Raw genomic sequence first — 56648 nt, 5'->3', positions numbered from 1 at the left:
GCTGGCAAGCTGCTTGTTCAGCCGTCGCGCCGAGTAATCCTTGCCCTTCTGCGCTGCCGCCAGATTCACGTCCTTAAGAATCACGCTGACGCCTGCCACCGCCGTGACATAAGCAATCCCGCCGCCCATCAAGCCTGCCCCGAGGATGCCGACCTTGCGCATGTTGAACACCGGTGGCGCCTTGGGCCGCGCCTCTGCGGCCTTGACCCGGTTGAGCTGAAACCAGCTGCCGATCATGTTCTTGGCGACGGGGCCGGTGGCGAGTTCGGTGAAGTAACGCGCCTCGATTTTCTCTGCCGTATGGAAATCCACCTGGGCGCCTTCCACAGCCGCGGCCAGGATCTTCTCCGGCGCCGGGTAGCAACCCCAGGTTTTGCTGCGCAAAATCGACGGCGCGATGGCCAGCATTTGCGCCACCTTCGGGTGCGCAGGCGTGCCGCCGGGCAATTGAAACCCCGGTTGATCCCAGGCTTTGATCGGGGCCGGATTGGCCAGAATCCACTCACGCGCCTTGGTCATGAGGTCATCGCCGTCGCCGGCCAACTGATCGATCACACCCGTTTTCAACGCGTGCTCAACGCCCATGGTCCGGCCTTCCATCAGCAACGGCAGCGCTTTCTCCAGGCCCAACATGCGCACCAGCCGCACGGTGCCGCCGCCGCCCGGGAGCAAACCGAGGGTGACTTCCGGCAGGCCCAGTTTCACGTGCCCGCCGCTGGTTGCGATGCGATGGTGACAGGCCAGGCACAGCTCCAGGCCACCGCCCAGTGCCGAACCCTCGATGGCCGCCACCACCGGCTTACCGAATGTTTCCAGCGCACGAAGCTGGGCCTTGAGGTCCATGGTCATCTGGTAGAAGGCGGCGGCGCGGGCGGCGTCGACCTGACTCAGCTCGTTGAGGTCGCCACCGGCAAAGAAGGTCTTCTTCGCCGAGCGGATGATCACACCGGCGATGACCTCTTTGTCCGCCTGAAGGCGCTCGAGCGTCTCGGCCATGGCCTGGCGATACGCCGCGTTCATGGTGTTGGCCTGCTGGCCGGGCATGTCGAGGGTCAGGGTGACAATCTGATCCGGGCCGTTTTCGTAGCGGATGGCATCGCTCATGCGGTCTTTCTTCCTGAAACTGTTATCGGATAAAGGCGGTCGGCGAAGGGCTTGGCGTACTCCACGTTCATACCCGCTCGATGATCGTCGCGATGCCCATTCCACCGCCGACGCACAGGGTCGCCAGGCCGTAACGCAACTGCCGGGCTTCCAGCTCGTCGAGCAGCGTGCCGAGAATGATGCAGCCCGTGGCCCCCAGTGGATGGCCGAGGGCAATGGAGCCGCCGTTGACGTTGACTTTGTCGGGGTCGACGCCCATGTCCTTGATGAACTTGAGCACCACCGAGGCGAAGGCCTCGTTGACCTCGAACAGGTCGATGTCATCGATGGTCAGCCCCGCCCGCGTCAGGGCTTTGCGCGTGGCGGGCGCAGGGCCCGTGAGCATGATGGTCGGATCGGTGCTGGTCACCGCCGTCACCACGATGCGTGCCCGAGGCCGCAGCCCCAGCGCCTGACCTTTTTGCGCGGTGCCGAGCAGCATCAAGGCGGCGCCATCGACGATCCCGGAGCTGTTGCCCGGCGTGTGCACGTGCTCAATGCGTTCGACATGGCTGTAGACCCGCAGCGCGGTGGCGTCATAGCCCATTTTGCCGATCGCCTCGAAACTCGGGCGCAGTTTGCCCAGCCCTTCCGGCGTCGTGTCGGGGCGGATGAACTCGTCATGGTCGAGCAAGAGCATGCCGTTCTGGTCCTTGACCGGCACCAGCGAACGGCGAAACGCGCCCCGATCCCGGGCCAGCGCGGCCTTGTGCTGGGATTGCGCGGCGAACCGATCCACGTCGTCGCGGCTGAAGCCTTCAAGGGTGGCGATCAGATCGGCGCCAATCCCCTGGGGTGTGAAGTGGGTGTGCAGATGGGTGTGCGGGTCCAGCACCCAGGCGCCGCCGTCACTGCCCATGGGGACCCGGGACATCGACTCCACGCCGCCGACCACCACCAGATCCTCGAACCCGGAGCGTATTTTCATCGCCCCCATATTCACCGCCTCAAGCCCCGATGCGCAGAACCGGTTGACCTGAACCCCGGCAACACTCACAGCCCAATTGGCGACCAGCGCTGCGGTTTTGGCGATATCAGCACCTTGATCGCCGATGGGCGTGACGCAACCCAGGACGATGTCATCGACGTGGTGGGTGTCGAGGTGATTGCGCACTTGGAGCTCTTTCAACAGCTCGGCTACCAGATCCACCGGTTTGACGCTGTACAACGCGCCGTCCGGCTTGCCCCTGCCCCGCGGCGTGCGCAAGGCATCGTAAATAAACGCTTCGGTCATCCTGTCCTCGCTAACCCGATGAACTGTCTTTTTATAGGTCCGACTGACAGTCGAACTGTCATGGGAGCACTGTCTACCACAAGCGATATCACAGAGCGCATTGTTTCGCCGGATCGAGTGACAGGTTAGCTGGTTGTGGGAAGTTTCGGACTCGGACGAACGGTAGCGACCTAATGAGCGTGGCCACTTTGGGTCGCAGGTGTCTAGCAAGGGAATATCTGAGCGATGGCTATTGGCCAATCATCCTGAAGTTATAAGAGGTCAATTGGATAATCCCCAATGATCTAAACCGCACAGCACGCGGGCTCTAAGGTTTAGTCAGTAGCAGTGGCGCCACAACAAAATCGTTTCACCAGCGCCTGCCGCCCGCGACCTGCTGGTCGGGGCACCTGCTCTTTTGCCTCACCTTTGCCAACCCACGCTTTGGTCGCGGCCAACGCCTATGGGTTTCTGTCGCTCAGGAATAACAAGAAAAGGCATCCACCATGTTCAAGTTCAAGCGCTCGAAAATACGTCAGGCCGGACTCATTGTTTTCGCCACCACGCTGCTGCTGATCTTGCCGAACATGACGCGGCTGTTTGGCTGAGCATGCTGCATTCTGCAAGCGCTGACTCACACGAGGGAATGGCCAGGTTGCCTGTGTCCTCCAGGCAACCTGTGAGCGGTGCGGGTATCCCGTCGTCGCATCTCGACTGTGCTGACGCATATTGTCTGGGATCAGCGGATCAGGTGGGATAAGAGCGAGAGTGTCTGGCGCACTGAGTAGCGCGCAGACTCTGGGAAGTCGGCCGAGCTGAGTGCTCAGCCGCTGCGGGCTGATCAGCCTTGGCGTTGCACCTGAATCATCGGCGCCGGGACAGGCTTTTTCGCCGCCGGCACTGCTATCGGCGCTGAAGGCGACACCACCACCTTGGCATGCATCTGCTCGCAACCACCCCCACGGCGCATGCCACGCACCGGGCAGGCGTCCAGATAATCCAGGCCGACCGCCAGCTTTAGATGCCGCTCCGGAATCGCCAACTGATTGGTCACATCGAAGCTGTACCAGGCGTCGTCAATCCACGCTTCTGCCCACGCGTGGCTGGACAGGTGTTCGCTGCTGTCACTGTAGAGATAACCCGACACATAGCGCGCCGGCACCCCCAGACTGCGGGCGCAGGCCAGAAAGGCGTGGGTGTGATCCTGACAAACACCCGCACGGTTGGCGAACGCCTGGGCGGCGCTGGTATCCACCGCCGTCGCGCCCGGCGTGTAGGTGATGTGCTCGTTGAGCGCGTGCATCATATCGATCAATGCGGTGCGGTCGGTGCGCTTTTTGGTCTGCGCAGCGGCAAAGGCGCGAATGGCTTCGTCGGCCTCGGTCAGGCGGGTGAAGCGCAGGAACGGCAGCGATGACTGGCTCTCATGTTCCGACTCGCGCTTCTCGTCGATCTCGACCTGTCCACGCGCACCGATGACGATGGCTTCGTGGGGTTCGTCCAGGGTCAGCACGTGGAGAATGTTGCCGAAGGGGTCGATCTGCGCACGCACCGGGCGCGGCAATGCCAACTGCCAGCTCAGCACCTGCTGGCGCTCGCTGTCGTGGGGGGTCAGACGCAAATACTGGATGCTGGCGCGGACCTGATCGTCGTAGTGATAAGTGGTCTCGTGGCTAATTGAGAGTCTCATGCAGCCTCCAGGTAAGAAGTGTGAATGACGCTACCCAGTTGGGCCAGAAGTGGAATGAATTCGTTCAACCACTCATGCAAGCCTTCATCGAGAATCTCGTCGATGCCGGTGTAGCGCAGGCGAGCGTCCAGCTCGGCGGCCAGACGCTGAGCCGGACGGCCATTGGCCCCGGGCAGACTGGCGAGAATGATGTCCAGCTCCTCCAGGCACGCACGCAATGAGCGCGGGATGTCCGCACGCAACAGCAGCAATTCGGCGACCTGACGGGCACCCGGTGCATCGCGATAGACTTCCGTGTACGCCTCGAATGAAGACAATGCGCGCAACAGCGCACTCCATTGGTAATAGCCGGCGGCGGAACTGTCTGCCGCCGCGTTGGCGGACGGGCCGCGCAATTCGAGCATTTCATAGCGCGCATCGAGCATGCGCAGGGTGTTGTCGGCGCGTTCGATGAACGTGCCCAGACGAATGAAACGGAACGCGTCGTTGCGCATGATGGTGCCGTAGGTGGCGCCGCGGAACAGGTGCGACCGCTCCTTGACCCACTCGCAGAAACGGCTCATGCCGTAGCGACTCAACCCCTGTTCGGCGATGCCGCGAATTTCCAGGTAAGTGGCGTTAATGTTTTCCCACATGTCCGCCGTAATCCGCCCACGCACCGCATGGGCACTCGCCCGCGCCGCGCCCAGGCAGCTGAAGATGCTGGCAGGGTTTTCGGCGTCCAGCGCGAAAAAGTGCAGCAAGCGCTCGGCGTGCAGGTCGCCGTGGCGCTCCAGATAATCGTCCAGGGTTCCGGTGATCAGCAGTGGCATGGCGATTTCATTGAGGCCATCCCCGCGTCCGTCCTGTGGCATCAGCGACAGCGAATAGCTGACGTCGAGCATCCGCGCGAGGTTTTCGGCGCGCTCCAGGTACCGCGACATCCAATATAAATCCGAGGCAGTTCTACTTAGCATTGGCAGGCATCCTTAATCCTCGACCACCCAGGTGTCCTTGGTTCCGCCACCCTGCGACGAGTTCACCACCAGCGAGCCTTCGCGCAGGGCAACACGCGTGAGACCACCGGGCACTACACGGGTTTCGCGGCCAGCCAGGACGAACGGGCGAAGGTCGATGTGGCGCGGGGCGATACCGTTCTCGACGAAGGTCGGACAGGTCGACAGGCACAAGGTCGGTTGCGCTATGTACGCGTGGGGCTTGGCTTTGAGCCGCGCCCGGAACGACTCGATTTCGGCGGCGGTGGATGCGGGGCCCACGAGCATGCCGTAACCGCCGGAGCCCTGGGTTTCCTTGACCACCAGATCGCCCAGATTGGCGAGCACGTGGGACAGCTCTTCGGGCTTGCGGCACTGCCAGGTCGGCACGTTCTTGAGGATCGGCTCTTCGTCGAGGTAGAAACGGATCATGTCGGTCACGAAGGGGTACACCGACTTGTCGTCCGCCACGCCAGTGCCGATGGCATTGGCCAGGACCACATTGCCCGAGCGGTAGGCGGCCAGCAGGCCCGGCACGCCGAGCATGGAATCAGGATTGAACGCCAGTGGATCAAGGAACGCGTCATCGAGCCTGCGGTAAATCACGTCCACCGCTTTCGGGCCGTCGGTGGTGCGCATGAACACGCGGTCATCGCGCACGAACAGGTCAGCGCCTTCCACCAGCTCCACGCCCATTTCCCGGGCGAGAAACGCATGCTCGAAAAACGCGCTGTTGAAGCGCCCGGGGGTCAGCACGACGACGCTCGGGTTATCCAGCGGGCTCGAGCTTTTGAGGGTGTCCAGCAACAGATTCGGGTAGTGATCGATCGGCGCGATGCGTTGCGCGGCGAACAGCTCGGGGAACAGCCGCATCATCATCTTGCGGTCTTCGAGCATGTAGCTCACGCCGCTTGGCGTGCGCAGGTTGTCTTCGAGCACGTAATACGTGCCGTCGCCGTCACGCACCAGATCGACGCCGGAGATGTGCGAATACAGGTCGCGGTGCAGATTCAGGCCCTGCATCGCCAACTGGTATTGCTCGTTGGCAAGTACCTGTTCGGCAGGAATGATCCCGGCCTTGATGATGCGCTGATCGTGATAGAGGTCAGCGAGAAACATGTTCAGCGCCTTGACGCGCTGAATGCAGCCGCGTTCCACCACTCGCCATTCGCTGGCCGGAATGCTGCGCGGAATCGTATCGAAGGGGATGAGCCGCTCGGTGCCCTGCTCGTCGCCGTACAGCGTGAACGTGATCCCGGCGCGATGAAACAAAAGATCGGCCTCACGCCGGCGCTGAGCGAGCAACTCAGGCGGCGCTTCACCCAACCAGCGGGCGAATTCCCGATAATGCGGACGGACTATGCCGCCCGCATCGTACATCTCGTCATAAAAGGTGCGGATCATGCCGTACTCCTTGTCACCATGGACACCAGAGCCTTCGCAAGGCCCGTGCCATCGGCATAAACGCTTCAATATCAATGGGTTGAATTAAACAGCCGGAGCGTCCGCACCATTCCTGTGCACGATGCGCCCTAACCTTTTGCCCGACGCTTCATGGCGAAGCATCCGGTACTTTTCAAAATCTATCGCGGGCATAGCCACAGTTCATTTCCGCGTACTACTGGAGCTGATCATAATCGCCCCATACCGCAGACCAACCCGCCGGATCTCACAAGGCGACTGGCTCAAAACCTTATTGGCAACGCCACCCGATATTCCCTTTCCGCCGCTCCCAAGAGAGCGGCTTTTTTTTGCCTGTGATTCAGCTCGGTGCATCTCCCGCGCCACGCTTGATCGTAGACACGGGAGACCACGTTCTTGACGCCAGGCGCCTTGCTTTCGACGCCTGACTGTCAATGAAGCCAGGTCAATGAAGGCGCTTGAGCTCCTGTTTCACGCCCCAGCCTTCAACCTCCCCGTCCAGACCGAAAATCGCGGTCTGGAAATCCTGCTCGAAGTCGCCGATTCCGTCGTAGGTCGCGTACATCAACTTGCTCAGTTCCAGGTGCCACGCGCCGTCTTCCAGAGCATTGAGCTGGACATTGACTGACTCGCCACGAAATTTTTCCGCAGCCTGACGCGCCCGGTCCTCATCCGGAAAGGTGGCATAGAACTCGATGGGGTGAATGCGTGCGAAGTCGAAACCGCCTTCTTTCATGCAGCGCAGAACATGGCTGCTGACGTCTTCTTGATAGGCTGTGCTCATGAAACGTCCTCCTATGCAACGATAGATAGAGTTTCAACTATCCCGAAACACTCCCCGATGGCGAGGCGTGTAGCGGCAGGTCATCCGCCGCCCGGGACTCAAGCATGTCGCTGACAAGGCCGGTACGTTTTACAAAACAAACATACGTACGCGAGCTGACTCGGGTAGATGCTTCACCGACCTCGCTGGCAGAGTACGCCGATTGATAGTGCGTTGCCAATTGGCAGGATGGCGGGAAATGCAGGCTTCTTACGAAGCCTCGACGATGGAGATGATCTGTACCGCGTTCTGCTCTTTGAGTGTCTTTACGGTGGGCTCGGCAGTGCGACCGTCGAGGTCGTTCAGATCAAGATCACTGGCGACCGGGAACAGGATCGGACGGAGTCGCTGCGCAGCCTCTTCTTCACTGGGACGGTGATCGGATTCAAGATCGAGGCTTTGCTGTACACCGTCTTTGTCCAGAAACGAAATAGTCCACACTTTCATCAATGTCTCCTCAGTAAAGGCCTGACAACGGCCTGATGATCTTGACCCTTGCAGCGCACTGACGTTCAACCCGAATCGTCAGCGCCCGCCCGAGGTTATCAGCCCAAACCCACAGGTCTGCAGGCAAAAAAAAACGCCCCGGTGTCGGGGCGTTTTTCATCAGGCTGCGGTCATTGCGGCTTGGCGTCTTTGACCCCTGCCGTGTTGTCCAGCAGGCTCTTGGTTGCGGTCTGCAGGAAGCTGTCGAGCTTCTTGCGCAACTCGGCGACGTCCGGCGCGTTCGGCATCAGCTCGGCGTGGGGCTTGGTGCCCAACGCGTAGCTGTACACCTTCGGCTCCATTTCCTTGGGTTCGATCAGGATCCGGTTGCCGGTGACCAGCGCCACGGTCTGCTCGCTGCCCGATGGCTTGATCACACCAAAGCCCTCGTCTCCCGCCGGCAGATTGAGCAGGTCGCGGCCCCAACACTGGTGCACGGTGTCGCCACCCAGGCGGCCCATGATGGTCGGTACGATATCGATCTGCGTACCGACGATGCTGCTGCGCTTGCCGAACTTGTCTTGCAGGCCCGGGGCGATCATCAGCATCGGCACGTTGAAACGGCCCAGGTCCATCTCGGTGATCTGCTCGTTGTTGCCAAAGCCGTGGTCACCGACGACCACAAACAGCGTGTCTTTGTAGTACGGCTCTTTCTTGGCTTTCTCGAAGAACTGACCCAGCGCCCAATCCGAGTAACGCATGGCGGTGAGGTGTTCATCCAGCGTGCCATGACCGGTCACGCGCTCGACCGGCAGATTCGCCGGCAGTGCGTAGGGCGTGTGGTTGGACAGGGTCTGCAGCAAGGCATAGAACGGCTTGCCCTTGGCTTCGCGGGCTTTCAGCTCCTCGGCGCCACGGTCGAACATGTCCTGATCGGACACGCCCCAGGTGGGGTCCGAGAACACCGGGTTGACGAAGTCGTTGCGGCCAATGAAGTTGGTCATGCCCTGGTTGCTGAAGAAGCCCGACTGGTTGTCCCAGGCGAAGTCACCGTTGTAGACGTAAACGTCATCGTACTTGCGCGCGCTGAGCAGCTGCGGCAAGCCGGACAGCTTATGGCTGCCTTCCGGCGTCTGCATCAGGTACTCGAAGCCCGGCAGGTTCGGGAAGCACGCCATGGTCGCGAACATGCCCTGGTGGGTGTGCGTGCCGTTGGAGAAGAAACGATCGAACAGCAGACCTTCCTGGGACAGTTTGTCGAAGTAAGGCGTGATGTTCGATTCATCGCCCAGCGCACCCACCGAATGGCCGGCGAAGCTTTCCATCAGGATCACGACGACGTTCTTGATCGGCAGCGTGTTGGCCGGCGGCGGCGTGAAATCACGACGCACCGCGGCTTTGTCCGGATCGATCAGTTTGTCATTGGCGGTCAGCAGCATGTCGCGGACGATCTGCTGGGCTTCAGCCTGAGGCAGGGTCGCTTTCCAGATGTTGTCGCGGTCTTCGGACATCCGGCTCTTCGCCGCTGCGATCAGCGTCAGCGTGCCGTTCAGGCCCAGGGTGTTGGCGAAGTTGGAGTCAGTGGTGTACGCATCGCCCCAACGCAGCGGCGGGCCCTGACGCAGGGTGCCGCGAGCGGCGATGACGGCCACCACCAGGCACAACAGGAAAACCACGGCACGCTTGTACAACGGCGCGACCACGCGGTTGTCGGCGCTGGCCACATTGAACCCGCCACGCGGACGGGTCACTCGATCGACGCCTTTGAAGACCAGGCTCAGCAGCCAGGTCAAGAACGCCCATGCCAACAGATAGCGAACCACCGGATAGCCGTACCAGAGCATGCTCAGAACAGTTTTCGGGTCTTCTTTGACGTACTGGAAAACCAGGCCATTCAGGCGCTGGTGGAATTCACGGTAGAAATCCATCTCCATCAGGCCGAAGAACGCGGTCAGGCTCGCGACCAGCGTCAGCCAGAAGCGGAAAAAACCACGGGCCGCCATCATGCGCGCGCTGAACAGGGACAGCAGAAGAGGGATCAGGATGTACACGACCAGGCGCAAATCGAATCGCAGGCCATTGGCAAACGCCTCGACGAACGTCGAAGCCGGCGTCGCACCGATGCCTTCGCGGTTATAGACCAGCAGCGCTACGCGCAGAAGGGTGTACAGGACCATCAGCACCAGGCCGCTCAGAAGCGTATAGGCCAGGTGCGATTTGACGGTAGGTTGCGGCGCGCGCGCCGGGGCGTCCGTTTTGGCCATGGGTTGTGGGATCCGTTGGATTCAGGTTTAGGTTCAAAAAGCGGTGCGCCCGACCACATCGAAGTGCCGGTCCGGGCTGCGGGGGCCAAATATTACGTGAACCCTCGCGGTTTACCACCGATGCCGCGCATTCTTCATGACGGATCGGCTCAAACAGTTATCTCAATCAGGTAGCAGTCTTGGAACGGCGCGAATCTTCCCGAAGAAACGGTGAAAATTCCGTTGATTAATGCCCCCTATCATATTTTCTTACAAAGCCTTGAATCGCGTTTACAGCTTGAATGTCTGGGCATACCGTTCGACGGCGTGTTCGATGGCTTCGAAGACATGGGGTGCGTGAGGGTTGAGCGAAGCGTTTTCCTGCAGAGACGCCTGCACTGCCGCAATCAACCGCGCGATGCGTACGTTCGGTTTGCGGATGTCACAAGTCGACGCCAACGTCAGAATGCCGAGCCTCGATCCGAACAGGCTTTTCGAGCCATCCAGGCGCAGGGCCAACGCATCGTCCTTTATATACGCGGTGCTGTTGACGATGTCATAGGCCGGCGCCAGTCGTGCGTCCGCCCCCAGCGGGTCGCGATACAGCAGCCCGAAATTCTTCAGATGAGCATCGCCGTTGCCCACCATGCAGCTGAGCGCGACGATGTCGAAGAACTGATCCAGCGAATCACGAACATGCTCAGGCGCGCAAAACAGGCGAATGGCCTTGGCGATGTTTTCGTAGCTGGAGTCGTATTTCTGTTCCGTGCCAAGGCCCATCAGCACGGCCATGTCCTCGAAACCGATGGCACGTTGCTCAGCGTCCCGATCGAAGCGGCGCATCACGAACAGCTGGCGGTTATCCGACAGATAAAATTCAGGTACCGGCATGCCGGCTCTGCGGGCGGCGTCCATGCACACGAATTCGTTGACGGCCAGCCCGGGGAAGTCTGCCCTCCCCGACTTGACGATCAATTCGGGCATCAACAGCGTGGCTTTCGGGTCCGTAACAAAATCCGAATCGGGCACGATGACTTTGGGCTGAACGCCCGAAATCCCGGTGCGCAAAATGTATTGATCGACCAGTTCGGCAAACAGATCCTGGGTTCCGTCCCAACTGAGTATCTGCCCAAGGCTTTTGCCTGAGACGGGAGCCGTGCCGCCCAGCAAGTCGTCGATCATGGGAGACACCACGGCCACGCGACCGACCGGCGAACCGCTGCCGGTCAACGCCATGAGCAGCATGGGGTTGATGGGCGTCGTTTTGGCGAGGCGATTGCGCAACTGTTCCAGCACGAAGCCTTCGGGCAGGTTCATCTGGAACACCGGATGCAGGCTTCGCGATGCGTAAGCCGCATCGCGAACGCCCATGGTCAGGCTGATCTGCGCCGCCGGACTGGCGTCCAGGCCATAGCGAAACAGGTAGTCGCCGGACTCCGACGCAGACAACTCACCGCTCTCACCTTCCGGGGTAAAAATGCGCACACGATCCAGCGGTTTCACTGGAACACCTCGCGCAGCTCTTCAAACGTCGGGCGTCGGGCGGAAACGACCTTTATCTCGGCATTCAACGCAGCCAGAACCTTGGCGTAGAAATTCACCGCCACGGTCGGGCTGCCTTTTTCGACTTCTGCGAGCTTTTGCCGTGTCATGCCCGACTGGTAGGCCAGCTGAACCTGAGTGAGACCGCGGGATTTACGCATCTCTTCAATCTGACTGCCCAACCTCTCAAGCAATAGCGTCGCGTCCATTTGTCACGCCTGCATAACATTCAACGATGCATGGAATGTATACGTGACATGAAGGGCGATCAAGAAGAAGTTACGTTTACCTGACATCAATCGATGGATGTCAGGTTTACATAACATACCAGCGGTCAGGCGTTGCTTGGCTTGCTGATCGCCTGAAGGACGTATTGCGGCAATGCGAAGGCGCCGATATGGATTTCAGGATTGTAGTAACGGGTCACGATGCCACTGCCGGCGAATCGCTGATGCAGCGTGTCCAGGGAAATCTTGCGGTGCTGGGAATCCGTGGAACCCCAGGCAAAGGTCATCGCGCCACCAATATAGGTGGGCACCGCTGCCTGGTAGAAATGCCAGTCGGCGAACAGGCCATTCATGCGCCCTGCCGTGGTCTGCACTTCACTCAGCTGCATGAACGGCGTGCCGTTTTGCGTGACCAGAATGCCGCCTTCGTTGAGGCAGCGGTGGCAGGCCTGATAGAAGTTCTCCGAGAACAACACCTCGCCCGGCCCGATCGGGTCAGTGGAATCGGAAATGATGACGTCGAATTTTTCCTCGGTGTTGGCAACGAAGCGCATGCCGTCGTCGATGACCAGGTTCAGACGCGCATCATCGAAAGCGCCTTTGGAGTGGTTCGGCAGGTACTCCTTGCACATCTCGACCACGGTGCCGTCGATCTCGACCATGGTGATGTGTTCAACCGTCGCGTGCTTGGCGACCTCGCGCAGCATGCCGCCATCGCCACCGCCGATGATCAGGACGCGTTTGGCGCGGCCGTGGGCCAGGATCGGCACGTGGGTGAGCATCTCGTGATAGATGAACTCGTCGGCTTCTGTGGTTTGAATCACGCCGTCCAGCGCCATGACGCGACCCATGCGCGGGTTCTGGAAGATCACCAGATGCTGATGCTCGGTGCGCACTTCATGCAGCATTTTTTCAATGCGAAAGCGCTGACCGTAGCCTTCGTACAACGTTTCTTGATAATCGCTCATGGAGGGAGTCCCCGATAACTACTGATGACAGGACGGCAGGCCGCCCACAAGAAGGCGCGCATTCTACGTCGCGGAGCATGACAGGTCGAATGTCGTGGTGGCCGTGGCTGATCTGGCAGGAACAAAAACGCCCGACTGGCCGGGCCAGTCGGGCGTCATGTGTTCTGAAGCCTTGCTGCGCTTCTGCTGCGATACTAGAGAAGCACGCTACTAGATACGCACGTTGCCACGCGGGCCAGCGATTGCCCAGATGATCAGGCCCAGCACCGGCAGGATGACGATCAGCAAAATCCAGAGAATTTTCTTCCCGGTTTCCGCGCCGCTTTTCAGCACGTTGATGATGGCCCAGATATCCAGCGCCAGAATGATCAGGCCAATCAGACCGTTGAAGGTAGAACCCATGGTGTTGCTCCTAATTGAAGGCTTGCTCACTTGAGAGTGGCGGCCCGTGATGAGGGTTCCGTTGGTCGGCAGGGATATTTCGTGGCGCAGCGAAACGCGTCGACGGGGATCAAACCTGCGCCTTGAGCGCCTCCAGCGCGGGTTCGATCAATATGCCGAGTTCAACGCCGAGGGCCATGACCCGCTCAACGTCAGCGCCGTAGACCAGCACCGTCTGCAACACATTGTCCAGCGGCTCGCTGACGTCCATCAGCACATACCCGCCCATGTCCTTGTGCATGCTGGAAAGCTGCACCTGAATCCGGTTAAGCGCCACCAGCGGCTCGGCTTTGACCAGCTGCTTGGGCTTGATGTTGAACGACACGTTCGGGCCGAACGAGGCCATGATCTCGGTGAGCAGGTCAGGATAGGTATCGGCCTGAAGCAAGACGGTATCAGGCAGGCTGCCAATGACCACCCACTCCCCCAGCGGGATCGGGAAAGTGTCGTCGAAGTTGATGTCAGGGTTGGCGGTGAGAAACGCTTCCGGGTCGGCGTAAGCCTGGGCGGCCTCGTCGGCGATTTTTTCGATTTCTTCATCGCTCATGCAGCCGGAGCTGATCTTGCTGATGAATTCGATGAGTGAAGCTTTCATGGCAGATCGTCCGAGGGCTGGAAAACAGGCGCGCAGGATAGCTGGAAATGCTGCGCGCCTCTATCGCTTACGCCCCCAGGCGGGTGAGCTGCTCGGCAGTCTCGGTAGCGCCCATGGTCTGCGCGGCCATCAGCGGGGTGACACCTTTGGCATCCTGGATGTGAGGATTGGCACCCTTGGAGATCAGGTAGTCGACGATCGCCGTACGGTTGAACATCGCCGCCATCATCAATGCGGTGCGGCCGTCGGCTGAGGCGCCCTCGACATCTGCGCCGCCTTCCACAAGGATCTTCACGGTTTCCAGATCGCCTTTGAAAGCAGCGCCAGCGATCGGACTCTGGCCGTTGTCGTTGCGCAGTTCCGGGTCAGCCTTGTGCTTGAGCAGCACGCGCACTGCGTCCTGATGACCGTGATAGCTGGCCAGCATCAACAGCGTGTCGCCTTTGTGGTTGCGAAGGTTGGGGGTCAAGCCGTTTTCCAGCAGCCGGTCGAGCATCGGGGCGTCGCCAGCACGGGCCCTGTCGAATACCTGTTCGGCAAATTCCAGTGCCTCTTCGTCTGTCATGCGCGTGGCAGAACCGGGCGTGGCGGGGGCTTCAGACATTTGGTAACTCCAATAGCGCAATGCATTGCGCGGGACAAATCAAAGGATGCGGCGATCCATGGGCCAGGCAATCTATGAGCCGAGGATAACGCGTGTAGTTCCACTGATGACGGCATCACTCATGGCGCACGGCAAATGGCGCCGCCGCAGATGAGGCCAACCATGCCAGCTTCAGGTACAGGCGCCAAACCATCGGTTTCAATGAGCCCGATAGGGTTGGCTCACGGCTGGCCGATAAAATTTCGCAACAACGGGAAATAAATCAGGGATACCGCTGTCTCAGTAATGTCATGCAACGCGTGGCCCCCTCCCTGATTCACCCCTCTCTCACTCCCCACTCCGGTAAATTGCAGGATGCACGAGAGGCATTCATGCAAATTGCACGAGAGAGTATTTCTCAGAAATCTATAAACCCTTGATTTTGTTGGTTTTTATTTAAGATCAAAAGCTGGCACAGTCACTGCACTAGTCATTCCAAGCTTGTTATCCCATGAGCAATGGAGCCTCTAGACATGACTTTTATCCAAGAAAAATTCGCATCCGTATTTTCCGATTTCGAAGTCACCACCCAGCCGCGTCCGGACGGTGGCGTTCTGTTGACTCTGCGCAACGATGAAGGCACTAACATCCGCCGCTGCGTGTCTTACGCTCAATTGCACACTCCAGTGCAGCTGGAATGGGTGATCAGCGCGATTCGTCGTGATCTGGCCGCACAAGCCAGCGAGCTGCCCGCGATCTCGATGTTGCAAAGCCAGCACCGGTTTGATTTGCCTACTTATCACACCCGATAAGTAGCCGGCCGGAACGTAACGTTCCGGCAGCAGCACGTTTCACTCTCATCGAAGCATCCCTTGTATATTCCCGCGATAGTCGATGCTATCGCGGTTTTTTTTGGGCTGCTTTCCGAGGCACTTACGTCAGGCGCTGACACCCACTGCAGGTCTTTCTGTCAGAGCTCGTCTACGGGTCAGGGCTGGTCTACTGAATGATCCCTCGACACAACGCCTCACCCACCGCCTGCGCACGGTTGGTCACCCCAAGCTTGGCGTAGATGCTCTTGAAGTGATGCTTGACGGTCGCCTCCGAGACTTCCTTTATCAGCCCGATCTCCCACGCCGTCTTGCCTTCCCGCGCCCACTTGAGAATTTCGAGTTCCTTGGGCGACAGCGCCCGCGTCTGCAGTTGACGCCCCTTTCCCGCCACGTGAAGCATCGGCACCAGACTCGTCAGCAGGTAACGATCGTTGTGGGTCAGCGGCCGCTCCATGCCATTGAGCGTGCAGATGGTGATGACACCCTGATTGGCCCGCGTCTGGCTGCTGTACCCATAGGAAAAAGCCGGTAGCAGGTCACAATCCTCCACCGCTGCCATGTAGGCGGGTGATGGCGGATAGGTCTTGAAGGCCTCCTCCCAATTCAGAAAGCCCATGGTGTGGCGGTAGCAGCGGATGACCGGGTCTTCGATCATCAGGCGTCCCTGGCAATAAAGATCCTTCCAGTAGCTGTCGACGTTTGACGTAATGCAACTGAGCAGCACGCCGTTTCGGTACTGATAAAGCATGGCCCGTTCGCTGCGGCATTCAGCTCTAAGCCAGTCAAGTGCGTTGGCGATGGCTGCATCGCCATCCTGTTCAGTGATGCTGCTGACCATTTGTTGTATCAACGGACTCAGCGTCCCTGTCTGCGCGTTTTTCATGTTCCCTCCCGTTTAAAACCATCAAATGCGCGGCCCTGATACCCATTGGTTTTTTTATGCATGGCAGCTGAAAACGGCGTCAGGTGCTGTCGTCAACACGACCGCACGAGGCGCATTCAAAAGCTGTCAGGGTCCGACAGGCGAAGGGTTACACAGTCGAGGAGGGTTAAACACAGCGTCGAAAACAAACAGGCATGCCTGACCGAGAAACAAGCAACTTCCCACAAACGAACAAAAACCAACTTACATTTTTCCGCATTTGGATACAAAAACGGCCAATGTCAGAGACATCGGCCGTCGGTTTTCAGCACGCCTGGATCGTCAGAAAGCGCTGGGGTCGATCGCCGTAAAGCTTCTGACGTTGACGTGCCCCTCCAGTGCTCCGCCATCGCGCGCCAGTGCGCAGGTGGCCATGCCGGCCCGTTGCGCCGCATCGAGTTCTTCGACGATATCGGACAGGAACAGAATCGCCTCCGCCGGCTGCCCGATGCGCGACGCAATCGATCGATAGGACGCCTCCTCGCGCTTGGGCCCGGAGGTGGTGTCGAAGTAGCCGCTGAACAGCCCGGACAGATCGCCCGCCTCGGAGCAACCAAAGATCAGCTTCTGCGCCTGAATCGAGCCCGAGGAATAGACATAAAGCGCGTAACCCGCCTGATGCCAGATTTTGAGCGCTTCAACGGCATCCGGGTAGACATGCCCCTTGAGCTGCCCGGCCTGATAACCCTGCTGCCAGACCATGCCTTGCAAGGCTTTCAGCGGCGTGGCTTTGCGGTCTTCGGCGATCCATTGCAAGAGGATCTCGATCACGCGATCGACACTCGCGTCAGGTTCGGCGCTGTCGTTGCGCACGGTCTGCAACTGCGCGGCAACATCGGGTTCGCCGGCATGCCCGCGAACGAACTCGGGCAGATGCTTTTTGGCGTAAGGAAAGAGCACGTCGAAGACGAAGCTCACCGCGCTGGTGGTGCCTTCGATGTCGGTCAGGATCGCTTTGATGGTCATGATTAATCAGTCTTCCAGACGCGGGAACTGGCTGGCGATGCTCTCGCCGGTGAACTTGGCGACCCAGCCATCCGGGTTATTGAACAGGCGAATGGCGACGAAATGCGGATGTTCGCCCATGTCGAACCAGTGTCGGGTGCCGGCCGGAACGGAGATCAGGTCGTTTTTCTCGCAGAGCACGGCGTAGACGAAATCGTCGATGTGCAGGGTAAACAGGCCGCGGCCGGCGACAAAGAAACGCACTTCATCCTCGCCATGCTGATGCTCCTCAAGGAACTTGGCGCGCAGCTCGGCCTTCTGCGGGTGATCGCTATTCAGGCTGATCACATCGACGGTGACGTAACCGCGCTCGGTCATCAGCGTGTCGATCTGGGTGCGGTAGGCCGCGATGACCTCCTCCTGACTGGCGCCGGGGGTGATCGGCGTTGCCGCCTGCCAGCGGTCGAACGCCACGCCGTGCTCGGCCAGGGTCGAGGCAATGTCTTCCAGGTGCGTCAGGACCTTGTTGGGCAGCTCGGGGGATGACACGTGATAAACGGACAGACTGCTCATTTCGGGGCTTCCTCGGTTCGGTCCGCGTCTGTCGGCTCTGGGGCCGGTCCGACGCGTTGATTCAGGCAGTGGGAACGCTGGAGTGCATGATCGTTGCGTAGATCAGGGATCAGCGGTTGAGCACGGACAGCGTCTTGAGCTCGCATTCGAACAAGAATTCGAAGGCTTCGATCTGGCGCAAGGCATCGCTCATCTTCGCGCCCCAGGTGTACAAACCATGACCGCGAATCAGGTAACCGGCGCAGTCAGGGTGTTGATCCAGCCAGGGCTGAACCTTCCCCGCGAGCCGGGCGATGTCCTGATCGTTGTCGAAAATCGGCACCACCACTGCTGATTCATGGGTGGAAACGCCACTAAAGGCCTTTTGCAGCTCGTAGTCCTCGAACACCAGATGATCACCGGCCGTGAGCCGGGACAGCACGGTGGCGTTGACCGAATGGGTGTGCAGCACCGCACCCACCGCCGGCTTGCAGCTATAAAGCTGGGTGTGCAGCAGGGTTTCAGCCGACGGCTTTTTGCCGGGCTCCAGGCTGTTGCCGGCAAGGTCGGTGGCCAGCACGTCGTCCATGCCCAACTGACCCTTGTGCTTGCCGGAGACGGTCAGCAACGCTTCGGTCGGCGACAGGCGTACGGAATAATTGCTGCTGGTGGCGGGCGACCAGCCCCGGGCGTACAGAAACTGCCCCGCTTCGATGATTTCCCGAGCCAGTGCTTCGCGACTCATACGCGCTCCTCTTTCATACATGTGGCGGTCAGAACAGCAGCGGCCACGGCCGCCAGACTCGCAATGGCAAAGGTCCAGCTGGCGCCCAGCGCGTTCCAGCTGTACCCGGAATACAAAGCGCCCATCGCCCCGCCGGTGCCGGAAAGGGCGGCGTACAACGCCTGACCCTGACCTTGCTGGCGCGGCCCGAAGCTGCGTTGCACGAAATGCACGGCCGAGGCATGAAAACTGCCGAACGTGGCCGCGTGCATCAGTTGGGCGACGATCAGAATGGCCAGATGATCGGCCAGATTACCCAGCAAAAGCCAGCGCAATGCGGCGATCACGAAGCTGGTGATCAGCACCTGACGGACACTGAACCGCTGAAGCACACGGCTCATCACCATGAACATCAACACTTCAGCAATCACCCCCAGCGCCCACAGCAGGCCAATGATGCCGCGGGTGTAACCCAGGTGTTCCAGGTGCAGCGTGAGAAAGGTGTTATACGGCCCGTGGCTCAGCTGTATCAGGGCGACGCTGATGTAAAACGCCATTACGCCCGGCCTGATCAGTTGCCTGAGAAACCCTTCGCCCGCAACCCGCACGCTCGAGACCACCGGCTGGGCATTCGGTACCCACCAACTGCTCGCGACAATGCCGATCAGAATGACCAGCAGCAGTTGCGGGTAGTAATCCAGGCTGAACCACTCCAGCATCCGGCCGAGCACGACCACCGAAAGGATGAAGCCGATCGATCCCCACAGCCGGATCTGGCTGTAGCGTGAAGTCTGGCCTTGCAAATGCGTCAGCGTGATGACTTCGAATTGCGGCAGCACGGCGTGCCAGAAAAACGCATAGAGGGCCATGACCATCGCCAGCCAGGCGTAGGACGTGTCAACGAGAATCAGGCTGAAACAGGCCAGTCCGCAGAGGGCGCCGAAGCGCACGATGGTCAGACGTCGGCCGCTGTAATCGCCGAGCCAGCCCCACACGTTGGGCGCGACGCAACGCATCAGCATCGGGATCGCCACCAGCTCGCCGATGCGCGCGGCGGAAAACCCCAGATGGCTGAAGTAGAGCGCCATATAGGGCGCCGTGGCCCCAAGCAGGGCGAAATAGAAAAGGTAGAAGCTGGCGAGCCGCCAGTAAGGAAGCGCCGCCACGCTCAGATGACCGCGGCGGCGACGCGCGGCTCAGGCATTACAGCTGACCCAGAATCGGCGTCGTGACGCGCACGTCAGCGTTTTGCCCGCGATGGCGCAGCAAGTGGTCGACCAGCACGATGGCCATCATCGCTTCGGCGATAGGCGTGGCGCGGATGCCCACGCACGGGTCGTGGCGGCCCTTGGTGATGACCTCAACGGAGTTGCCATTGACGTCGATCGAATGCCCCGGCGTGGTGATGCTGGAAGTCGCCTTGAGCGCCAGGTGCGCAACGATTGGCTGGCCGGACGATATCCCGCCGAGGATGCCGCCGGCGTTGTTCGACAGAAAACCTTCGGGGCTCATCTCATCGCGGTGCTCGGTGCCGCGTTGGGCAACGCAGGCAAAGCCGGCGCCAATCTCGACGCCTTTGACCGCGTTGATGCTCATCAGCGCGTGGGCGAGTTCAGCATCGAGACGGTCGAAAATCGGCTCGCCCAGGCCCGGCATCACGCCTTCGGCCACGACCGTGATCTTCGCGCCCACAGAATCCTGATCCCGACGCAGCTGATCCATGTACGCTTCCAGCTCTGGTACCTTGCTCGGGTCGGGGCTGAAGAACGCGTTGTCTTCCACCGAATCCCAGGTCTTGAACGGGATTTCGATCGGCCCGAGCTGACTCATGTAGCCGCGAACGGTAATGCCCTGGGTGGCGAGAAACTTCTTGGCGATGGCCCCGGCGGCGACGCGCATGGCGGTCTCCCGCGCAGAGCTGCGACCGCCGCCACGGTAATCGCGGATGCCGTATTTATGGTGGTAGGTGTAATCGGCGTGGGCGGGGCGGAACAGGTCCTTGATCGCCGAATAGTCCTTCGACTTCTGATCGGTGTTGCGGATCAGCAGGCCAATGGACGCGCCGGTGGTCTTGCCTTCGAAGACGCCAGACAGGATCTCGACCTCGTCGGGCTCCTGACGCTGGGTGGTGTGACGGCTGGTCCCGGGCTTGCGGCGGTCGAGGTCACGCTGCAGGTCTTCCAGCGACAACTCGATGCCCGGCGGGCAGCCGTCAACGATGGCAACCAGTGCCGGACCGTGGCTTTCGCCGGCAGTGGTGACAGTGAACAGCTTGCCGTAGGTATTGCCGGACATGCGGGAGGCTCCGAAGACGTTCAAAAACTCAAGCGCGCCAGTATACGCAGGCTTATGGCGCAGTTCATCCTCGAACCTTATTCATTTGCCCGCGTCCAATTGACACTTTATTGATGATGGTCCTGCAATGCTAAGCGCCTTACCCCTGATTCGCGGCTTCTGGCCGCTGCGAGCGATCATCTTGAGCCTGACCCTGCTGTCATCCATCGCCCACGCCGGAACGCCCGTCGTGCTGCAGCGCCCCATCAGCCTGGACACCGGCACCGGCGAGCTGTTCGGCACGCTGCTGCTGCCCAAATCGGCGAAACCCGTGCCGGTGGTGTTGATCATCGCGGGCTCGGGGCCGACCGACCGTGACGGCAATAACTCCGACGGCGGACGCAACGACAGCATGAAGCGTCTGGCCCTGATCCTCGCCAAGCACCACATCGCCAGCGTGCGTTACGACAAACGCGGCGTTGCCGCCAGTCGCCCTGCCACCCCGGACGAGCGCGATCTGAGCATCGAGAAGTACGTCGACGATGCGGTCGCCTGGGCGGCCAAGCTCAAAACCGACTCGCGCCTGGGCCCTCTGATTCTGATGGGCCACAGTGAAGGCGCGCTGGTCGCCACCCTGGCGGCAGAACGTGCGGGCGCCGTGGCGTTGATCTCCGTAGCCGGTACCGGTCGGCCGGTGGATCAAGTGGTCCGCGAGCAACTGCAGGATCGCCTCCCTCCTCCACTGCTGGCGCGCAGTGAGCAACTGATCGAGGAGATCAAGGCCGGCAAGACTGACAATGATGTGCCCGAGCCCCTTCAGGTGGTGTTTCGCCCAAGCGTGCAGCCTTACCTGATTTCCCTGTTCCGGCAGAACCCGACGGCGGCGTTCGGGCAGCTGAAAATCCCGACGCTGATCATTCAGGGGCGCAACGACATGCAAGTGGGCGTGGGCGACGCCGAGCTGCTGCACAAGGCCAAACCCGACTCGCAACTGGCGATCATCGACGGCATGAACCACGTGCTGCGCATCGTGCCGATGGACATCAAGCGGCAGTTGGCGTCCTACAAGGATCCCCAGTTGCCGTTGGCCAGCGAAGTGACCGATCGCATTCTGAAATTTCTCGACTCGGTACCGGCCGCCTGAGGCCGGTGCTTTTCGACGCGCGAGTCGACGCACGATCCTTTAGCTTCGTCAGAAACGGCCGATAGCTGTCTGCTGGCATCGTGTGCCGGTGCCATGTGCCGGGCAATGTCGATAACAGGATCGCCGTGATGACAGAAGCAACCATGCAAACCGACGCGGTCGAGCCGACCGATGCCAAAGAAGGCGAAGTCGCCGCGCCTGTCTTGTGGGAAGAAGTGCACGCCGAGCATTTTTCCATGCTGCGTCTGGCGCCCCTGCCCACCGACCGCGCGACCGGCGCCCGCCCGCTGCGCTTCGTCGAGTTCGGCAAGGCCGAGCGCCACAACAAAGAATTCAGCCTGCTGCGCATGAGCTATCAGCTGCCGGGGCAGAAGACCCGCAAAGAACAGAATTGTCTGGATATCTGGGTCGATCACGCCAATCGCAGCGTTCGCGTGGGCCCGGCGTCAGGCCTGCAGATCGAGCCATGGAACCGCGGCCTGGGGCGTTTCATGCTGGCTCAGGGCATCACCTGGGCGCAGAAACGTTGCGCCGAGTACAAAATCGAAGGCGTTGCCCTGGCCAACAAGGATGCGCTCAACGAGGACACACGTCTGCGTCGTGATCACTTCCTCAAGACCCAGGGTTTCGAAGTCGTCTACGCCGATGCGCAGCACCTCAAAGGCACCATCAAGGACGCCAAGGTCGGCAACCTCAATAACACCTGGAACGCCGACAAAATCCAGATCGTGCAGATCCTCGACGCCGCGCAGATGCTGCAACAGGCTGAACAGAGGATTCAGGAACAGGACGTCACGATCAAGAAAACCGAGGACAAGGTCAGCAAATACCGCCGGGACGACGCTGGCCTGCGCTTCACCATCGCCTGCCTAGTCACGTTTGCCGTGTTCCAGGCCGGCCTGCTGATCTGGATCGCGACGCATCGGTGAACCCGCTTCAAGCCAGGCCAATGTGTTCGCCATCAGATGTGCGGTATGACGACCGACGCCTTCCCGGCTAACGCCGGTCCCACTGTTTGCATGCGGTCAGTAGGACCGGCTTTAGCCGTGAAGAGGCCCGCCGATTGCCTGACTACACCCGCGCCGCGAACAGGTCTTGATGATTGCGGCACTGCTCGGCTGTCAGCATGAACACGCCGTGGCCGCCACGTTCGAATTCCAGCCAGGCAAAATCCACTTCCGGGTACAGCGCTTCGACGTGAACCTTGCTGTTGCCGACTTCCACGATCAACAAGCCCTTGTCGTTCAAATGGTCCGCAGCCTGGGCCAGCATGCGCCGCACCAGATTCAAGCCATCGTCACCGCAGGCCAGCGCCAGCTCGGGTTCGTGCTGGTATTCATCGGGCATGTCGGCGAAATCTTCGGCATCGACGTACGGCGGGTTGGACACGATCAGGTCAAAGCGCTGACCCGGCAGCCCGTCGAAACCATCGCCCTGCACGGTGTACACGCGCTGATCCACGCCATGGCGCTCGATGTTCTGATTCGCCACTTCCAGCGCCTCGAACGACAGATCGGCCAACACCACTTCCGCGTTCTGGAACACGTCGGCGCAGGCGATGCCAATGCAGCCGGAGCCGGTGCAGAGGTCGAGAATGCGGGCCGGATCACTGGCCAGCCAGGGTGCGAACCGCTGCTCGATCAGTTCGCCGATGGGCGAGCGCGGAATCAGCACGCGCTCGTCGACGATGAATGACATCCCGCAGAACCACGCTTCGCCCAGCAGGTAAGCCGTGGGCACGCGCTCCTCGATGCGTCGCTTGATCAGGTGTTGAACCGCAACCAGCTCTTCTTCTTCAAGGTTGCAGTCCAGGTAACTGTCGGCAATTTCCCACGGCAGGTGCAGGGCGCCGAGCACCAACTGACGAGCTTCGTCCCACGCGTTGTCGGTGCCATGACCGAAAAACAGGTCTTCCCCATGGAAACGGCTGACAGCCCAACGGATATGATCGCGCAGGGTGCGCAGGCGGGAAGTGATCACGGCAGACTCCTTGAAAAAACGACGGGCGATTCTATCAGCCATCCACGCAACAAACGATCCCGCACCCGGCGCGGTGGCCAGGCGCAAAACTTTCCGCAGTCTTTACCTCGTTTTGCAGGCACTATGACAGCAACCGCGACCTGCTCGACGGCATGATGCCCGGCGGAAAAAAGCGAGGTCTGTGAGCATGGCGATTCACAGAATCGCTCTGCCAGTGGACAATGTGGCAAAAGCCCCACTCCAAGGAGCCCTCCCCGATGTCTGTTTCAAACACTGGTCCGAAGACCATGTTTCAACTCAGTGGCCGCGAATACGCGGCGGCCACCTTGAGTAATGCCACCCTGATCATCATCGATGCGCAGAAGGAATACCTCAGCGGCCCCCTCGCCTTGACCGGCGTTCAGGACGCCATCAATAACATCGTCAAACTGGTCGCCGCCGCGCGCGCCGCGAAGTCGCCGATCATTCACGTGCGCCATCTGGGCACCGTGGGCGGCATGTTCGATCCTCAAGGCGAACGTGGGCAATTCGTGCCTGAACTGCAGCCGCAGGATGACGAGATCATCATCGAAAAACGCCTGCCGAACGCGCTGAACGGAACCGTCTCCACCGACGACCGCACCACCTTGCACAGCCTGCTGGAAAGCCGTGGCCGGCTGGATCTGGTGGTGTGCGGTTTCATGAGCCATTCCAGCGTCAGCACCACCGTGCGCGCGGCCAAGGATTACGGGTTTCGCTGCACGCTGGTTGAAGACGCCTGTGCCACCCGCGACCTGCCGACCCCGAGCGGCGTCATCAAGGCCGAGCTGGTACAGCAGGCGGAGATGGCAATCATGAACGACAACTTCGCCAAGCTGGCGCTGACCAAAGACCTGATCTGATTCCTCCCTCGACAGGAGCTGTTGTGACCGAGCTGACTGCGCATGCCCCTTGCGCGGATCATTTTCCGGCAGTTCCTGTAGAAAAGGCGTACAAATGCAGTCGTCAGGCAGGGTCACCTGTTCACCTGACCGCCTATCCGTTATCGACCCATGATGCCCCTGAAACCTGGCCAGGCGGGAACCACCCCACCCTGTGCAGGTCAGAGCGCCGATACCCATAGAGGAAATCGGAATGAAAATATCCGATGGTTTTGATGCCCGTCGCCTGCGCCCCAAAGGCCAGGGCAGCTGGCGGATGCGCATTATTGCTGCGATTTCGGCCCTTCTGGCCACCGCTGGCGTGCTGCTGGCCATGGCCGGCGTCGCCAGTTTGATCGGTAACCCCGTCGCGCTGGGCGAACTCAACGCCAGTCCGGCGGGCGCCGTGGTGACGGTAATTGTCGGTTTGCTGATGCTGTATGTCGGCATCTGGTTCTGGCGCCGCAGTCGTCGCCGTCGCCGTCGTGCCGGCGAACTCAACATGTCTCCCCATCTGATGAAGAAGCACGACTGACCCTCGCGTCATCCGCTGCCGTTTAATCATCGAGAGCTCTAATCATCGATAGTCGCGCCGATTCTGGCGTGACGTGGTTAAACTGGCCCCCTTCGCGGAGACCACCATGCAAGACGACGATTTTTCCCTGTTCAGAAGTGAGATTCGCGGCGTAAAGCCCATCAAGACTGAACATGCGGATGTAGGAAAACCCAAAACCGACCGTAAGAACCTGGCCAAATTGCGTCAGGCGGCCACCGTGCGCTCCGATGCGACCATTACCGTTGATGGTTTGTCAGACCAGTTCGTGATCGATGTCGGCCCTGAAGACACGCTTTACTGGGCCCGGGACGGGGTGCAGGAAGGCCAGATGCGCAAGCTCAAGCTTGGGCAGATCAGCTTCGAAGGCAGCCTGGACCTGCATGGCATGAGCGTCGAAATGGCGCGCGAGACGATGTGGGAGTTCCTGGCCGAGGCAGCAAAACTCGAAGTGCGCTGCGTGCGCATCACCCACGGCAAGGCGGTGCGGCTGGATGGCAAGCGGCCGATGATCAAGAGCCACGTCAATACGTGGTTGCGTCAACATCAGCAGGTGTTGGGATTTGCGTCGTGCATCGCCAAGCATGGCGGCGCAGGTGCGGTGTACGTGATCCTGAAGCGGACCATGATGGAAGGCCGTGACGAGTAAGGCGAGGCCTTGCCTCTTGTGAACAGGTTGCCGTCGTGGCTTGCCTGAGCGAAATACCCTGTAGGAGCCGGCTTGCTGGCGAACGCGGTGAGTCAGAAACCTAAATATCGACTGACCCAATGCATTCGCCAGCAAGCCGGCTCCTACGGGTTACGCAGCGCTCGCTCGATCAACTGTCCAGCCAATTGTTGAGCGCCTGCAAATCAACGCGGACCTGGACCGCCGCCGCCACCGCCGCCACCCGGGCCGCCGCCTTCATAGTGACCACCGCCGCCGCCTCCGTGACCGCCGTGGCCTCCCCCGCCCGGGCCCCAGAATGGCCAGCATCCGGACATGGCCGACATCACCGCGATGACCATCGCGACTTTCACTATACGACTCAACATTTCGATTTCTCTCTCAAAGCGGGCTTGATCACAGGTATTCATCACCTGCTGCTTCTGACAGCACGGGCCTGTGAATCCGCGTCGTGGTTTGGTACCGATCAGGTATCGAGCCTGATACGAAACAGCCACCCAACAAAAAGGCCGCGAGGGATAGGCTTCCCGTCGCGGCCTGTGCTTCATGGGTCAAACGATCAGTAAAAATCAGCGGCGGTAGTAACCCGGTCCAGGTCCAGGGCCGTAACCGCCCCGTCCGCCATCGTATGGGCCACCGTCGTAATAACGGTGTTCATGCCAGCCACCGCCGTGGCGGCCCCAACCCGGTCCGAAAAAACACCCCGAAACCGACGACGCCAGGGCAATCACCAGTGCGATTTTCGCGATTCGGCTAAGCATCATAAGCACTCTCTTCATCCGGGCATCTGTCACCCGTTACTTCAGACATCACGCCGACACATTCCGACATATCCCCTCGGTAAAGGTTGGGTAAAGGTCAGCTGACACTGGCATGGCGGCGCCATGCCGCAGGCGTCTCGGCCGCCTGCCGTACCCCTGCGCGTCCAGCTACGCTACTATGTGCGCCTTTGCAGGCCCGCAACCCTGCGTTTTTTGAACCCACACGGAACACACCCCTGTGACTCTGGAACAGAACTACACCGCCATCCTCGGTCAACTCGGCGAAGACGTCTCCCGCGAAGGCCTGCGCGACACCCCGAAACGCGCAGCCAAAGCCATGCAGTACCTTTGCCGCGGCTATGAGCAAACCCTCGAAGAAGTCACCAACGGTGCGCTGTTCAGCTCCGACAACAGCGAAATGGTGGTGGTCAAGGACATCGAGTTGTACTCGCTGTGCGAACACCATCTGTTGCCCTTCATCGGCAAGGCCCACGTCGCCTATATCCCGAGCGGCAAAGTGCTGGGCCTGTCGAAGGTCGCACGCATCGTCGACATGTACGCCCGTCGCCTGCAGATCCAGGAAAACCTCAGCCGCCAGATCGCCGAAGCCATACAGCAGGTCACCGGCGCGCTGGGTGTGGCTGTGGTCATCGAAGCCAAGCACATGTGCATGATGATGCGCGGCGTCGAGAAACAGAATTCGTCGATGATCACCTCGGTGATGCTGGGTGAATTCCGCGAAAACGCCGCGACCCGCACCGAGTTTCTCAGCCTGATCAAATGATCCCGGCGTCCTGAAGGCCGTGGCATCAGGCTGCGGCTGTCTGGCGGTTCGTGCCGCCGAGTGAGGTTTTAGCGTGTTGATGAAAGCAGTGAGAGTCGGTCTCGGCCAGCTCGTGATTGCCGGCGATTTCCTGACCCGGCCGAGCAAGAAGAAGCGTTCTCCCGAAGCCCAGGCTGCCGTCGAGGCGTCGGCGAAAGCGCTGACGCTGTATCAGTTCCACGCCTGCCCGTTCTGCGTAAAAACCCGCCGGGCAATGCGCCGTCTGAACGTGCCCGTGGCCCTTCGCGACGCGAAGAACAACGAGCCCGATCGTCAGGCGCTGCTCAGCGGCGGCGGCCGGATCAAGGTGCCTTGCCTGCGGATCGAGGAAGAAGGCCAGACGGTGTGGATGTACGAATCGAAGGTGATCGTTGATTACCTGGAGAAGCGATTCTCGGCGGTCTGATGCAGTCCACTCACGGGAGTGGAGGTCAACTCACGCTGTCGGCCATTCCGCAAAACCTGTAGGAGTGAGCTTGCTCGCGAAACCTATCAGCCGCGACATTCACGCGCCTGACCCACCGCATTCGCCAGCAAGCCGGCTCCCACAGAATACGCGTACGCAGAAGATCCGGATATCATCGAGAACGAATGCGCACACGCTGCAGGCCTCAGGTATTGCCGGGATTTACCTGTAGGAGCCGGCTTGCTGGCGAACCCGCTCTACAGGTCAACACTGGCATCGCTGACCCACCGCATTCGCGCGCAAGCGCGCTCCCACAGAATACGTGTACGCCGAAGATTCCGGATATCGTCGAGAACGACTGCTCACACGCTGCAGGCCTCAGGTATTGCCGGTATTTACCTGTAGGAGCCGGCTTGCTGGCGAACCCGTTCTACCGGTCACCATTGGCATCGCTGACCCACCGTATTCGCGGGCAAGCGCGCTCCCACAGAATACGTGTACGCCGAAGATTCCGGATATCGTCGAAAACGATTGCGCACACGCTGCAGGCCTCAGGTATTGCCGGGATTTACCTGTAGGAGCCGGCTTGCTGGCGAACCCGCTCTACCGGTCACCATTGGCATCGCTGACCCACCGTATTCGCGGGCAAGCGCGCTCCCACAGAATACGCGTACGCCGAAGATTCCGGATATCGTCGAAAACGATTGCGCACACGCTGCAGGCCTCAGGTATTGCCGGGATTTACCTGTAGGAGCCGGCTTGCTGGCGAACCCGGTCTACCGGTCACCATTGGCATCGCTGACCCACCGTATCCGCGGGCAAGCGCTCCCACAGAGGGCTTGCCTTTACTTCGGGCAGCCTTCCTGGCGACAGGCCGTGTACGCCTTCAACTGCTCAACCCGCACTTTGGTCTGCGCTGACAAGCATTGCGCCTGAACCAGCGGCCACATGCTCCCGCCCTCCTCCCGCTTGCCGGCCTGATACTGGCAATCGGCATCCCGAAAAGCGATCCACTTCTTCTGGGCATCCTGCAGGGCTTTCTTGCGCGCCGGCGTCTTCAGGTAGCCCATCTGCGCGTTGTATTGGGTGTTCAATTCGGCGTCCAGCGCCTTGTATTCCTGGCTCGCGCACTGGTTCATCGACGCCTGATTGGCGTCGCAGTCCTGAGCCTGGGCCGAGCAGCCGATGCCCAGCGCCATCAGCATGCCGACCGCGATCATCCTGTACTGCATGTCTCATCTCCTTTTAGTGAACAACGCCAATCGTCAATCCAGCATGCCGACGTAACCCGGTTGCTGCTTGACCCGTGCGAGCCAGGCTTGAATCGCCGGGAACTGCGCCAGGTCGAAGCCGCCCTGATCGGCCACGTGGGTGTAGGCGTACAGCGCGATGTCGGCGATGGAGAAGCTGTCGCCCACCAGAAACGGCGTGCGCAGCAACTGCTGCTCCATGACTTTCAGCGCCTTATTCCCGCGACGGTGCAGCGAGTGGTATTCCTCCATCCGCTCCTCCGGCAGCCCCAGATAAAACTGAATGAAGCGCGCCACCGCCAGGGTCGGCTCATGGCTGTACTGCTCGAAGAACTGCCATTGCAGCATTTGCGTGCGCAGGCGCGGTTCGGTCAGCAGATAAGGGGTGCCTTCGGCGAGAAAGTTGAGAATCGCGTTGGACTCCCACAGGCAGGTGCCGTCTTCGAGCTCAAGGACGGGAATCTTGCCGTTCGGGTTCTTCGCCAGGAACGCCTCGGTTTCGGTCTCGCCCTTGAGGATGTCCACCGGTATCCACTCGTATTCCGCGCCGAGCAGGTTGAGCATCAGCTTGATCTTGTAGCAGTTGCCCGAGTCGTAATCGCCGTAAACCTTGTACATCAGCCCTCTCCCCTCAATCGTGTGCCGTCAATCGTGCCGGTCGTGCGTGTGCGTAATGTATCAGGCCGCCTGTGAAAGCTGTGTTTGCCGAATGACGTCGGCCAGTCGCTTCAAACCTTCATCCAGCCGCTCAGGGTCGATGTGGCTGAAGTTCAGCCGCAGGTAACCCGGGTTGGCGTCCGGATCGGCAAAGAACGGCTCGCCCGGCATGAACGCCACATTCTGCGCCAGCGCGCTGTCGAGCAATGTGCGGGTGTCGAGCTTGTGCTTGAGGGTCAGCCAGAAAAACAGGCCGCCTTGGGGGCTGTTCCATTCGGCCAGATCAGCGAAGTGCCGCTGCAGCGCGGCTTCAAACGCATCGCGGCGGGTGCGATAGAAGCTGCGCAGTTCCAGCAGATGCTGCTCGTAGTGCTCACTGCCGATCCACTGCAACGCCTGCCATTGGCCGACCCGATTGGTGTGCAGATCCGCCGACTGCTTGAGCTTGAGCAAATGCGGAAACAGGTCCGGCGTGGCGATCAGGTAGCCGACGCGCAAGCCCGGCATCAGGGTTTTCGACACCGTGCCGGTGTAGATCCAGCTGGCTTTTTTCAGGCGGCTGACGATGGGTCGGGCGCTGCCGCCGTCGAATGTCAGCTCGCGGTACGGCTCGTCTTCAATCAGGGTGACGCCGAATTCATCGAGCAACGCCGCCACCGCATCCCGCGCGGTTTCGCTGTAACGCACCGCCGACGGGTTCTGGAAGGTGGGAATCAGGTACGCGAACGACGGCGAGTGCTGCTCCAGTCGCTGACGCAACGCATCGAGGTCCGGCCCGTCGGCGAGCAGCGGCACGGTCAGGCAGTCGGCGCCGAACAGCTGAAAGATTTGCAGCGCCGCCAGATAGGTCGGCGCTTCGAGGAGGATCTCGGTGCCCTTGTCGATGTACAGCTTGGCGGCCAGATCCAGCGTCTGCTGGGAACCGCTGACGATCATCACCTGACTCGCGTCGCAGTCGATGCCCAACGCCCGCGCCTGGGCGGCCAGCGCCTCACGCAGTTGCGGCTCGCCTTCGCTCATGCCGTACTGGCCGATGCTGCGCGGCATGTCAGACCATTCACTGTTCGGCAACATGGCCTCGGCCGGCAATCCGCCCGCGAACGACATCATCTCCGGGCGCTGGGCGGCGGCGAGGATTTCGCGAATCAGTGAACTCTTCAAACGGGTAACGCGTTCGGAAAATGGCATCGGATCACCGCTGGCGGAAAGAAAGGGGAATACGTCAAACTGGTTGACCGAAATTACGATGCCGCGCACGGATACGTCAATATGCTTGACCTTAAAAATTCATCCACCCAGCAAATTGCCATGGAAGCGTTTTTCTTCGGCTACCAGGCCTTCACCGCCAAAGCCGATGAAATGCTCGACCGCCGTGGCCTGAGTCGGGTGCACCAGCGCATCGTGTTTTTCATCGCCCGTTATCCGGGCCTGAGCGTCAAGGAACTGCTCGGCAAGCTGGGGGTGAGCAAGCAGGCCCTGAACACGCCGCTGCGCCAATTAGTCGAGATGGAGCTGGTGCTCAGCCTCGCGCCCGAGGACGACAAACGTAAGCGCCTGCTGGAGCTGACCGCCGAGGGACGCAAATTTGAAGAGTCGCTGCGGCGCGAGCAGGTCAAGCTGCTGCAACGGGTGTTCGCCGAAGCCGGGCGCGAAGCGGTGGATGGCTGGATGGCGGTGAATCAGGCGCTGGGCAACACGATGACCCGCGCCTGACCCACCGGGTTGAAAGCTGCGGCCGAAACTGTGCCGACCATTGCGCCGATGGCTGTATTGCAACGGGGCATGACCACTGCGTATAGGCTGCAGCTTTGTTCAACCGCTGCGCCAAGGATAGACCCGCATGACTGACGTGCCCCTCGCGCCACTGCGACCGCTGACCGACTCTTCGCCCTCCGCCATCGTCGCCGGCTTCATCGCCATGATGACCGGCGTCACCAGTTCGCTGGTGCTGATGTTTCAGGCCGGCCAGGCCGCCGGGCTGACCTCGGCGCAGATTTCCTCGTGGATCTGGGCACTGTTCATGGGCATGGCGGTGTGCAGCATCGGCCTGTCGCTGCGCTATCGCTCGCCCATCACCGTGGCGTGGTCGACGCCGGGCGCGGCGTTGCTGATCACCAGCCTGGGCGGCGTCGCCTACCCCGAAGCCATCGGCGCATTCATTACCTGCGCGGTATTGGTGATCATTTGCGGGGTCACCGGCAGCTTCGAACGGCTGGTCAAGCGCTTGCCCACTTCACTGGCGGCGGCACTGCTGGCGGGCATTCTGTTCAAGATCGGCAGCGAGATCTTCGTCGCCGCGCAACACCGCACGGGCCTGGTGCTGGGCATGTTTTTCACCTACCTGATCGTCAAACGCTATTCACCGCGCTACGCCGTGCTGGTCACCCTGCTGGTCGGTGTCGCGCTGTCGGGCATGCTCGGCCTGCTGAACTTCAGCGGCTTCGCCCTGGAAGTGGCGATGCCGGTGTGGACCACGCCATCGTTCTCCATCGCGGCGACCGTCAGCATCGGCATTCCGCTGTTCGTCGTCGCCATGACCTCGCAGAACATGCCGGGCGTTGCGGTGTTGCGCGCAGACGGTTATCAGGTCCCCGCCTCGCCCCTGATCACGGCCACCGGCATCATCTCGCTGATCACTGCGCCGTTTGGCGCCCACGGCATCAACCTCGCGGCCATCAGTGCCGCCATCTGCACCGGCCCCCACGCCCACGAAGACCGCGACAAGCGCTACACGGCGGCGATCTGGTGCGGGATTTTCTACGCCATCGCGGGGGTGTTCGGCGCGACGCTGGCGGCATTGTTCGCCGCGTTTCCCCGGGAACTGGTGTTGTCGATTGCCGCCCTGGCACTGTTTGGTTCGATCATCAACGGCCTGACCGTGGCCATGAACGAGCCGAAGGAACGCGAAGCCGCGCTGATCACCTTCATGGTCACTGCGTCGGGGCTGACGCTGTTCTCCATCGGTTCGGCGTTCTGGGGGATTGTTGCGGGTGTTTTGACGCTGGTGATTCTCAACTACCGCAAATGAACGCTCGCGGCATGCCACTCATCTGTAGGAGCGCGCTTGCCCGCGAACGCGATCTGCCTGCTGCATCAATGTCGGCTGACTCACCGCAATCGCAGGCATCCCACTCATCTGTAGGAGCGCGCTTGCCCGCGAACGCGATCTGCCTGCTGCATTAATGTCGGCTGACTCACCGCAATCGCGGGCAAGCCACCCTTCTGTAGGAGCGCGCTTGCCCGCGAACGCGATCTGCCTGCTGCATGAATGTCGGCTGACTCACCGCAATCGCGGGCATCCCACTCATCTGTCTACCAAGCCTGAAGTTACAATTTGAAATGCCCCACCATGCCTTTCAATTCCATGCCCAGCGACGCCAGCTCGATGCTCGACGCCGCGTTGCCCTGCATCGCCAGCGCGGATTGATCGGCACTGGCCCGGATGCTGGTGACGCTGCGGTTGATCTCTTCCGCCACCGAACTCTGCTCTTCCGCCGCAGCGGCAATCTGCTGGTTCATCTGCTGAATCATCGACACCGCAGCGGCAATGCTGCCCAGCGCGCTCTCGGTCTGCAGCGCATCGCTCACCGCCAGTTTGACCAACTCGCCGCTGCTCTGAATCTGCGCCACTGACGCCTGGGCACCGCTTTGCAGACGGGTGACCAGCCGCTCGATTTCTTCCGTGGACTGTTGCGTGCGCTTGGCCAGCGCGCGGACCTCATCGGCCACCACCGCAAACCCTCTGCCCTGCTCCCCCGCCCGCGCCGCTTCGATGGCGGCGTTCAGTGCCAGCAGGTTGGTCTGCTCGGCGACGCTTTTGATCACGCCGAGCACTGTGCCGATGTTCTGGATTTCCGCGCTGAGGTTCTCGATCGAATCGCTGGCGGAACGGGACGACGACGCCAACTGCTCGATCCGCTGCATGCTCTGGCGCACCACGGCCTGGCCCGAATCGACCTTGGTGTCGGCAGTCTGTGCGGCGAGCGCGGCTTCTTCCGCATTACGTGCGACGTCGTGAACGGTGGCGGTCATCTGGTTCATCGCCGTTGCCACCTGCTCGGTTTCTTCCTTCTGGCTGCTGACTTCCAGATTGGTCTGCTCGGTCACGGCCGACAGAGAATGGGCGGACGTCGCCAACTGCTCGATGCCCGCCTGCAACCCGCTGACGATGGAGCTCAAGCCGGCGCCCATTTGCTGCATCGCTTGCATCAACTGACCGATTTCGTCCTTGCGGGTGACATTCACGGTGCGGCTCAGGTCGCCCGCCGCAATGCGCTGGGCCGTGGCAATCACGCTGCGCAGCGGCGCAACGATCAGGCGCGTAATCAGCAACGCCGCGATCAGCCCGACCACCAGCGCCAGCACGGAAGACCCGATGATCATCATCGAGTTGGCCTGCAACTCGCTCTGCATCGACTGGCCTTCAGCGTCATAGGCCTGATTCACCTGCTGCACCACGGTTTTCGCGTTGCTCGCCAGTTGTTGCGAGACCTTCGCTTCCGACTCCAGCAGCCCGGTGTATTCGTTGAGCTTGTCGCTGAAGTTGCTGATGTGCCCGCCCACCTCGGTCAGCACCGTGAGGTAACCGGCGTCCTTGATCACGCCCTTGAGCTGCTCGGCCAGTTCCTGCGCCTGAACCGCCTGCTCGATCTTGCCGGTCTTGACCTCCTCGCCCGAGCCCGTCTTGCGGCTCTTGTCGAGGCGCACCCGGGCCTCGTCCATGGCCTGCATCATCAGTTTGGACACCTGGCTGACCTGACCGGCCTGCTCGATGAACTCCGCACCCTGCTGACCCTGGGAATCTTTCAGCGTGTAGGCACCGTCGTCGGCCAGCCCCGCCTGCAACACGTCGAGGTTATTGGCGACGCTGGACACCGACCAACTGGCCATTTCCAGCGCCAGGTCCTTGCTCTGACTGATGCTGACGAATTCGTCAAATGACGCACGATAGGCCGCCAGTGCCTGCTGCACCTGACCCATCACCTGCTCGTTGATCGGCGCGCCCGCCTTAAGCTGCTCCGCCTGGGCATTCAGGCCGTCCAGCCCGGCGTGAACCTGATCGACCACCTTCGGATCGCCGTGCAAGGCGTAATCCTGCTCCAGCAGCCGCACGCGATTCACGTCGCTGTTGAGTGCGGTCATCGCCTTCAGGCTGTCAAAATGCGCGCTGATGGAACGCAGCGACCAGACCCCGATGGCCGCGACCAGGGCGGTCAATAGCAGCACCAGCACGAACCCGATGCCCAGCTTCTTGGCCATCCCCAGATTGGCGAAACGCGTCTTCACGGCCGACATCATCAGTTTCCGCTCCATAGCTTGAGGGCGTACATGGCAAAGCCATTCGCGCACGGCCATTCGATATCCGTGAAGATTCGCAATGCCCACGGGGCAAAACAAGATGCTGGCGTCAGAATGATGGCAAATAGCTAGAGCAAGGTCGCTTACAGAACGATGATCGTCGTACTAGCGCGTGGCCGGGGCCACCGTCAGCGTGCCCGCATCTGTGTCGAGCATCGCATAACTCCCCAACGCCACCGCCAGATTGCGATCGCCGTGGCCAATGGACAGACCGCCCAGCACCGGAACGCCCAGATCGCCCAGTCGCTCGATCAGCACATCGGGCGGCCGGATCGGGTTATTGCCGTGCCCCGGCTCGCTGAACTGACCCAGCGCGATACCGCCGAGCCGTTGCAGAATCCCGCAATTGAGCAGGTGAGTGATATTACGGTCCACCCGATACGCCAGCTCGCCGACGTCTTCGAGCAACAGAATCGCGCCCTCCAGATCAGGCATGAACGGCGTACCGATGCAGGTGCTCAGCATGCTCAAGTTGCCGCCAAGCAACACGCCCTCGACGGAGCCGGACGTGCGCACGCTGAAGGTGGGTTCTGATGGATCGGCATGAATGACGGAAGGCTCGGTGCTCATTAATGCCTGCTTGAGCGTGCTGGCAATAATGCCGCCCTTTTCAAGCTGCGCGGCCACCGGGCCGTGAACCGTGGCGAGGCCTGTGTGGGTCCAGAGTGCGGCGTGCAAGGCGGTGATGTCCGAGAAACCGACGACGAGTTTCGGGTCGCGAAGCACGGCGTCGTAGTCGAGTTGCCCGAGGATGCGCTGCACGCCGTACCCGCCACGGTTGCACAACACGGCGCGGATTTCGGGGTCGGCCAGGGCGTCGTTGAGGTCGGAAATGCGATCGGCGTCGCTGCCTGCCAGGAAACCGATGTTGTCCAGTGCGTGGGGGTAGACGCGGGGGCGTAATCCCCAGGACGTGAGTTCCCGCACGGCTGCTTCCACCCGGGCTTCGGCGACGGGGCCGGCTGGGGAAACCAACGCTACGGCGTCGCCAGCGCGAAGGACTTGGGGGTGGAGGGTTGAGCGGGAGGCAGGCATTTTTTGGGGGCTCGGCGGGTGTTTGGTGATGGTGCAATGTAGAGCACTGGGGGGAGTGAATCCAGTGGGGGGTGCTGATGTGCGGGACAGGATCGACTGGGGACGTGGTTGAGAATGGTGGGGGCGTGATTGAGGAGTCCACGCTGTCCCGGCTCGGATTTAAGATTGCTGGCATGCAGCTTAGACGGGAGTATTTACGTTGGCGGTACTAAAATTTTCAACAGGCGCTCGCCGACTCACGGCCATCGGACAATTGGGTCTCTATTATTGGCTGACGTGTGGGGCGCAGTTGATTTGCGAACATTCGTGAATAGCGGCTATCCGCCCATAGCTGACATTAGCAAGGAGGCAGAATTTAACCACCTCTGCAGAGTCACGGCAATCATCTTCACGCTGCCGCTGACAATCGCCCTCTCTGGGCTCCGAAGCTCGCACTGCGATACACTCATCTAAACTGACCAGTGGAACGTATCTTATGAGCATCTTAATCGACACCCAGCTACTCGCAAAGGTCAGCAAAACCCCTTCAGAACTGATCGATGTTACAGCTTCTAGTGCTGCTCTAAAGATCCGTGGTTGCTCAATCGATTTGCACATCGGCCCAATTTACCGCCCAGGGCTTGAAGCCGGTAAAGAGGGTTCAGCTACCAACCCCCACCGCCTTCCTGTTTCATTGGCGCAAGGGGACACAGCAGTCATAGAGACTGTTGAATCTTTCAAGCTAGATAATTCCCACGCAGGCTTTGTTTTCCCCTCAAGCCGTATCTCGATTCAAGGTTTGTTGATGACAAACCCGGGACATGTTGATCCAGGCTACAGCGGCTCATTACATGTGACAGTCATAAATATGGGCAAGGAGCCGTTCTCTCTTCAGCCAGGAACGCCTTTCTTGCGTGCATTCATACACGAACTGGATGCTCCAGCCGTCACTCCACCTCCTACAAGCGCTCCAGTAATTCAAGAACTGCTCAATAAGCTATCACCAGACTTTCTCAACGTAAAATCTCGTGCTGAGGAAGCAGCGAAAAAGCATGTTGATCGGGCAGTGCTACGCACGCAATGGTTACAGTTTGTATTCCCAGTAATTGCCACAATCGCTGCTGCTGGACTTGGAGCTGCAGCAACCTACCTCTCTACCTCAAATCGTTTAGAGGAGCGTACTAAAACATTTGAGGAGCGGATTAAATCATTAGAGACATCTACAACTTCGGAACGAATTAAAGCACTGGAGTTAAGCTACCCAATTCAAGAGAGACTAATAAACATAGAGAGCAAACTCAAAGAAGACTCAATACCAAAACAAGTGCCACCACCCCAGATTAAAAAGGCGCCTCGGCCTAATTCTGGGTCTGACAATACACCAGCGGCAGGCAGACTATGAAAGTCTATCTGATTTCTAAAAATACGCTTGAGGACGGCATGTCTAATTTCTTGAGCGATCGAGCTCTCTCTTGGGCGCACGACAATGATGTTTGTGCCTCCGAATTAGTTGTCGAGGCCGCAGGAAGAGTGTGTTACATGTCATTTAGCGATAAACAGTATCGCAAAACTAATCAGGACTATATTTCAAACATCTTGCATCAAGGTCATGACAGTGTACTTGAACACGCGAACTTTACAATACTAGTGGATGGCTTGACACGAGCACTTTCTCATCAGTTAGTACGGCACCGAATTGGCTTCGCATATAGCCAACTGTCACAGCAGTACCATGATGAATCGGATGTTGAGTTTATTCAACCTAAGGGGCTGGACGAAAATCCCGGATTAAAAAAACAATGGTTACTATGGTGCGCGGCAACTCGCTCGCTGCATGATAACTTACGCGGCGCGGACTCCAAGGTTTCAGCGTCTGCCCATCTATCCGTCAAGGAACAGCAGCGGCATTCTAGATCAATGGCGCGCTCAGTTCTTCCCAATGCAACACATACAACAATCATGATCACTGGTAATGCAAGAGCCTGGCGACACCTACTAAGTATACGTGGCGCCATTGCTGGAGATACTGAAATGCGGGAGTATTGTATTGCCATCTACCACTTATTACTTGAAGCTTGTCCAAGCCTTTTTTCCGGATTCGAAGTGTTCGAAGACCAACTCGGAAAATACGTTCGCTCGGCTTCCCAATGAAACTTTCCCAGGCGGAGAACTACTGGTTATCTTCGACAGCAGCTACGGTGCAAAAAAAAGGGGAGCGGCGTAATACCTCTTGGGTGCTTATCACAGGTGCGCCTGGAAGTGGCAAGACTACATTAGTAGATAGTATGGCCGCTGCGGGCTGGCGGACAATCGAAGATCCGGGACGCGCAGAATTTGAACATCAGCTTAAGATGGGGATTTCTCCAACAGTAGTACGCCGTGATTACCGTCGCTTCCAACACTTGGTATTAAAACGAGCACTACGCATTGTCGATCTCATTCCTGACAATGAGCAAGTGATTTTCGATTACGGGATCGCCGAATCATTAGCCTTCATGAAAATTGCTGGAATACCGTGGGATGATGTAATTGTTCAAGCTGCTGCTCGACTAAATTTTCGGCAAGTGTTTCTGCTTGACCTTGTCCCACTCCCATCAAATACAGATGACATGATTCGCGACGAATCGGAACAGTCTAGAAATTTATTGCGCGACCTTTTTCAAGAGATTTACCAAGTGCTTGGACACAATTCCACCCGAGTTCCACTAATGAACGCCATGGAACGTCTTGAGTACATTAACGGTTTAATTGAACACCCCGCAGCGTTGCACCCATAGACTAGCCCAGCTACTTGTGAGTAATTTTCGAAAACGAGTCGCAGCTCACTGGCGACCACACTTAGACTACCGCCCTGAAGATTAGCTTTAAACAGCCGATGGTTCACACCCATATCCCAACTTACTATTTTTCCCGAGTTTTGCCAGCACTGAACGGCAGCTTAGTTTGAAAGCGGCGCCCGATAGCACTCCGCCTATGGCCGCTAGCTAAACATGAATGATCGCTATAGGTGAGCATCTCCTTGAGCCCCTACAGCACTCCTCCAAAAGCAACAGGTCGTAAAGTAAATCCCGAAAATGCGTGAGAATCAGGCAAATCCTTGGACTATTGTGAGGAAAAGTTCGCGCAACTCTGACTGGTTCACTCCATGATGGGCTTCGCGATGATCGTTCGGACATAACGCGATCATGTTGGTGGGATGGTCGTGGCCGTTCTCAGCGAGTGCCACGATATGGTGCGTCTCAAGGTAGGTATTCCCATTAGCTTTGGTGAAGCCGGGCATTCCGCAGTACTCACAGAGACCCTTTGAGCGCAAGAGCACATCACGCCGACACGCTGGGCTGCGCTCGTAGTAGGTTGACGTTGATTCAATATGTTTGGCCGGGGCATCGATAAACTGGTCATCGAAGGTAACGCCGTAGGAGTCGGCGGTGATCGGCGCGCCTTGTGGCTCCAGATCCGGTGTCTCGCCGCTATCAGCGGCGGTATGCTCCAAAGCTTCGGATTGACGAAAGCTTATGGCTCTCCCAAACTCGGTATTTGCTTGGTCTAGTGGAGGTGAGCTTTGGGCCCAGACTAGTGCCCGTGGAATAGCCTCATCCTGACGTGGACCGCGCACTAGAACGTAATCGCCATCCTCTTTATAAGTGCGCACATACCATTGACTGTCATCCAAGAGACGGCCGTTAGCTCTCTCTGTCTCCTCATCGTGGGCCATTCCGCGGTGCACGATAGCGACCGACAATGACTTGCCAGACTGGAAACACTCACGAATAGTCGTATCTAGAGTTCGTGCTTTACTAGCCCATTGCTCACCTCGACTCTTTTTGGACAACTCCTTCTTCCGCTGCTCGCCTTGGTAATTACGGTAGTTTTCACCCATACGCTGGTACTGCATCTGTGCTTCGCGAGCATTGTGGTGGACAACTAGTTGGCCATCTTCGATTTTGATCATGTCGTGCCACATGCTCACCAATCTGCGTCCTGCAGGGTCGGTGAATACCCAATCGGCGCGAAAGCGGGGATTGCGAGTGAAGTCGTCGCATGAATTTCCGTGCACATCACGATGCCATTCGCTCACATCGTGGCCAGCGGCAACCAGCACGTCATAGATACGCGTCGTGCTGGTTGGTTTGAGGGATGCAAGTATGTCGCCCGCGTTCATGCCAGACCTATGAGGTGAGGTGAGATTCCCTGTAATCCTCAGCCCTAAACACCGGCAATTCAAGCAAATACCTTCCTGAAAATCGTAATGATCACGCGGTAAGAGGACGAATTTAATTTTTCCGAGTAAATAAACCCGTTCACTTCTTTGCAGAGCGGTGCTGAACAAACCCATTGTCATCTCCGGTCGCACCCGTGAAATGCCTCCCGGAAACGCACCTGTTTGGCTGTGACGCTGGACTAGGTTCCGGCCATACGCACCGTGCGTCGAATAGGTAATCGTCACAACCTTGAAACACAACCGCCAAATACCACCGTCTCAACAGGAACCGGAATAGCCCGCTCGGCCACACACCCTCTGGAAAACCATCATTGATAGCAGCTATGTCCCGCTGCATCCCTAGAACCAGAGAGAACCTCACCATGCGCGTGTCTGGCCAGCAACCCCCCGCTCCCTCCTCATCCATCGAACTTCAGCAACGGTCAAATTCGACGGCTGCCACCGGCCACGCTGCCGTGGGGCAGGGTCATCCTCAATCCGGTGAAGTCACCGCAGCGGCGCTGACCCAAGCCCGTGAAATGAAGCATTTGCTCACGACCTACGTGAGCAATCAGTTCCAGCCCTACAAAGATCGTCTGGATCCGGAATCGGGGCACCGGGGAGAAATCGATCGAATCGTAGAGAGCCGCGTCAACAAGCTGATGGAGGAGAACATCTCGTTTCAGGAGCTTGGTACGTTGATGGAAAAAGCCGAGAAAATGGACCGCAACGCTTCAATGGTGTCGGGTACAACGGGCGGTGTGCCGTTTGCTGTGGCGTCGACGCTCCAGGCGGCCATTCCCGTGATCACGGGAATCGGGGCGAACATACCAAACCCGGTGGCAAAAGCGGCGGTCCTGGGGACGATTTCACTCGCGGCGGCATCAGCGATGGATCAGGTCGGCGGCGCTTCCATTAAAAAACTTCGGGAAGACGCGTACTACCTGCATGCGCCCGCGGACAAACTGCATGAGTCGTTGAATGCCGCGCTGGCGACTATCGATACCACCGCGAACCTGGCGATCCAGAACGCCAAGGAGGCTCAGACGTTCACGATCCGGAATGGCATCAGGACGGCGGTAGGCCCGGTGGTGGCGGCGATCAATCCGAAGGCCGAGGCCATTGTGGACACAGCCCTTGCGATTGCAGGTGGCCTCGCCGCCGGTACCGGTACTGGGTACCTCACCCACAATCGGCGCACCGAGCAAGGCAGCAGTGGCCCCGCGCTGCTATTGGGACGTAGAGATGCCGAAGCCAAAGAGGATCTGAGTCAGGAAACCGAATGGATCGACGCGTTGAAGGTATTGCGGGACGCGAAAACCATCCGTACACCGCTCGCCAATGGAGGGGGACGTCTGGCCGACGCCGGCCGCACTCTGGTAAGCGATCCGCTCGGGGCGATATCGAGAACCGCGAAAGCCACTTTCACCCCTTCCGGCGCCGCCAATGTCGCAACGCTGACCGGTGGTTTCGCCGGATTGGAAGCCGGTAAAGGCGCTGTGGTCAACGCCTTGAGCCAGCAGCACCCTGCCCTGGGTTCATTGGCGAAAAACGCCGTCAATACAGTGGGCGGCGCGGCTGTGTTCGGGGGCAACGCCGCTAGCGTCGCGGTTGCAGACAAGCTGGTCGACGACTTGAGATCGCGAGGCAAGAAAACGGCGGAGCCCACGACAGACGCTACCGAGACCGCTCACTCCGTGCATGAAGACACTGCCGACGCTCCGGGTGAGTCTCCCGGCGAAGAGCCAGCCCGTGTCAGCAGGCCTTCCAGTCAACGGTCCCAACGAGCGGCGTCTGATACGGCCTCTCTTCCGCGAACCAGCCTCACCGGCAACCGGATCACCAATGCGGAGAACTCGGCACTCTCCTCTATCAAGTCTCCGGCAGGGAGTGTTCGGGCAAGCCTCAAGGGCGAACAAGCGCAACCCACGATCAGCGCCGGACCCTCCAGCGAGGCAGCGCGGCCTGGGTCGGCATCTTCGGCGGCACCTGCCCCGCTCCAGGTCCAAACCCCGGTGCCGGTGGATGATTCCTCGGATGACGACGCCAGCTATCGCACTGCGACATCGGGTTCGTCGGATGACGAGTCGGTCTACCACACTCCGCCGCAAAGCCCGGCTTGAGGGAGTCGGACGATAAAGTGTGAAACCGCCGGCCGCCGTCATCAAAGGGCTGCTGGCAGGTCTGATGTTCCTGCAGCCAGACCCGAGCCCCCGTGTGCAGCGGCAGACACGAAGGTTTAGCGATCCAGGAAATCCAGATGTGGCAGATCCAATTGCTTATGTTCAGAAGCTTCCTACGTCATCGCGGGAGGTTGGGACCCAGGGTGCCCGCTTGGGTCATGAAATACTCAGTTTCCAAATTTCTTGCACTCGCTTAACCATGATAAAAAGCGAGCGGCGTCCCAAGCTGGGAATTGTCAGGGAGACGTTGAGTGTTCTTGTGCATATCGTGCCCTCGTGGCATCAGATCGAAGATCGGATAAGGCAAGAAATGGGCTGCCAAGGTGGTGCCCAGTATAGAAACCATTGGGGCGAGCCTGCCCCGTCCCTCAGCCTGAATATCCGCCGCGTCGAGGGCGTTAGGTCTGCGTTTTATCAAGCGGAATGGCAGGCGGGCATTGCAGTTGTTGAGGACCAATTGATGTTCGACTATGAATATGCTCTGAATAAGGCGAAAGAGTATCTTGAGGATTCAGAGATACCTTTGCAGATTACGTACGAAGGTGAGTTCGCGGAGGGGTGGTTCTTTTGCTATCAGTCAGCTGAGTATTTACGTACTGGTGATTCGTCTGATCAGCTAGCGGGAAATAGCCCATTTCTGATTGACCGGAATACCGGTGAGTTGTTCGAGCTGGCGACCGCTAAGCCTATAGCAGAGTACGTTGATGATTACCTTCAAGAGCGCTATGCGTAGTGAATATGCGTGACTATAAAACAGCCTATTTGAGTCACAAGGGCGTAGGTGTAAAAGTGGCTTACGATACGGCGATAGATTGGGACGTGACCGGGTATTCAACTAACACCGCAAAGAATCCTAAGCCATGAAAACTGATTACCACCTCATTGAAAACAACCTCAGCTTCGTCCTTGCAGAGCTCGGATCTCAGCCGGAGGCGGCTTCGTTCTTCCCCCCCGATTCCTTATCTTATCAGGAGCAAATTGGTCAATTATCTGAGTGGGTGAATGAGTCGGGAGAGTATGGTCTGGCGTATGAAAACGTCGTTTCCATGCTTGAAGTGCTTCCTTTCAAGTTATCTGGTAAGGCGGCAATAAAACTTTTGGAGGTTGGTCTGATTTTTGGCTTCAAGACTGAGTCGGAGTCAGACAAAGGTTTTGATCGGCGTTAGCTGGGAGCGCCTTGGACTTGCGTTGAATGAAGAGCGCGGCTGGGTGAAAATTTTTATACTCGATTCATAAACCATGCAGAGAGGATTACGTTCGATGGATGGAGTGTTTGCCAGACTCATACAAAAATTCGGCGAGCCAGTTGATCGCCAAGAAGTACCCAGGTCAAGCATCGAACACTATAAAGGCAAACTGCCTGGCCTTTTATTGGAGTATTGGGCCGAACATGGGTGGTGTGGATTTGGAGAAGGGATTTTTTGGTTAGTTAATCCGCAGGAATTTGAGCCCGTGGTTACGTCGTGGCTCGAAGGAACAAAGCTTAAGGATTTAGATAATTATTATCTGATCGCTCGAAGTGCATTTGGCGATCTATACTTCTGGGGGAAAGAAACAGGGGCATCGCTAAAGATTTCAAGTGTCGTCTCTCGTTACGTAACACAGACATCGGTGTTATCTAAAGACCAGTCTGACAAACGCGTTCAGGGATTTCTATTATCTAAGGAGGTTGAGCACAACGACTTTGGTCAACTTTTTAAACCCGCACAGGAAAAACTTGGCACGCTTCGCCACGATGAGATGTACGGGTTCGTCCCGGCACTTATGCTAGGTGGATCGGTAGCCTTGGAACATCTAAAAAAAGTAAAAGCAGTAGAGCATCTGGTTTTTCTGTCCCAGCTTGGGCCCCTTGAGGCGTACAGCTTTTCAGATTTTTAGTCGAAGTCTTGGAGGCTGCGCAGTTCGGGACCAGTAACGCCCTTGCTTGACTATGAAGCGAGATAGGAGTCGACATGATGATAAAAAGATACACGGCGGTTTTTTTGATTCCCATCGGGGCAAATAAAACCTTAGGCGAGGATGGTTGGGAGTTTAAAAGCCCTAAGCGACTTTCCAAGGAAGTGGTAGAACAATTGATTTCGGCATTAAGGCTCAACTTTATTGAGCTGTACTCAGGGATAAAAAGATACGTAGGCGACGATATTGGTATGTCTATATTTCTTGATGACATGAATGAGGTGGAGAATATTTACTTTCAGGTTTTCGGGAATTCGCTGAAAGCGCTTACAGAGCTGTGCCAAGACCCCCAAATGTCTTCTGAAGCCGAAATGTTCGTACCTGAAAAAAAATGAATCTTGTCTACGGGCCCCAGTTCTACACACGTGTAGACGGAATTGAACTGAATCAGGGTCTCGCAGCCGGACATCGCGGGTAGCTTAATGTCGCAACGTGAGATGCCTACGTTGACACATTCCCGAAAGAGTCAGATGTTGCTCAAGCACATCACGTGCGTGGCATGCTCATGATCTGTTCGCATGAAGCCACACTTCAGATAAAACGCGTCGCCGGCGGCGGTATCGGTGAACAGGCATACGTTCTGAAAGCACAGCGCGGCATGTGCAACAAGCGCCGTTACCAGCGTTCTTCCAACGTGATGCCCTCTTGATGAAGCGCTGACATAGACCCGTCGCAACCTCGCCATGTTCTTTTCGGCGTAGGGATCAACTGAAAGGCCTCCGATGCCCACTAGCTGCTGGTTTAGATAAGCGGCCAGAAGACACTCGCCAGGGGCATTAAAGCGATTTGCTCCCGACTTCCATTCGTCGATCAGGCGGGTAAGAAACCGGAAGCCTTCCCTAACCGCCTCCTCCTCTAGCGGCAGAATCTGCGCGGGAAGATGGGTGATCAGTTGAATGTCGACTTGGCCCATGGATCTTCCTTGATTGGGTGGAGAGCTATCTGGCTTGGTAGAGGCTCTTGAAGTGCATTGCTATTGGTAGTGCAAGTAGCGGCTGTTCGACTCGGGAAGACCAGCGTTCAATTTGAGGTCGGCACCCTTCTTTAGAGTGAGGCGTCAGTACAGGCCTGTGGCGCTATCAGGCTCGCGTACCGGAACCTGGTGCACGCTGACCATGTTGTAGGTGAGCATGAAGCCAACACCACCCTCGGACTCCATCACCTGAGCCACCCAGCCAATAGGATTGATAAACAATGAGTTGTCGTGGTTGAGCACTCCTACAGCAGCAGTGGTCTCATCATAATCCCAAACGACATCGCCCCAGTGCCAGCCTTGGCCTTCTACGTACTGGTTACCTAGCAACGCTCCAAGCGCGTACATTTCCTCTTCGGACAGCGTTGTGCCAGTCGCTTTGCAATCGCGCACCCGCTCCGTAATCGCCGCAACCACATCGGCCGGAGCATCATCCCGAGTAAGGCCGAGTAAGGCGAGTCCCTGGCGGCTCAGCACTTCGATCTGATCTACCAACTCGGCGGACACTTTGCTGATTTCAGCCATTCTTGTTCCTCCATTAAAAAACTGCACAGCCCAACCAAGATTTCGCAAGCCTGCACTGCGCTTAGCGCGGGCTTGAAACCCGTCACGCTTTGCCAAAACCGAGCACTGACCGCAGCCACCCTGCCGACTTCCTTTCATAGAAAGGCGTTGTTTCCTTGAGGAAGTAATCGCTAAGGCCTGCCCCTCCTTCCTGAACGCGATAGAGGTCAACGGGTTCGCCATCCGGCGCGGTATCTCCGGCAACGCTACCGGCTTCGCGCATGACCCGTTCAAAATCTCCGTCCGCTTCAATACCAATGATCAGGTGAGGCTTTTGATCCACCGATGGGTCATGCATCAACGCGAGAAATGCACGTTTTACATTGCGATGTTTGGCGAGCAACTGCGTGAGCGAGTTGACCATGCTGGACGGGTATTGCGACGGCTGTCCGAGCAGCACGTTCGTGTCTTTTTCGACCGTGCGCTGCGCCGGCTGCTGGCCGATCCCGTCAGAGAGCAGATGGCGCACTTCCTCCGGCAAAAACTCTTTCCCATAAGGAGACTTCGGGTTGAGGAAAAGAGGCGCGCCCAGTGTGATTTCAAACAGCGATCTGGCCGGGATTTCTACGTAGGACTCTTCGCTGTCTATGGATCCTTGCAGTGTTTTTAACGAAGAAAAAAACGGGATGACAGGTGAGCCGTCAGCCCTGTGCCAACTCGCGATGCTGATGTTGCTGCCCGCTTCGAGCGTGACATGCCCCTTGCCAGTCCCGGCAGTGCCAAGCACGTAGACGGTGGAGTCCAACAGCGTTTTGAAGAAGTCCGGTCGATGGGCCGGCTCATCCGCCGCCAGCCTGAGTGATTGTTCGAGGGTGTTTTCTTGCTGGTTGTTCATGATTTCCATCCCTGGCTCCACTAAACAGACAAAAAATGGGTGCAAAGCGCGCGTAGTTTTCCACGGGATTGTGAAAACAGGAAGAACAGCAGGCTCCGCTGATGGCAGCGCTCTGCATTCAACATCGCCAGGGCGTTTCACACGATGTGAAAAATCTGTCGTCAGTGGCAACAAACTCAAAAGCACTCTGATATCATTCTCACCTGCGAATACTTCGCATTGCCAAGGAGGCTTCAACCCGTTCTGATCACTTTGCTGGGTAGCCCGTAATGTTCCTTTTGCATCCGTTTCGCCCCACCCTGCTTGCGCTTTGCTGCTCTGCGAGCTTCATGGCCAATGCTGCCGACTCGGCGGTTGAGCTCGGCGCTACTGACATAAACGCGGATGCCGTCAAGGCTAATTCCAATAGGCTGCCTGAGGTTTATGCGGGTGGTCAGGTCGCTCGTGGCGGGCAGATGGGTGTTCTGGGTAATCAGGACAACATGAACGTCCCTTTCACCCTGACCAGCTATACCTCCCAGCTTATCGAGGATCAGCAGGCTGAAGATGTGGGAGATGTACTCCTCAACGACCCGTCGGTGCGCCAGTCTTACGGCTTCGGTAACCAGTCGCAGATATTCGTGATCCGCGGTTTGCCGTTGGCAGGCGACGATATCTCCTACGGCGGCTTGTACGGCGTCCTTCCTCGGCAAATTCTTTCCACGGACGCGATTGAGCGGGTGGAAGTATTCAAAGGTCCCAACGCTTTTATCAACGGCGTGAGCCCCACCGGTACGGGCTTGGGTGGCAGCGTGAATTTGCAGCCCAAGCGTGCTGAAGACGTGCCGACTCGCCGTTACACCCAAGACATCAGTTCTGACGGCCGCGTTGGTGAGCACCTGGACCTTGGCCAACGCTTCGGCGAGGGCAATCGATTCGGAGCGCGGGTCAACCTTAGCCAACGTGAAGGCGACACTGCGATCGATGACGAAAACCAGCGCACCAAGTTATTCGTCGCGGGACTCGATTATCGGGGTGACACCTTTCGCGTTTCTACCGACTTTGGCTACCAGAAACAGCGCATCAACGGTTTACGCAACACCGTGCAATTGGGTAATACGACCAAAATCCCGACCGCCCCGGACGCGAGCCACAACTACGGCCAGGACTGGACTAATTCCGAAACCGAAGACACGTTCGGCATGATGCGTGGCGACTGGGACCTGAATGAAAACTGGACTGCCTACCTTGCCGGGGGCGCCAAACATACTCGTGAAACTGGCGTATACGGCACGCCAACCCTCGTAGGTAATAACGGCGTTGCAACTGTCGGCGGCTCTGAGATCCCGCACAATGAGGACAACACCAGCTTTGCAGCGGGGCTTAACGGTCATGTTCAAACCGGGCCGGTGAGTCATCAGATCGCGATCGGCGCCTCCACCCTCTGGACCCAGCAAGAGAACGCCTACACCTTCTACCGCTCGGTCACCGGGAATACCAATATCTACACCACACCTGATCTGCCCAAGCCAACGGCGGTTTCCCTCACCGGCGGCGATATGGGCGATCCGGGTGTCACCGGCAAAACCCGCAACCGAAGCCTGGCCGTTTCCGACACCGTTGGCTTGTTCGACGACAGTTTGCTGCTGACATATGGCGTACGCCGTCAGCAACTGCGCGTAGAGAACTACTCGTACGATGGCACCACCTCCAACGGCGTGGCTAATCCGGCCAATGACGGCAGCCGTACTTCGCTTTACGACGAATCCATCACCACTCCGGTGTATGGCATCGTCTATAAACCGACTGATACCGTTTCCCTGTATGCAAACCGCATTGAAGGCCTTGCCAAAGGGCCGGTCGCGTCCGGTACCAACGTCACCAACCTTGGGGAGGCCTTCCCGCCTGGCCGTACCAAGCAACTGGAAGCGGGTATCAAGCTGGACATGCAATCGTTCGGCGCAAATCTTGGCGTGTTCCGAATCGAGAAGCCCAGCGATGGCTATGTCGATGCGACCGAGCGCCTCTACATTCGCGACGGCGAGCAGGTAAACAAGGGCGTTGAGCTGAGCGTGTTTGGTGAGCCCATCGAAGGCCTTCGCCTGATGGCAGGCGGCACGCGCATGACCTCGGAGCTGAAGAAGACTGCGGGCGGGCTCACTGATGGCAACCACGCCATTGGGGTGCCCACCTTCCAGTTAAATGCGAGCGTCGACTGGGACGTTCCTGGCCTGGAGGGAGCTGCCCTCAGCGCCCGTATGCTACGTACTGGAGGCCAGTATGCGGACCAGGCCAATAACCTGAGCCTTCCAACCTGGAATCGGTTCGATGCCGGGGCGCGCTACAAACTTAAAGTCGATCAAAGGGACCTGACGTTGCGCGTCAATGTGGAGAACATCACCGACAAGAACTACTGGGCCTCAGCCAACGGTGGTTATCTCAGCCAAGGCGACCCACGTCTGGTCAAACTCTCAGGCACCATAGACTTCTAAGTCAAACCTCCCAGCGGATTAGCATCATCATTCCCTTGGGATCAAGTGGCTTTCGATGATTCGAATTCAGGTCAGCCAGCAGATAGACCCAAGCGCCCAAGGCATAGCTCAGATCAAGCATTCAGCAGCATCTGAGGTACGCCTCGGCAAAGCGTCGGTTGCCCGCGAGAGTTTTACTTCTCAACAACCTGCTGTCGTTGTCAGCGCTTCTTGTCATCTGGCCCCGGGCCGCGCGTGACCTCAAACCGCCTCACATTCTTGCGCAACCAACCCAGAAAACCATTGGCATCAGCCACCACCGGCTTAGCCTCCAGCATCGCCGCCCTCGCCTTCGCCCGAAACTTCGCCAACCCCGCCAGCGCCCCTATCAATTCCGGATGCTCCGCCAACCACGGCTCCAGGTCGGCCTTGTCGATCCGGTAAATCATGCAGTCGGTGTACGCGCAAAAACGCGCCACCGTCGGCGTCGCGTCGAGGAAACCCGTCTCACCCAGCAGCTCGCCCGGCCCCATGCGCCCGACTTCCAGCCAGCCATCCGGCCGTTGCAGCGACGCCGACACCACACCGGACTCGATAATGAACAGCGCATCAGGCACCACGCCCTCGGCCAGCACGATGTCTTTCGCCGGATAGGCGCCCAAGCGCATGTGCTGTTCCAGTTGCGCGCGGTCGGCGTCGCTGAGCATGCGCAGCGCATTGACGGTGTTGAGCACGGCAGACTGGCGGGTGGCTGGGCGTTGCTGGTCCTGGCGGGGCTCGGTGGACGCCAGTTGGCGGTAGATCAGGTCGAACAGCTGATTACGCACCGCTGAACGTCGGTCCCGGGATTTCACGTAGCCGGTGACTTCGTATTCGACGATGCGCAGGCCGGATTTGACCACGACCGCCGATGGCGCGGGCTGGGCCAGTAATTCGCGGCAGCCGAGCAGCGCTTTCTCCAGGGAATCCAGCACCAGGCTGGGCCGCAGGCGGGTCGACAGTTCGATGGACAGGGTGACCGAATGGAAATGATCCGGGCGGCTGAAGTTGACGATGCGGGTCTTGGCGGCCATGGCGTTGGGGATCACCGCCATGCTGCCTTCGGAGGTCAGCAGGTGGGTGGAGCGCCAGTCGATTTCGATGACTTTGCCTTCGATGTCGTCGACGCGAATCCAGTCGTCCACCCGGAACGGTTTGGTCGCGTTGAGGACGATGCCGGAGAACACGTCACCCAGCGTGCTCTGCACGGCGAGGCCAAAGATGATCGCCACCGCGCCGGAGGTGGCCAGCAGGCCTTTGACCGGCAGGTCGAGCACGTAGCCGGCCGCCGCGACTGATGCGACGAGGAAGATGATCGCGCCCATGACGTCTTGCAGCAGATGGCCCTTGCCGCCAATTCGCGGCTCCATGACTACGGTGGCGAGCACGGTCAGGGTCCGCGCGCCGAACAGCCACCAGGCGATGGTCAGAATAGTGCCCAGCACATGCCGGGGAACGGACCAGTCGGCGGGCACCGGGTACAGCGGACTCAGCCCGCCATCCAGCAGCGCCATGCTGAACAGCACGAACAGCACCAGTCGGCACGCCAGCTTGCGCCGCAACCAGCGCGGGTGCAGCCATTGCCAGAGTGTGAGGTCGATGACCAGCAGCACGGCAGCGCTGATCAACGGATAGGCGAACCACAAATGATCCATCAATGTTCCCTGAGGGTGGACAGCCCGTGGAGCTTAGCTGAATACCCTGCAGGGAAGTGCCGGTCACATCATCGGGGGAACAGTGGAGCGAATCGGGGCGAAGGATGATGGTGGGCAGATGTCCACTCTGAAGGAGCCGGCTTGCTGGCGAATGCGGGGGGTCAGGCGGCTGGATGTCGCAACTGATATTTTTCGCGGGCAAGCGCGCTCCTACAATTGATCTCGACACCATCCGGAATCTTCGGTGTGCATGAATTTGTAGGAGCCGGCTTGCTGGCGAATGCTGTGGTTCAGGCATGCGGATGTCGCGGCTGATATTTTTCGCGGGCAAGCGCGCTCCTACAGTTGATCTCGACACCATCCGGAATCTTCGGTGTACATGAATTTTTAGGAGCCGGCTTGCTGGCGAATGCGGTGGTTCAGGCATGCGGATGTCGCGGCTGATATTTTTCGCGGGCAAGCGCGCTCCTACAGTTGATCTCGACACCATCCGGAATCTTCGATGTACATGAATTTGTAGGAGCCGGCTTGCTGGCGAATGCGGTAAGTCAGCCACGTGGATGTCGCAGCTGATATTTTTCGCGGGCAAGCGCGCTCCTACAATTGATCTCGACACCATCCGGAATCTTCGGTGTACATGAATTTTTAGGAGCCGGCTTGCTGGCGAATGCGGTGGTTCAGGCATGCGGATGTCGCGGCTGATATTTTTCGCGGGCAAGCGCGCTCCTACAGTTGATCTCGACACCATCCGGAATCTTCCGTGTACACGTATTCTGTGGGAGCCGGCTTGCTGGCGAATGCGGTGGTTCAGGCATGCGGATGTCGCAGCTGATATTTCTCGCGGGCAAGCGCGCTTCTACAATTGATCTCGACACCATCCGGAATCTTCGGTGTACATGAATTTTGTAGGAGCCGGCTTGCTGGCGAATGCGGTGGGTCAGCAAAGGATATTTTGCCCAGTAGACTGGGTTCGCCAGCAAGCCGGCTCCTACGGAGTGAGGGTGTGTCAGTCAACCGTGTGGTGAATGATCAGACGAATCAGAACGCCGTCACGCCCCCGTCTACCGCCAGTGAATGCCCGGTGGTGAACGCGGCGCCGTCGCTGCACAGGTAGAGCACGGCGGCGGCGATTTCTTCGACTTTGCCGATGCGGCCGACCGGGTGCATGGTGGCGGCGAACTCGGCCTTGCGCGGGTCGGCTTCGTGGGCGCGGCGGAACATGTCGGTGTCGATCACCGCCGGGCACACGGCGTTTACGCGAATGTGCTTTTTGGCGTACTCGATGGCCGCCGATTTAGTCAGGCCGATCACCGCGTGCTTGGACGCGCTGTAGATGCTCATCTTCGGCGCCGCGCCCAGCCCGGCGACCGACGCGGTGTTGACGATCGCCCCGCCACCCTGGGCCAGCATCAGCGGCAACTGGTATTTCATGCACAGCCAGACGCCCTTGACGTTGACGCCCATGATCGCGTCGAACTCGGCTTCGCTGCCTTCGGCGAGGCGGCCCTTTTCGATTTCGATGCCGGCGTTGTTGAAGGCGTAATCCACACGGCCGTAAGCGTCCACGGCCTGGGCCATCATCTGCTGCACCTGGGCGTCCTTTGTTACGTCACACGGCAGAAACAGCGCTTCCCCGCCCGCCTGCCGAATCAGCTCAGCCGTGCCCTCGCCGCCCGCACTGTCCAGATCCACCACCAGCACTTTCAGGCCGTGTTCGGCGAACGCCAGCGCGGTCGCCCGGCCAATGCCCGCTGCGGCGCCGGTGACCAACGCAACCTGGCCGGAAAACGTCATGCTCATGGGATCGTCCTTTTTTGTACGTATTAATGGAGTTGCGGCGAATGCCGGTGATGGTCCGCAGCTTAGCGGTCGCTGCACAACCGGCGTCAGCACTATTACAAGGCCGGTTGCCGGGCCATTGGTGCCAATGATGATCCGCGAATATCGCCATCATCCGCATGGATCGGCGGGCATTCGGTGCAGTGGCAATCCTTGCTGTCCGGACCGTTCCGGTCTATCACTGCCGCTTCGCCGATAATCGAGAGCCTGCCATGACTGCCTTGAACAACCGCCAATTCCTCCTTGCGCGCCGCCCCGTGGGTGCCGCCAGCCGCGAAGATTTCACCTTCCAGACCGTGCCCGTTGCCGAGCTCGCGCCGGGGCAGATCATGGTGAAAAGCGAATACCTGTCACTGGACCCGGCCATGCGCGGCTGGATGAATGAAGGCAAGTCTTACATCGCGCCGGTCGAGCTGGGCGCGGTCATGCGTGCGCTGGGTGCGGGCAAGGTGATCGAGTCGCAACACCCGAAATTCGCGGTGGGCGATTACGTTCAGGGCGTACTTGGGGTGCAGGATTATTTCGTCGGTGAGCCCAAGGGCTTCAACAAGGTCGACCCCAAACTCGTGCCGTTACCGGTGTACCTGGCCGCGCTGGGCATGACCGGCATGTCGGCGTATTTCGCCCTCCTCGAAGTTGGCCAGCCCAAGGCCGGTGACACCGTGGTGATTTCCGGCGCGGCCGGTGCAGTGGGCAGCATTGCCGGGCAGATCGCCAAAATCAAAGGCTGCCGGGTCATCGGCATCGCCGGCGGCAAGGAAAAATGCCAGACCCTGATCGATGAGTTCGGCTTCGACGGCGCCATTGATTACAAGAACGAGGACATTCATGCGGCGCTGAAACGCGAATGCCCCAAAGGCGTGGACGTGTATTTCGATAACGTCGGCGGCGACATCCTCGATGCGGTCTTGACACGTCTGGCGTTGAAGGCGCGGGTAGTGATCTGCGGCGCCATCAGTCAGTACAACAATAAGGAAGCCGTCAAAGGCCCGGCCAATTACCTGTCGCTGCTGGTCAACCGCGCGCGCATGGAAGGTTTCGTGGTGATGGACCATGCGGAACACTTCGCCAAGGCCGGGATGGAAATGGCCGGCTGGCTGGCCCAGGGCAAGCTGAAAAGCAAAGAGCACATCGTCGAGGGCCTGGAGACCTTTCCCGAAACCCTGCAGATGCTGTTCAAGGGCGAGAACAGCGGCAAGCTGATTCTGAAGGTGTGAGCTCAAGGTCTGAGCTCAAGCCGTGAGCCGTCGCTGATAATCCGCTGAACAACTCACGGATAACGCTGCCAAAACCACCAGAGGGCGCACTCTGGTGTAAGCTCGTGCGCTGTTGATCCGACCCATCGAGAGGCTTATGCGGGCTCCCTTCCGACGTTCTACCCTTGCAGCGCTGCGCGGTTTTGAATCCTCCGGCACGGCGATCACGATTCTGCCGAGTGCAGCCGATTACCGGCAGACACTGCTGGCGAAGATTGCCGCCGCCACCCGGCGGATTTACATCGTCGCCCTGTACCTGCAGCAGGATGAAGCCGGCCAGGAAGTGCTCGATGCGTTGTATGCCGCCAAGGCTGCGCGCCCGGAGCTGGACGTTGTGGTGCTGGTTGACTGGTTCCGTGCGCAACGCGGCCTGATCGGCGCGGGCAAGCAAGCCGGGAACTCGGCGTGGTATCAGGCGCAGAACCTGGAACACGATCAGGAAGTGCCGGTGTACGGCGTGCCGGTGCAAACCCGCGAGCTGTTCGGCGTGTTGCACCTCAAGGGCTGCGTCATCGACGACTGCGTGATCTACAGCGGCGCCAGCATCAATAACGTTTATCTGCACAAGCTTGGCAAATACCGGCTCGATCGCTATCACCTGATCGACAGCAAAGGCCTGGCCGACTCGTTCCAGCGTCTGGTGCAGCAGGACATTCTGCCGTCCGACGCCGTGCATCGCCTCGACCTGCCCTCGCCGCCCAGCTCTCGCAGCCTGCGCGGGGAGATTCGTCAGTTCCGCCAGCACCTCAAGCGCGCCAGCTACGACGTCAACGATGGCGTCCGTGACAACGGCGAGCTGCGCGTTATTCCGCTGCTGGGTATCGGCAACAAGAACCCGCTGAGCAAAACCCTCTGCGATCTGATTGCCGCGACCGATGAGCAACTGACGCTGTGCACGCCGTACTTCAACATGCCGCTGGTGGTGAAACGCGAGATCAATCGCGCGCTGAAGCGGGGCGTGAAGGTCGACATCATCATCGGCGACAAGACCGCCAACGACTTTTTCATTTCGCCGGAGGAGCCGTTCAAGGTGATCTCCGCGCTGCCGTATCTGTACGAGATCAGCCTGCGTCGCTTCATGCAGAAACATCAGACGGCGATCGCCAAGCACCAGTTGAATATTCATCTGTGGAAAGACGGCGACAACACCTACCACCTCAAGGGCCTGTGGTCGGACGACCGCTACACCCTGCTGACCGGCAACAACCTGAACCCGCGGGCCTTTCAGCTGGACCTGGAAAACGCCGTGCTGATCGATGACCCCAAGGGCGAATGGCTGAAGCCCCGCGCGGAAGAAATCGCGCTGCTGATGCGCAATACCCATCGGGTCGGCAAGTTCGACGAGCTCGACACCCTGAGCGAATACCCGGTTGGCGTGCGTACCTTTCTGCGCCGGGTCAGCCGGGTCCGCGTCGAGCGCCTGCTCTACCGGATTCTCTGACGACCATGGGCAAAAGCACTGGCGTTCGTGCGCAACAGGCGGATCAGACCCGCGCGCGCATTCTTCAGGCGGCGATCACGGTGTTTACCCGCGATGGTTATTCCGGCGGGCGTATCGAGAAGATCTCCGCCGAAGCCGAATCCAACGACCGGATGATTTATTACTATTTCGGCAGCAAGGAGAAGCTGTTCGTCAAAGTGCTTGAGCACACCTACGAGCAGTTCAACCGCGCCGAAAGCCTGCTGTCACTGGACCCGTCGACGCCGGTGCAGACGCTGCGCCAACTGGTGGCGTTCGTCTGGGACTATTACGTCAGCCATCCGGAATTCGTCGCCATCCTCAGCATCGAAAACCTGCACAAGGGCAGGCACGCGCGTCAGTCCGGGGAGCTTCGACGGCTGTCAGGCGAAGCCGTCGGCGTGCTCAGACCGATCATCGATGCCGGTCAGGCCCAGGGTTTGTTTCGGCAGGATCTGGACATCAAGCACGTGTATTTGATGATCGCGTCGCTGTGCTACTTCTATAACTCCAACCTGCACACCCTCAGCTCGTTCCTGGGTCAGGACATGGCCGCCGAGGGGGAGCGCACGGATTGGTTGGCGTTTATTCAGGATCTGGTGATGCGTGGGGTCATGGTATTGCCGCAGTAGCCTGATCGATAAAGCACCTGCAGGAGCGCGCCTGCCCGCGAATGCGGTGGGTCAGCGATGACAATGTTGACCGGGACAACCGGTTCGCCAGCAAGCCGGCTCCTACAGGTAAATCCCGGCAATACCTGAGGCCTGCGGCGTGTGTGAAATCGATCTTGGGAGCACCTCAAACCTCCGCCGTACGCATGGCCTGTATGGGCCGGCTTGCTGGCGAATGCGGTGGGTCAGGCGCATGGATATCGCCGCTGATATTTTTCGCGGGCAAGCGCGCTCCTACAGTCGATCTCGACCACATCCGGAATCTTCGGTGAACACGTATCCTGTGGGAGCCGGCTTGCTGGCGAATGCGGTGGGTCAGGCGCATGGATATCGCCGCTGATATTTTTCGCGGGCAAGCGCGCTCCTACAGTTGATCTCGACCACATCCGGAATCTTCGGTGTACTCGTATCCTGTAGGAGCCGGCTTGCTGGCGAATGCGGTGGGTCAGGCGCATGGATATCGCCGCTGATATTTTTCGCGGGCAAGCGCGCTCCTACAGTCGATCTCGACCACC

General features: G+C 59.1%; 55 protein-coding genes and 1 pseudogene (1 of these 56 cut by a window edge). 22 read left to right on the top strand and 34 right to left on the bottom strand.

Features of this window, described 5'->3' with window-relative positions; genetic code table 11:
• The 14 genes from ACQKEN_RS18485 to ACQKEN_RS18420 form a co-directional block, all read right to left on the bottom strand.
• Positions 1-1104 carry the 5' portion of a 3-hydroxyacyl-CoA dehydrogenase NAD-binding domain-containing protein gene (locus tag ACQKEN_RS18485; RefSeq protein WP_427687702.1) on the bottom strand. 1041 nt of this gene lie to the left of the window's left edge, so 1104 of the gene's 2145 nt are visible here — the first part of the coding sequence; it begins with the start codon at positions 1102-1104; the stop codon falls past the left edge of the window.
• A 67-nt stretch (positions 1105-1171) separates the two neighbouring features.
• Entirely contained in the window at positions 1172-2377 is a 1206-nt protein-coding gene (locus ACQKEN_RS18480) for an acetyl-CoA C-acetyltransferase (protein WP_427687700.1), read from the bottom strand.
• 820 nt (positions 2378-3197) lie between these two features.
• On the bottom strand, positions 3198-4046 hold the full coding sequence (locus ACQKEN_RS18475; RefSeq protein WP_427687698.1) for a transglutaminase family protein: 849 nt from the start codon (positions 4044-4046) through the stop codon (positions 3198-3200).
• Positions 4043-5002 (bottom strand): alpha-E domain-containing protein, encoded by a 960-nt coding sequence (locus ACQKEN_RS18470; protein ID WP_065989404.1) that lies wholly within the window; start codon positions 5000-5002, stop codon positions 4043-4045. The genes ACQKEN_RS18475 and ACQKEN_RS18470 overlap by 4 nt, the downstream gene beginning before the upstream one ends.
• A 12-nt stretch (positions 5003-5014) precedes the next feature.
• Positions 5015-6424, bottom strand: a complete 1410-nt coding sequence (locus ACQKEN_RS18465) for a circularly permuted type 2 ATP-grasp protein (protein WP_427687696.1) — start codon at positions 6422-6424, stop codon at positions 5015-5017.
• A gap of 463 nt (positions 6425-6887) precedes the next feature.
• Positions 6888-7226 carry a ribonuclease E inhibitor RraB gene (locus ACQKEN_RS18460; RefSeq protein WP_065989401.1) on the bottom strand — a complete coding sequence of 113 codons (339 nt, stop codon included), beginning with the start codon at positions 7224-7226 and terminating at the stop codon, positions 6888-6890.
• A 249-nt stretch (positions 7227-7475) separates the two neighbouring features.
• Positions 7476-7712: a hypothetical protein gene (locus tag ACQKEN_RS18455; RefSeq protein WP_133776618.1), complete on the bottom strand. Its 237-nt coding sequence runs from the start codon at positions 7710-7712 to the stop codon at positions 7476-7478.
• 170 nt (positions 7713-7882) lie between these two features.
• A complete protein-coding gene (locus ACQKEN_RS18450; RefSeq protein WP_427687694.1) occupies positions 7883-9955 on the bottom strand; it encodes an LTA synthase family protein in 2073 nt (690 codons plus the stop codon).
• Positions 9956-10225: 270 nt separating this feature from the next.
• Positions 10226-11428, bottom strand: a complete 1203-nt coding sequence (locus ACQKEN_RS18445) for a type II toxin-antitoxin system HipA family toxin (protein ID WP_427687733.1) — start codon at positions 11426-11428, stop codon at positions 10226-10228.
• A gap of 5 nt (positions 11429-11433) precedes the next feature.
• Positions 11434-11685, bottom strand: coding sequence for a helix-turn-helix domain-containing protein (locus ACQKEN_RS18440; protein WP_192175037.1), 252 nt, complete (start codon positions 11683-11685; stop codon positions 11434-11436).
• Between the two features lie 125 nt (positions 11686-11810).
• The gene (gene speE, locus ACQKEN_RS18435) at positions 11811-12671 is read right to left on the bottom strand and encodes a polyamine aminopropyltransferase (RefSeq protein WP_265386396.1); all 861 of its coding nucleotides are present in this window, start codon (positions 12669-12671) and stop codon (positions 11811-11813) included.
• 210 nt (positions 12672-12881) lie between these two features.
• Positions 12882-13073 carry a PLDc N-terminal domain-containing protein gene (locus ACQKEN_RS18430; protein WP_037009073.1) on the bottom strand — a complete coding sequence of 64 codons (192 nt, stop codon included), beginning with the start codon at positions 13071-13073 and terminating at the stop codon, positions 12882-12884.
• Between the two features lie 109 nt (positions 13074-13182).
• Positions 13183-13707: a hypothetical protein gene (locus ACQKEN_RS18425; protein ID WP_427687691.1), complete on the bottom strand. Its 525-nt coding sequence runs from the start codon at positions 13705-13707 to the stop codon at positions 13183-13185.
• A 67-nt stretch (positions 13708-13774) separates the two neighbouring features.
• Positions 13775-14311 carry an ankyrin repeat domain-containing protein gene (locus tag ACQKEN_RS18420; protein ID WP_346629594.1) on the bottom strand — a complete coding sequence of 179 codons (537 nt, stop codon included), beginning with the start codon at positions 14309-14311 and terminating at the stop codon, positions 13775-13777.
• A 512-nt stretch (positions 14312-14823) separates the two neighbouring features.
• Between ACQKEN_RS18420 and ACQKEN_RS18415 the strand changes: the two genes are divergently transcribed.
• Entirely contained in the window at positions 14824-15102 is a 279-nt protein-coding gene (locus tag ACQKEN_RS18415; RefSeq protein WP_037009057.1) for a DUF3509 domain-containing protein, read from the top strand.
• Positions 15103-15289: 187 nt separating this feature from the next.
• On the opposite strand, the gene ACQKEN_RS18410 is transcribed toward ACQKEN_RS18415, so the two are convergent.
• The 6 genes from ACQKEN_RS18410 to aroC form a co-directional block, all read right to left on the bottom strand.
• Positions 15290-16006 (bottom strand): helix-turn-helix transcriptional regulator, encoded by a 717-nt coding sequence (locus tag ACQKEN_RS18410; protein WP_133776625.1) that lies wholly within the window; start codon positions 16004-16006, stop codon positions 15290-15292.
• Positions 16007-16327: 321 nt separating this feature from the next.
• Positions 16328-17011 carry an acireductone synthase gene (gene mtnC / locus ACQKEN_RS18405; RefSeq protein ID WP_427687688.1) on the bottom strand — a complete coding sequence of 228 codons (684 nt, stop codon included), beginning with the start codon at positions 17009-17011 and terminating at the stop codon, positions 16328-16330.
• A gap of 6 nt (positions 17012-17017) precedes the next feature.
• Entirely contained in the window at positions 17018-17563 is a 546-nt protein-coding gene (locus ACQKEN_RS18400; RefSeq protein ID WP_427687686.1) for a 1,2-dihydroxy-3-keto-5-methylthiopentene dioxygenase, read from the bottom strand.
• Positions 17564-17672: 109 nt separating this feature from the next.
• On the bottom strand, positions 17673-18287 hold the full coding sequence (locus ACQKEN_RS18395) for a methylthioribulose 1-phosphate dehydratase (RefSeq protein ID WP_427687684.1): 615 nt from the start codon (positions 18285-18287) through the stop codon (positions 17673-17675).
• A complete protein-coding gene (locus tag ACQKEN_RS18390; RefSeq protein ID WP_427687682.1) occupies positions 18284-19432 on the bottom strand; it encodes an MFS transporter in 1149 nt (382 codons plus the stop codon). Before ACQKEN_RS18390 ends, ACQKEN_RS18395 begins: the two co-directional genes overlap by 4 nt.
• A 37-nt stretch (positions 19433-19469) precedes the next feature.
• Complete coding sequence (gene aroC, locus ACQKEN_RS18385; RefSeq protein ID WP_427687680.1) at positions 19470-20561, bottom strand: chorismate synthase; 1092 nt, start codon at positions 20559-20561, stop codon at positions 19470-19472.
• Positions 20562-20688: 127 nt separating this feature from the next.
• Between aroC and ACQKEN_RS18380 the strand changes: the two genes are divergently transcribed.
• Together ACQKEN_RS18380 and ACQKEN_RS18375 are read left to right on the top strand one after the other, a co-directional pair.
• Positions 20689-21684, top strand: coding sequence for an alpha/beta hydrolase (locus ACQKEN_RS18380; protein ID WP_265386405.1), 996 nt, complete (start codon positions 20689-20691; stop codon positions 21682-21684).
• A gap of 128 nt (positions 21685-21812) precedes the next feature.
• Positions 21813-22613 (top strand): hypothetical protein, encoded by an 801-nt coding sequence (locus ACQKEN_RS18375; protein ID WP_427687677.1) that lies wholly within the window; start codon positions 21813-21815, stop codon positions 22611-22613.
• Positions 22614-22755: 142 nt separating this feature from the next.
• Here ACQKEN_RS18375 and prmB read toward each other — a convergent pair whose 3' ends face one another.
• Entirely contained in the window at positions 22756-23664 is a 909-nt protein-coding gene (gene prmB / locus ACQKEN_RS18370; protein WP_427687675.1) for a 50S ribosomal protein L3 N(5)-glutamine methyltransferase, read from the bottom strand.
• 257 nt (positions 23665-23921) lie between these two features.
• On the opposite strand from prmB, the gene ACQKEN_RS18365 reads away from it, so the two are divergent.
• The 3 genes from ACQKEN_RS18365 to ACQKEN_RS18355 all read left to right on the top strand — a co-directional run bounded on the left by ACQKEN_RS18365 (position 23922) and on the right by ACQKEN_RS18355 (position 25765).
• Positions 23922-24545, top strand: coding sequence for a cysteine hydrolase family protein (locus ACQKEN_RS18365; protein ID WP_265386408.1), 624 nt, complete (start codon positions 23922-23924; stop codon positions 24543-24545).
• Between the two features lie 232 nt (positions 24546-24777).
• Positions 24778-25098 carry a hypothetical protein gene (locus tag ACQKEN_RS18360; protein WP_427687673.1) on the top strand — a complete coding sequence of 107 codons (321 nt, stop codon included), beginning with the start codon at positions 24778-24780 and terminating at the stop codon, positions 25096-25098.
• Positions 25099-25204: 106 nt separating this feature from the next.
• Positions 25205-25765, top strand: a complete 561-nt coding sequence (locus tag ACQKEN_RS18355) for a Smr/MutS family protein (protein WP_065989376.1) — start codon at positions 25205-25207, stop codon at positions 25763-25765.
• 203 nt (positions 25766-25968) lie between these two features.
• Here the strand turns inward: ACQKEN_RS18355 and ACQKEN_RS18350 are convergent, their stop codons facing one another.
• Entirely contained in the window at positions 25969-26151 is a 183-nt protein-coding gene (locus ACQKEN_RS18350) for a hypothetical protein (protein WP_427687671.1), read from the bottom strand.
• A 631-nt stretch (positions 26152-26782) separates the two neighbouring features.
• Here ACQKEN_RS18350 and folE point away from each other — a divergent pair.
• Positions 26783-27328, top strand: coding sequence for a GTP cyclohydrolase I FolE (folE, locus tag ACQKEN_RS18345; protein ID WP_065989346.1), 546 nt, complete (start codon positions 26783-26785; stop codon positions 27326-27328).
• A gap of 79 nt (positions 27329-27407) precedes the next feature.
• The gene (locus tag ACQKEN_RS18340; RefSeq protein ID WP_427687669.1) at positions 27408-27773 is read left to right on the top strand and encodes a glutathione S-transferase N-terminal domain-containing protein; all 366 of its coding nucleotides are present in this window, start codon (positions 27408-27410) and stop codon (positions 27771-27773) included.
• A gap of 845 nt (positions 27774-28618) precedes the next feature.
• Here the strand turns inward: ACQKEN_RS18340 and ACQKEN_RS18335 are convergent.
• Genes ACQKEN_RS18335 through ACQKEN_RS18325 form a run of 3 tightly spaced genes read right to left on the bottom strand, consistent with a single transcriptional unit; the run spans position 28619 to position 30868 of the window.
• The gene (locus tag ACQKEN_RS18335) at positions 28619-29005 is read right to left on the bottom strand and encodes a lysozyme inhibitor LprI family protein (protein WP_427687667.1); all 387 of its coding nucleotides are present in this window, start codon (positions 29003-29005) and stop codon (positions 28619-28621) included.
• Positions 29006-29038: 33 nt separating this feature from the next.
• The gene (locus ACQKEN_RS18330; protein ID WP_427687665.1) at positions 29039-29641 is read right to left on the bottom strand and encodes a glutathione S-transferase family protein; all 603 of its coding nucleotides are present in this window, start codon (positions 29639-29641) and stop codon (positions 29039-29041) included.
• A 60-nt stretch (positions 29642-29701) separates the two neighbouring features.
• On the bottom strand, positions 29702-30868 hold the full coding sequence (locus ACQKEN_RS18325) for a PLP-dependent aminotransferase family protein (RefSeq protein ID WP_427687663.1): 1167 nt from the start codon (positions 30866-30868) through the stop codon (positions 29702-29704).
• 81 nt (positions 30869-30949) lie between these two features.
• Between ACQKEN_RS18325 and ACQKEN_RS18320 the strand changes: the two genes are divergently transcribed.
• A complete protein-coding gene (locus ACQKEN_RS18320) occupies positions 30950-31393 on the top strand; it encodes a MarR family transcriptional regulator (protein ID WP_427687661.1) in 444 nt (147 codons plus the stop codon).
• Positions 31394-31520: 127 nt separating this feature from the next.
• The gene (locus tag ACQKEN_RS18315) at positions 31521-32708 is read left to right on the top strand and encodes a benzoate/H(+) symporter BenE family transporter (protein WP_427687659.1); all 1188 of its coding nucleotides are present in this window, start codon (positions 31521-31523) and stop codon (positions 32706-32708) included.
• 299 nt (positions 32709-33007) lie between these two features.
• Here the strand turns inward: ACQKEN_RS18315 and ACQKEN_RS18310 are convergent, their stop codons facing one another.
• The 3 genes and pseudogenes from ACQKEN_RS18310 to ACQKEN_RS18300 all read right to left on the bottom strand — a co-directional run bounded on the left by ACQKEN_RS18310 (position 33008) and on the right by ACQKEN_RS18300 (position 36073).
• Positions 33008-33712: a methyl-accepting chemotaxis protein gene (locus ACQKEN_RS18310; protein WP_427687731.1), complete on the bottom strand. Its 705-nt coding sequence runs from the start codon at positions 33710-33712 to the stop codon at positions 33008-33010.
• A gap of 204 nt (positions 33713-33916) precedes the next feature.
• Positions 33917-34063: pseudogene (locus ACQKEN_RS18305) on the bottom strand (HAMP domain-containing protein); the annotation flags it as partial.
• 1080 nt (positions 34064-35143) lie between these two features.
• Positions 35144-36073, bottom strand: a complete 930-nt coding sequence (locus tag ACQKEN_RS18300; protein ID WP_427687657.1) for a S66 peptidase family protein — start codon at positions 36071-36073, stop codon at positions 35144-35146.
• A 475-nt stretch (positions 36074-36548) separates the two neighbouring features.
• On the opposite strand from ACQKEN_RS18300, the gene ACQKEN_RS18295 reads away from it, so the two are divergent.
• From ACQKEN_RS18295 to ACQKEN_RS18285, 3 genes are read left to right on the top strand one after another with little or no spacing between them, the layout of a single operon-like run.
• A complete protein-coding gene (locus ACQKEN_RS18295; protein WP_427687655.1) occupies positions 36549-37454 on the top strand; it encodes a dCTP deaminase domain-containing protein in 906 nt (301 codons plus the stop codon).
• Positions 37451-38203, top strand: a complete 753-nt coding sequence (gene thyX, locus ACQKEN_RS18290) for an FAD-dependent thymidylate synthase (RefSeq protein ID WP_427687653.1) — start codon at positions 37451-37453, stop codon at positions 38201-38203. Before ACQKEN_RS18295 ends, thyX begins: the two co-directional genes overlap by 4 nt.
• Positions 38200-38829: an AAA family ATPase gene (locus ACQKEN_RS18285; RefSeq protein ID WP_427687651.1), complete on the top strand. Its 630-nt coding sequence runs from the start codon at positions 38200-38202 to the stop codon at positions 38827-38829. The genes thyX and ACQKEN_RS18285 overlap by 4 nt, the downstream gene beginning before the upstream one ends.
• Before the next feature lie 308 nt (positions 38830-39137).
• On the opposite strand, the gene ACQKEN_RS18280 is transcribed toward ACQKEN_RS18285, so the two are convergent.
• Positions 39138-40388: an HNH endonuclease gene (locus ACQKEN_RS18280; RefSeq protein ID WP_427687649.1), complete on the bottom strand. Its 1251-nt coding sequence runs from the start codon at positions 40386-40388 to the stop codon at positions 39138-39140.
• Positions 40389-40636: 248 nt separating this feature from the next.
• Between ACQKEN_RS18280 and ACQKEN_RS18275 the strand changes: the two genes are divergently transcribed.
• The 5 genes from ACQKEN_RS18275 to ACQKEN_RS18255 all read left to right on the top strand — a co-directional run bounded on the left by ACQKEN_RS18275 (position 40637) and on the right by ACQKEN_RS18255 (position 44727).
• Positions 40637-42376, top strand: coding sequence for a hypothetical protein (locus ACQKEN_RS18275; protein WP_427687647.1), 1740 nt, complete (start codon positions 40637-40639; stop codon positions 42374-42376).
• A 19-nt stretch (positions 42377-42395) separates the two neighbouring features.
• Positions 42396-43169: a YrhB domain-containing protein gene (locus ACQKEN_RS18270; RefSeq protein WP_427687645.1), complete on the top strand. Its 774-nt coding sequence runs from the start codon at positions 42396-42398 to the stop codon at positions 43167-43169.
• A gap of 127 nt (positions 43170-43296) precedes the next feature.
• Complete coding sequence (locus ACQKEN_RS18265; RefSeq protein WP_427687643.1) at positions 43297-43602, top strand: hypothetical protein; 306 nt, start codon at positions 43297-43299, stop codon at positions 43600-43602.
• A 94-nt stretch (positions 43603-43696) separates the two neighbouring features.
• Positions 43697-44314: a GAD-like domain-containing protein gene (locus ACQKEN_RS18260; RefSeq protein WP_427687641.1), complete on the top strand. Its 618-nt coding sequence runs from the start codon at positions 43697-43699 to the stop codon at positions 44312-44314.
• Between the two features lie 74 nt (positions 44315-44388).
• Entirely contained in the window at positions 44389-44727 is a 339-nt protein-coding gene (locus ACQKEN_RS18255; RefSeq protein WP_427687639.1) for a hypothetical protein, read from the top strand.
• A gap of 131 nt (positions 44728-44858) precedes the next feature.
• Here the strand turns inward: ACQKEN_RS18255 and ACQKEN_RS18250 are convergent, their stop codons facing one another.
• The 3 genes from ACQKEN_RS18250 to sseB form a co-directional block, all read right to left on the bottom strand.
• Positions 44859-45305, bottom strand: a complete 447-nt coding sequence (locus tag ACQKEN_RS18250; RefSeq protein ID WP_427687637.1) for a GNAT family N-acetyltransferase — start codon at positions 45303-45305, stop codon at positions 44859-44861.
• Between the two features lie 144 nt (positions 45306-45449).
• Positions 45450-45890, bottom strand: coding sequence for a hypothetical protein (locus tag ACQKEN_RS18245; protein WP_427687635.1), 441 nt, complete (start codon positions 45888-45890; stop codon positions 45450-45452).
• 82 nt (positions 45891-45972) lie between these two features.
• The gene (gene sseB / locus ACQKEN_RS18240; protein ID WP_427687633.1) at positions 45973-46773 is read right to left on the bottom strand and encodes an enhanced serine sensitivity protein SseB; all 801 of its coding nucleotides are present in this window, start codon (positions 46771-46773) and stop codon (positions 45973-45975) included.
• Positions 46774-47033: 260 nt separating this feature from the next.
• Between sseB and ACQKEN_RS18235 the strand changes: the two genes are divergently transcribed.
• Positions 47034-49235, top strand: coding sequence for a TonB-dependent receptor (locus ACQKEN_RS18235; RefSeq protein ID WP_427687631.1), 2202 nt, complete (start codon positions 47034-47036; stop codon positions 49233-49235).
• Between the two features lie 200 nt (positions 49236-49435).
• On the opposite strand, the gene ACQKEN_RS18230 is transcribed toward ACQKEN_RS18235, so the two are convergent.
• Together ACQKEN_RS18230 and ACQKEN_RS18225 are read right to left on the bottom strand one after the other, a co-directional pair.
• The gene (locus ACQKEN_RS18230) at positions 49436-50908 is read right to left on the bottom strand and encodes a mechanosensitive ion channel domain-containing protein (protein WP_427687629.1); all 1473 of its coding nucleotides are present in this window, start codon (positions 50906-50908) and stop codon (positions 49436-49438) included.
• A 1038-nt stretch (positions 50909-51946) separates the two neighbouring features.
• Entirely contained in the window at positions 51947-52708 is a 762-nt protein-coding gene (locus ACQKEN_RS18225) for an SDR family oxidoreductase (RefSeq protein ID WP_074892538.1), read from the bottom strand.
• 251 nt (positions 52709-52959) lie between these two features.
• On the opposite strand from ACQKEN_RS18225, the gene ACQKEN_RS18220 reads away from it, so the two are divergent.
• The 3 genes from ACQKEN_RS18220 to ACQKEN_RS18210 all read left to right on the top strand — a co-directional run bounded on the left by ACQKEN_RS18220 (position 52960) and on the right by ACQKEN_RS18210 (position 56094).
• Positions 52960-53964, top strand: a complete 1005-nt coding sequence (locus ACQKEN_RS18220) for an NADP-dependent oxidoreductase (RefSeq protein WP_427687626.1) — start codon at positions 52960-52962, stop codon at positions 53962-53964.
• A 136-nt stretch (positions 53965-54100) separates the two neighbouring features.
• The gene (gene pssA, locus ACQKEN_RS18215) at positions 54101-55444 is read left to right on the top strand and encodes a CDP-diacylglycerol--serine O-phosphatidyltransferase (protein WP_427687624.1); all 1344 of its coding nucleotides are present in this window, start codon (positions 54101-54103) and stop codon (positions 55442-55444) included.
• A 5-nt stretch (positions 55445-55449) separates the two neighbouring features.
• Complete coding sequence (locus ACQKEN_RS18210; RefSeq protein ID WP_427687622.1) at positions 55450-56094, top strand: TetR family transcriptional regulator; 645 nt, start codon at positions 55450-55452, stop codon at positions 56092-56094.
• The last annotated feature ends 554 nt before the right edge of the window (positions 56095-56648 follow it).

The sequence above is a fragment of the Pseudomonas sp. NPDC078416 genome, assembly GCF_050268485.1.
GTDB lineage: Bacteria > Pseudomonadota > Gammaproteobacteria > Pseudomonadales > Pseudomonadaceae > Aquipseudomonas.
The sequence above is the reverse complement of the archived record's forward strand: the minus strand, read 5'-3'. Positions and strand labels throughout refer to the sequence as shown.

Excerpts from the sequence above, each read along its gene's own strand:
- ACQKEN_RS18480 (WP_427687700.1), bottom strand. The coding sequence starts at position 2,377 with ATGACCGAAGCGTTTATTTACGATGCCTTGCGCACGCCGCGGGGCAGG.
- ACQKEN_RS18475 (WP_427687698.1), bottom strand. The coding sequence starts at position 4,046 with ATGAGACTCTCAATTAGCCACGAGACCACTTATCACTACGACGATCAG.
- ACQKEN_RS18470 (WP_065989404.1), bottom strand. The coding sequence starts at position 5,002 with ATGCTAAGTAGAACTGCCTCGGATTTATATTGGATGTCGCGGTACCTG.
- ACQKEN_RS18465 (WP_427687696.1), bottom strand. The coding sequence starts at position 6,424 with ATGATCCGCACCTTTTATGACGAGATGTACGATGCGGGCGGCATAGTC.
- ACQKEN_RS18460 (WP_065989401.1), bottom strand. The coding sequence starts at position 7,226 with ATGAGCACAGCCTATCAAGAAGACGTCAGCAGCCATGTTCTGCGCTGC.
- ACQKEN_RS18455 (WP_133776618.1), bottom strand. The coding sequence starts at position 7,712 with ATGAAAGTGTGGACTATTTCGTTTCTGGACAAAGACGGTGTACAGCAA.
- ACQKEN_RS18450 (WP_427687694.1), bottom strand. The coding sequence starts at position 9,955 with ATGGCCAAAACGGACGCCCCGGCGCGCGCGCCGCAACCTACCGTCAAA.
- ACQKEN_RS18440 (WP_192175037.1), bottom strand. The coding sequence starts at position 11,685 with ATGGACGCGACGCTATTGCTTGAGAGGTTGGGCAGTCAGATTGAAGAG.
- speE (WP_265386396.1), bottom strand. The coding sequence starts at position 12,671 with ATGAGCGATTATCAAGAAACGTTGTACGAAGGCTACGGTCAGCGCTTT.
- ACQKEN_RS18430 (WP_037009073.1), bottom strand. The coding sequence starts at position 13,073 with ATGGGTTCTACCTTCAACGGTCTGATTGGCCTGATCATTCTGGCGCTG.
- ACQKEN_RS18425 (WP_427687691.1), bottom strand. The coding sequence starts at position 13,707 with ATGAAAGCTTCACTCATCGAATTCATCAGCAAGATCAGCTCCGGCTGC.
- ACQKEN_RS18420 (WP_346629594.1), bottom strand. The coding sequence starts at position 14,311 with ATGTCTGAAGCCCCCGCCACGCCCGGTTCTGCCACGCGCATGACAGAC.
- ACQKEN_RS18415 (WP_037009057.1), top strand. The coding sequence starts at position 14,824 with ATGACTTTTATCCAAGAAAAATTCGCATCCGTATTTTCCGATTTCGAA.
- ACQKEN_RS18410 (WP_133776625.1), bottom strand. The coding sequence starts at position 16,006 with ATGAAAAACGCGCAGACAGGGACGCTGAGTCCGTTGATACAACAAATG.
- mtnC (WP_427687688.1), bottom strand. The coding sequence starts at position 17,011 with ATGACCATCAAAGCGATCCTGACCGACATCGAAGGCACCACCAGCGCG.
- ACQKEN_RS18400 (WP_427687686.1), bottom strand. The coding sequence starts at position 17,563 with ATGAGCAGTCTGTCCGTTTATCACGTGTCATCCCCCGAGCTGCCCAAC.
- ACQKEN_RS18395 (WP_427687684.1), bottom strand. The coding sequence starts at position 18,287 with ATGAGTCGCGAAGCACTGGCTCGGGAAATCATCGAAGCGGGGCAGTTT.
- aroC (WP_427687680.1), bottom strand. The coding sequence starts at position 20,561 with ATGTCCGGCAATACCTACGGCAAGCTGTTCACTGTCACCACTGCCGGC.
- ACQKEN_RS18380 (WP_265386405.1), top strand. The coding sequence starts at position 20,689 with ATGCTAAGCGCCTTACCCCTGATTCGCGGCTTCTGGCCGCTGCGAGCG.
- ACQKEN_RS18375 (WP_427687677.1), top strand. The coding sequence starts at position 21,813 with ATGACAGAAGCAACCATGCAAACCGACGCGGTCGAGCCGACCGATGCC.
- ACQKEN_RS18365 (WP_265386408.1), top strand. The coding sequence starts at position 23,922 with ATGTCTGTTTCAAACACTGGTCCGAAGACCATGTTTCAACTCAGTGGC.
- ACQKEN_RS18360 (WP_427687673.1), top strand. The coding sequence starts at position 24,778 with ATGAAAATATCCGATGGTTTTGATGCCCGTCGCCTGCGCCCCAAAGGC.
- ACQKEN_RS18355 (WP_065989376.1), top strand. The coding sequence starts at position 25,205 with ATGCAAGACGACGATTTTTCCCTGTTCAGAAGTGAGATTCGCGGCGTA.
- ACQKEN_RS18350 (WP_427687671.1), bottom strand. The coding sequence starts at position 26,151 with ATGTTGAGTCGTATAGTGAAAGTCGCGATGGTCATCGCGGTGATGTCG.
- ACQKEN_RS18340 (WP_427687669.1), top strand. The coding sequence starts at position 27,408 with ATGAAAGCAGTGAGAGTCGGTCTCGGCCAGCTCGTGATTGCCGGCGAT.
- ACQKEN_RS18335 (WP_427687667.1), bottom strand. The coding sequence starts at position 29,005 with ATGCAGTACAGGATGATCGCGGTCGGCATGCTGATGGCGCTGGGCATC.
- ACQKEN_RS18330 (WP_427687665.1), bottom strand. The coding sequence starts at position 29,641 with ATGTACAAGGTTTACGGCGATTACGACTCGGGCAACTGCTACAAGATC.
- ACQKEN_RS18325 (WP_427687663.1), bottom strand. The coding sequence starts at position 30,868 with ATGCCATTTTCCGAACGCGTTACCCGTTTGAAGAGTTCACTGATTCGC.
- ACQKEN_RS18320 (WP_427687661.1), top strand. The coding sequence starts at position 30,950 with ATGCTTGACCTTAAAAATTCATCCACCCAGCAAATTGCCATGGAAGCG.
- ACQKEN_RS18315 (WP_427687659.1), top strand. The coding sequence starts at position 31,521 with ATGACTGACGTGCCCCTCGCGCCACTGCGACCGCTGACCGACTCTTCG.
- ACQKEN_RS18310 (WP_427687731.1), bottom strand. The coding sequence starts at position 33,712 with ATGACCGCCACCGTTCACGACGTCGCACGTAATGCGGAAGAAGCCGCG.
- ACQKEN_RS18300 (WP_427687657.1), bottom strand. The coding sequence starts at position 36,073 with ATGCCTGCCTCCCGCTCAACCCTCCACCCCCAAGTCCTTCGCGCTGGC.
- ACQKEN_RS18295 (WP_427687655.1), top strand. The coding sequence starts at position 36,549 with ATGAGCATCTTAATCGACACCCAGCTACTCGCAAAGGTCAGCAAAACC.
- thyX (WP_427687653.1), top strand. The coding sequence starts at position 37,451 with ATGAAAGTCTATCTGATTTCTAAAAATACGCTTGAGGACGGCATGTCT.
- ACQKEN_RS18285 (WP_427687651.1), top strand. The coding sequence starts at position 38,200 with ATGAAACTTTCCCAGGCGGAGAACTACTGGTTATCTTCGACAGCAGCT.
- ACQKEN_RS18280 (WP_427687649.1), bottom strand. The coding sequence starts at position 40,388 with ATGGGTTTGTTCAGCACCGCTCTGCAAAGAAGTGAACGGGTTTATTTA.
- ACQKEN_RS18275 (WP_427687647.1), top strand. The coding sequence starts at position 40,637 with ATGCGCGTGTCTGGCCAGCAACCCCCCGCTCCCTCCTCATCCATCGAA.
- ACQKEN_RS18265 (WP_427687643.1), top strand. The coding sequence starts at position 43,297 with ATGAAAACTGATTACCACCTCATTGAAAACAACCTCAGCTTCGTCCTT.
- ACQKEN_RS18260 (WP_427687641.1), top strand. The coding sequence starts at position 43,697 with ATGGATGGAGTGTTTGCCAGACTCATACAAAAATTCGGCGAGCCAGTT.
- ACQKEN_RS18255 (WP_427687639.1), top strand. The coding sequence starts at position 44,389 with ATGATGATAAAAAGATACACGGCGGTTTTTTTGATTCCCATCGGGGCA.
- ACQKEN_RS18250 (WP_427687637.1), bottom strand. The coding sequence starts at position 45,305 with ATGGGCCAAGTCGACATTCAACTGATCACCCATCTTCCCGCGCAGATT.
- ACQKEN_RS18245 (WP_427687635.1), bottom strand. The coding sequence starts at position 45,890 with ATGGCTGAAATCAGCAAAGTGTCCGCCGAGTTGGTAGATCAGATCGAA.
- sseB (WP_427687633.1), bottom strand. The coding sequence starts at position 46,773 with ATGGAAATCATGAACAACCAGCAAGAAAACACCCTCGAACAATCACTC.
- ACQKEN_RS18235 (WP_427687631.1), top strand. The coding sequence starts at position 47,034 with ATGTTCCTTTTGCATCCGTTTCGCCCCACCCTGCTTGCGCTTTGCTGC.
- ACQKEN_RS18230 (WP_427687629.1), bottom strand. The coding sequence starts at position 50,908 with ATGGATCATTTGTGGTTCGCCTATCCGTTGATCAGCGCTGCCGTGCTG.
- ACQKEN_RS18225 (WP_074892538.1), bottom strand. The coding sequence starts at position 52,708 with ATGAGCATGACGTTTTCCGGCCAGGTTGCGTTGGTCACCGGCGCCGCA.
- ACQKEN_RS18220 (WP_427687626.1), top strand. The coding sequence starts at position 52,960 with ATGACTGCCTTGAACAACCGCCAATTCCTCCTTGCGCGCCGCCCCGTG.
- pssA (WP_427687624.1), top strand. The coding sequence starts at position 54,101 with ATGCGGGCTCCCTTCCGACGTTCTACCCTTGCAGCGCTGCGCGGTTTT.
- ACQKEN_RS18210 (WP_427687622.1), top strand. The coding sequence starts at position 55,450 with ATGGGCAAAAGCACTGGCGTTCGTGCGCAACAGGCGGATCAGACCCGC.